This is a genomic window from Robinsoniella peoriensis (assembly GCF_000797495.1).
In the GTDB taxonomy this organism is placed as follows: Bacteria; Bacillota; Clostridia; order Lachnospirales; family Lachnospiraceae; genus Robinsoniella; species Robinsoniella peoriensis.
In genome coordinates this window covers 57,672-115,342 of record NZ_JTGN01000014.1, presented here as the reverse complement: position 1 = coordinate 115,342, position 57,671 = coordinate 57,672, and the positions used below count along the sequence as shown (strand labels likewise).

Genomic DNA, 57,671 nt, shown 5'->3' with positions numbered 1-57,671 from the left:
AGAAACCTTTATTTTATGAAATACTTCCACTGTCGCTTGAGGAAATATTTATTAGTGAAACGGAGGTGGCAGGATATGACATCAAAAATCTCATTCTCTAAGTTATTGAAGCAGGATTTGAAACGAAGCGGCGGCATTATAGCGATTATCTCTCTGGTATTTTTCCTGCTATTTACGGTACGGGGGATATTTACCTTAGACCAGATGCTGGCAAGCCTTAAAAATGGAGGCTGCACCATGAAAGAAGTAACGGCACAGTTTGCCGATCTTCTGAGTTATAACGGTGTCATTATTTTTCTCACAGTATCCAGTGCAGTTTTATGCGGTGTATCCAGATTTTGCTATCTGCATTCTTCTACAAAACTGGATTTTTACCACAGTCTTCCCATTAAGAGAGACCACTTCTTCTGGGTGCAGTTTTTAAGTGGAATTTTGCAGTTTGTGGTACCTTTTCTTGTAAATATGCTGATTGTTCTGTTCATCGGGGCACTTAGAGGAGTAACTACCGGCGGAGTAGTGGGTCAGGTGCTGCTGGGAGGATTTATTCATATTTTATTCTACCTGCTGCTTTATATAACGGTAATTCTTGCCATGATGCTCACAGGTAAAATTGTGGTGGGTATACTTGCTGTAACCGTATTTTTGTTGTATCTGCCCGGAGTTATTTTCCTGGCGACAGGACTATTTAGTATCTTCTTTAAAACATTTTATCAGAATGAAAGTTTCTGGATGCAGCTGGCGGAATATTTTTCACCTCTTTTCCTTTATGGACTAACGGTTGGAGCTGCCAGTGAGGGATCAATGTTCCTGAAAGAACTGCTGATTGCAATAGCGGCATTCGCAGCAATGCTTGTAATCGTGCTTTATCTGTACCGTATACGCTCTTCTGAAGCATCTGAGCGTGCAATAGCATTTCCAAAATCAGAATCGGTTATTAAATTCCTGTTGGTAGTTCCCATATCAATCGGGTGCGGATTTATAGCCCATATGATGGCAATTGAAGGTAAGGACCTTTGGCTGGCATTTGGTGTGATTTTTGGCGGAGTAATAAGCAGTGCGATTATTGAGTTTATTTATCATATTGATTTTACAAAAGTATTGGCTAGAAAGAAACTGATGCTGGCATCGCTGATCGTATCATTTGCGATTATTGGAATATTCCGGTTCGATGTATTTGGTTATGACCGCAATATACCTAAAGAAGAAAATGTGGAAAGTGCAGCTATCTGGATTGACGGCCTGGCAACCAATGTATACGAGAAGTGGAGTGACAATGGAATTTACATTTCCGGTACCGATACGAAATCATATGTACTGGATCATATGCAGGTGACAAAGATGGACAGCATTTATGAAATCGTAGAGTCTGCTATAAATAAACCGGAAGATGTATCAACGAATTATGTGATTGTGAAATACCGTCTGAAAAACGGAAAAGAAAAGATTCGTTCCTATCAGGCAGAGCATAGTGTACTTGAAAAAGCATTAGCAGATCTTTATCAGACACAGGAGTTTAAAGAAGGATTATATCCGGCAATTAATCTGACTGGAGATGAGGTCGGCAAGATAGAGCTGGTGAAAACGGATGAATCCATTCAGCTGAATCTGAACAGCAAGCAGCTTATTTCTCTGGTTGATACCTTCCGGGAAGAACTTGCAAATATGAAATACGAAGACATGAAAGCATCCAGTCTGGTCAGCATCCGGTTAGAGGGAATCAATAAAAAGGTTCCAAGTGGAACGTATACCTTATATCCCTGCTTTGAAAAAACTCTGGCACTGTTGAAGGAATATGGTCACAGTGTAGACGCAAAACTTGACCCGGATAAGGTGATTTCAATGAGAGTTTTGAAGTATGAAGAAAAGGGCAGCCGGGAAGAAGTCTTTAGCTCGAAGGAAGATTTCAAGGAAATTGCGGAAAATCTGGTAAATTCAGGTGGAAATGACTACTTCCTGTTTCCCCAGTCTTCCGCTTACGATGTGAACGTAACTTATAAAAATGAAAAGGGTGATACCATAACAAGCTATATGTACTTGTATAATGATAACATCCCCCAGTGTATCAAGGACAGATTTGATGATTGATGAAAAATCGGAGCCTATCATCCAATTAAAAAGCGTGTTATAATAATAGAGCATCCTGTGACTTTAGCTGCAGGATGCTCTATTACCTTTTAAATAAGAAGAGGAGGTATCACATGAAGATTTTATTTTTTGGAACAAAGAATTACGATGAAGAATTTTTTTCGAAAATACTGCAGGATAAAACATATGAAGATCTTGACATCACATATATAGAGCCAAATCTGACACCGGAAACGGCCAGTCTGGCATGGGGATATGATGCAGTCTGCGCATTTGTAAATATGGATTTGAGCGCACCCGCTATAGATATGCTGAATAAATGCGGTGTGAAATTAATTCTGATGCGCTCGGCAGGATATAATAATGTAGATCTGGACCAGGCAAAAAAATATGGTATTACGGTTATGCATGTACCCGGGTATTCACCGGAAGCGGTGGCAGAACATGCAATGGCGCTGGTTCTGACCGCAAACCGTCATACTCATAAGGCTTATATTAAAGGCCGTGAAAATGATTTCAGCTTAAGCGGTCTAATGGGAGTTAATCTCTATGGTAAAACTGCCGGTATCATAGGCACCGGTAAAATCGGAATAGCAATGGCACGAATCTGCAGAGGATTTGGCATGCGGGTGATCGGATATGACCTTTATCCTAACAATACGCTGGACTTTTTGGAATATGTGGATCTGGATATACTGTTAAAGGAATCGGATTTGATTTCCCTTCATTGTCCTATGTTTGAAAATACCTATCATTTAATTAATACGGAAACGATTAATAAAATGAAAGATGGTGTTATACTGGTCAATACATCCAGAGGCGGACTTATCAAAACAGAAGATCTCATAAAGGGAATCAGAGAAGGAAAGTTCTTTGCCGTGGGTCTGGATGTGTATGAAGAAGAAAATGGCAGTGTGTATGAAGATCTCTCTGAGAGAATACTGGGTCATTCTACAATGGCAAGGCTATTATCTTTTCCGAATGTAATGGTTACATCCCACCAGGGTTTTTTTACAAAAGAGGCATTAAATGCAATCAGTCAGACAACGGTTGATAATGCTATGGCATTCATAAACGGGGTTAAAAACGGAAATGAATTATAATAAATTTTAGCGGGTGTAAAGGAAAGATCTATGTATAACCTGCGGGGATTTGCAGACACTATTTCTGACAGGAGGTGTCATACAATGGAAGATAATAATACATTGGGTATTGCCCTGGCACGTAATGCCTTAGATCAAATTCCCAATCCTCAAAGTGATGCACAAACAATTATAGGCCTTGTTAAGAATGGGGGACGTGTTACCGGTTATCAATTATCGGACGGTTCAACCGTTTCTAAAGAAGAAGGAGTATTCCTTGCAAAAGAAGGGGGTATCCGGGGTGTGGGTATTGCACACCGCAATGGTTCGGAATACCTGAAGTCACTACCTGACGATACAGAAAATAATAACCTGAGTAATCTGCCATCTGTATCAGGCTGAGCGAAGTAAATCTGCCGGTCAGAAGTTTCAGACAATTTAAAAGGATGGTATGCCATAATGAAATTTTGTTATGGCATGTCATCCTTTTTATATAATCCTTTTTAATAGGAAATGATAGAGAATAATTAACCGCGGAATGTTAATCCGTCATCAGTCATAGATTCTACAATGGCAAGAGATTCCAGATGAACGCCCTGTTCCCGTATCATGGAGCCGCCTTCCTGAAATCCTTTTTCAATGACGATTCCGGCGCCTTCAATAGTTGCACCGGCCTGTTTCACAATTTCAATCAGTCCTCTGAGCGCGCATCCGTTTGCCAGGAAGTCATCGATAATTAATACATGGTCATCTGCGTTTAAGAAACGTTTTGACAAAATGACATCGTATGTACGTTTGTGGGTAAAAGATTCTACCTTTGACTGGTATACATCGCCATCAATATTAATACTCTGTGCTTTTTTTGCAAAAATTACCGGAACGTTAAAATATTGAGCTGCAATACAGGCAATGCCGATGCCGGATGCTTCTATGGTTAAGATCTTAGTAATCTTATCGCTGGGAAAGCGTCTTCGGAACTCTTTTCCGATTTCATTAATTAACTGGATGTCCATCTGATGATTCAAAAAGCTGTCCACTTTTAATACATGACCGGGCTTTACTACGCCATCTTTTAAAATACGATCTTTTAATAACTGCATTTCTTTAATTCCTCCACTGGGTTGATGTTATTTTATCATACAATATTCTAAACGGTATTACAATCATTTCTTGTAGAAAAATCTGTTTTTATGTGGAAAAATCTTTTTTTTATGAAAGTGTCGGTTGTCAGAAAAGTAACAATATGTTAGAATGCTACAGTACAGTTTTGTAAGGAGTACAAAACTGAGAAAAATGAAGTTACAGGAGAGAAAAGATGAAGGAAAACAAAAACGGCAGTATCTATGAACTGAACGGAGTAGTTCCCCTGCGAAAGGCAATTCCTCTGGGGATTCAGCATGTCCTGGCAATGTTCCTGGGAAATATTTCCCCTCTGATCATTGTATGCGGTATGCTGGATATGGCTCTGGATTTAAAGACCAGTCTCATTCAGAATGCAATGTTTATTGCAGGTGTGGCAACGTTAATTCAGCTGTATCCGATTTGGAAAGTCGGAAGTAAGCTTCCCATTGTAATGGGAACCAGTTCCGGTTTTATCGGAACGGCGAAGGCAGTAGGAGCAAGCTTTGGATACGGAGCACTTATGGGAGCATCCCTTGTGGGTGGTATTTTTGAGATTATACTTGGTTTTTTTATCAAACCATTGCGGAAATTATTCCCACCGGTTGTTACAAGCCTGGTAATTATATCGATCGGATTATCCTTACTTCCGGTTGGAATTAAATATTTTGGCGGTGGTGCCGGGAGCGAGGATTTTGGAAGCTGGCAGCATTTACTGGTAGGAACGGTGGTTATTCTTGTAATCATAGTTCTGAAACAGTTTAAGAAAAGCTTTTTAAGTACAGCATCTATTTTAATTGGAATCATTATGGGTTACATATTGGCAATCTGTTTGGGAATGGTTAATTTTACTCAGGTACAGGATGCAGCCTGGTTCAGCCTTCCAACTTTTATGCCGGTGAAAATGGAATTTAACCTTCAGGCAATTATTGCAATGGGAATTATGTTTATTGCAACAACTGTGGAGACTGTAGGTGATATTTCCGGTATTACAAACGGAGGTCTGGACAGAGAACCTACTCATGAAGAACTTCAGGGCGGTGTCATTGCAGATGGTTTTGGAAGTTTTCTAGGAGCATTGTTTGGTGTCCTTCCAAATACTTCCTTTAGCCAGAATGTCGGTCTTGTTGCAGTTACTAAGGTGGTAAACCGTTTTGTTATTATGACCGGTGCGGTATTTTTAATCCTTTGCGGTTTCTGCCCGAAACTCAGCGCATTGTTTTCCGTAATGCCTCAGTCTGTACTGGGAGGAGCGGCTGTAATTATGTTCGCAATGATTCTGGTAAGCGGACTGCAGTCACTGCTTCGTGAAAAAATTGATGACAGAAATGGTCTGATCATTGCGATGGCAATCGGTCTTGGCGTAGGAATCGGAAATGTTCCGGAAGTACTGGCGCAGATGCCGGCATGGGTTGGTAACATTTTTGCACAAAACGGTATCATTATGACATTTGTAATTGCTACTGTTTTGAATCTGGTACTTCCAAAATCAAAGACAGAAGCAGCAGAACAGTAAGAAAAGGGTCTGTTACAGGGATATTATAATGTCCGGTTTCAGGCTGTGTTACTGAAAATTGGATGGAGAGAAGCATATGAAAAACAAATTTGTAAATAAAATTACCGGTATGATGCTGGCGGCAACACTGGTAATCGGTTCGTTAGCCGGCTGCGGTGCAGCAGCGGATCAAAAAACGGAAACACAGGCGGCAACATCAGCCCAGTCAGAAACGGCTGCAGAGACAGCAAATACAGAACAAACAGAAAACGGGAAACAGACAGAAAAGGGGAAACAGACAGAGACAGGTCAGCAGACGGAAACAGCGGAAGATGCGGATACGCAGACAGCTTCTGATTCCGAAGGCACAGCGGCAGCAGAAGGGGAAATCACCGTAACGGATCAAATCGGCAGAGAGGTTACCCTGAAAGCGCCGGCTAAGAAAATTGTTTCTTCTTATTATATATCAACTGCCATTGCCATTGCTCTTGGTCTTCAGGATGATCTGGTTGGAATTGAAATGAAGGCAGATACCCGTGAACTGTATAAGAAAGCGGCTCCTGAATTATTAGAACTTCCGGCTGTTGGTTCCGGTAAAGGAATCAACGTTGAGGAAACGGCAAATTTAGAACCGGATGTAGTAATTCTGCCTAAGAAGTTAAAAGACTCTGTGGAGCAGTTTGAAAAACTGGATATTCCGGTAATGGTAGTGGATCCGGAAACTTTGGATAACTACAGGGATTGTGTGTCACTCATGGGCAAAATTGCCGGTGTATCGGATAAAGCATCCGAATTAAATGATTACTATCAGCTGAAGATGGATGAAGTAGAAGAGATGACCAGAGATCTGACGGATAAACCTACCGTTTATCTTGCTGCAGGAAGCAGTTATTTAAGTACCTGTACCTCAAAAATGTACCAGAACGATCTGATAGCAATGGCTGGCGGTACAAATGTGTCGCAGGGGCTGGAAGATGGATACTGGGCGGAAGTCTCACCAGAACAGCTGTTAGAATGGAATCCCGGGTATATCTTTGCAGTAAGTTATGCAGAATATAATCTTACCGATATTACCTCAGATGCGAAATTATCTGAAGTGCAGGCAGTAAAAGATGAAAATGTAAAAATGTTCCCATCTAACATAGAGCCTTGGGATTATCCGACGCCGTCATCGGTGCTTGGAATTCTCTGGCTGACGCATGTACTTCATCCGGATCTATATTCAGAAGAGGAATATATACAGGAAGCCCAGGATTTCTACCAGAATTTCTTTGGCATTCAGGTAGAGGCATCTGATCTGGGGCTGTGATTGAAAAGTTATTGCCGCAGGATGCTGACTAAGATTTAAAAAGGAGTTATATGAATACGAGAAAAAGGTTTTGGATTTTGACGATCATATTAGTTTGTGTCATATTTTTGTCTTGCTGTGTAGGGCGGTACGAGTTATCCCTGTCGGATATCTTCGCCATTATAACAGGGCAGGGTAAAAGTGTAATGGACAGGAAACTATTTTACCAGATTCGTCTGCCCAGAACCTTTTTCGTCGTCTTATCCGGAGGGGCATTAGCGCTGGCCGGTACGGTATATCAGGCAGTTTTCCAGAATCCTTTAGTATCACCGGATGTTCTGGGTGTGAGCAGCGGATGTTCTGTGGGAGGAATTCTGGGAATTCTGTTTCTGGGACATTCGGCTCTGATTGCACAGGGAGTGACTTTTGCATTTGGAATGGGTACCGTAGCACTGGCTATGCTGCTTGTTTCCTGGATGCGGGGAAACAAACGTTATCTGATGATTATTGCCGGAATTATAGTAGGATCTTTAGCGGATTCAGTTATTATATTTCTAAAGTATACGGCAGATCCCAACAGGGAACTGGCTGCAATCGAATACTGGCTGATGGGGAGTTTTCAAAATGCAGGATGGGATTCCATCATCAGAGTGCTGCCGTTTATGGCCGGGGCAGGACTTTTACTTTTTTTATTCCGCTGGAAAATGAAAGTTTTAATTCTTGGAGATGAAGAAGCGGACGGCCTGGGCATTTCGCCGCATTTTGTAAGGAATATTTCTTTGATATGTGCTACAATACTGGTAGCGGTCGTAGTAAGCGAGGCAGGCGTGGTATCCTGGATTGGTCTGATTGCACCGCACCTGATCCGGATGTTCAACGGAGACGATTATGTTAAGAATTTTTTCCAAAGTATTTTATTGGGCAGTATCCTGCTGCTGTTAGCTGACATCTGTTCCAGGAGCCTGGCACAGTCGGAGATACCAATCAGCATTTTCACCTCTTTCTTTGGAGCAGCAGTATTGGTGATATTCTTATGCAGAGGGAAAAACAGACATGAAAATTAGGGTAGAAAACGCATCGGTTTCATTTGGAAAAAAAGAGATATTACAAGGAATTAGTATATCCCTGCCGGAAAAAGAACTGGTTATGGTCATTGGACCGAATGGCTGCGGGAAAACAACGTTTCTGCGCCTGCTGATGGGATTTCAGAAACCACAGAGCGGCATGGTGTTTTATAATGATATTTCGCTTCAAGACCATACCGTTCTGGAAAAAAGCAGAAAAATGGCTTATATGCCGCAAAATCCCCGCAGACAGGAAGATGATGAAGTATTTGATTATGTACTGTTAGGGGTTACTCCTTATCTGAATTATTTTTCCCTTCCGGGAAAGGAAGAGAAGGAGCAGGCTGAGCAGGTATTGGCAGAACTGGGACTTAGCGAATTTAAAAACCGCAGAATGGGTACCTTAAGCGGCGGTGAGCAGCAGATGGTGAACTTTGCCAGAGCCAGAATGCAGAATACACCCTGGCTGATTTTAGATGAGCCGATGGCTTCTCTGGATTATAGCCGCCAGCATGAATTTATGCACCGTCTGGTAGAGTATGAGAAGCGGTATGGGCAGGGAATTCTCATGAGTGTCCATGATCCGAATTTTGCACTGCGTTATGCAGACAGGGTTATTGTAATGGGATATGGTAAGATAGAGGGCATAGTAAGCCGCAGGGAAAATGAATTTGAAAATAAGCTGACCGGGATATTGAACAAGTCATACGATGGTCATTTACAATTAATAGAAAAAGAAGATTATCATTTTTATTACTGGAAGGAGGAAACACATGTTTCGTGCAAAGGAATTTGTGAAAGCAGAGAGTCTGAAAGAAGCTTATGAATTAAACCAGAAGAGAAGCAGCATTGTTCTGGGAGGATTCGTCTGGCTGAAGATGGGCGACAGGAATAAGCAGACAGCGATTGATCTGTCTGGACTGGGGTTGGATACCATTGAGGAGAATGATTTAGAATTTTCCATTGGAGCGATGTGTTCGCTTCGGATGCTGGAAACCCATGAGGGGCTGAAAAAAGCTTTTGGGGATATTTTTAAAGAATGTACCCGCCATATTGTAGGTGTACAATTTCGTAATTGTGCAACAGTGGGAGGGAGTATTTTCGGGAGATTTGGATTTTCGGATATCCTTACCTGTATGATGGCGCTGGATACTTATGTGGAATTATATAAGGGAGGAATAATTCCTCTGAAGGAATTTGTAAATTTGCCAAAGGATTCAGACATACTGGTACGTGTGATTATCAAAAAGGATGGCCGTAAGGCGGCTTATATGTCAGAGAGACAGACTAAGACAGATTTTCCGGTCATAGCCTGTTGTGTGGCAAAAGATAACGACAGATGGTATGTGGCAGTGGGTGCCAGACCTTACCGTGCTATGCAGGTTACGCTGACTGCAGATGAGACAAAGACTTTGGAGGATCTGGCAAAAGAAGCATCCGTCAGATTTTCTTATGGCAGCAATTTAAGAGGAAGTGCAGAGTACCGGGAACATCTGGCAAAAGTCTGTATCAGGCGCTGTGCCTGTAAAATTACAGGAGGTGAGGCATAAGTATGGAGATTAAATTTCTTTTAAACGGAAAACCGGTAACTGCAAGTATTGAAGCAGATGCTGTTTTGTTAGATGTAGTACGTGAAAAAGGCTGTTACAGCGTCAAGCGGGGATGTGAGACAGCGAACTGCGGACTGTGCACCGTTCTGGTTGATCAAACTCCGGTATTGTCCTGTTCCACACTGGCGGCGCGGGTTAACGGGAAACAGGTCATGACACTGGAGGGAATGCAGGAAGAAGCAAAGGCATTTGGGACATTCCTCGCTAACGAAGGAGCGGAACAGTGCGGGTTTTGCAGTCCCGGTTTTATTATGAATGTGTTGGCCATGGAAAAGGAATTGGTAAAACCTACCGAAGAGGAAATAAAAGAATACCTGGCCGGCAATCTTTGCAGATGCACGGGATATATGGGGCAGCTTCGGGCGATCCATAAATATTTGAACAGGGAGGAGAAATAGTTTGAAGGAACGGAGACAGGAGGAACGTATGGAGATGAAACAACGATTAGTGAATACACCTGTGATGAAAAAAGATGCCATGGCGCTGGTAACAGGACAGCCCGTATATACAGAAGATCTGGCTCCCAAAGACTGCCTGATTGTAAAAGTACTCAGAAGCCCTCATGCCCATGCTCTTATTGAAGAAATAAACACTGCGGCAGCACTTAAAGTTCCGGATATAACCGGTATTTATACCTATGAGGATGTACCGGAGAAAAGATTTACAATGGCGGGGCAGACCTATCCGGAGCCCAGCCCTTATGACCGTCTGATTCTGGATCAGAGAGTACGGTTTGTGGGAGATGCAGTTGCAATTGTTGCAGGAGAAACAGAAAAGGCCGTGGACAGGGCGATGCGCCTGATCAAGGTGAAATACCAGGTCTGCGAACCTGTGCTTGATTTTCACAAAGCAAAAGGAAATGATATTTTAGTTCATCCGGAAGAAAACTGGAAAAGTCTGTGTCCGGTTGGGGCTGATAATAAGCAGAACCTCTGTGCCCGGGCCAGTGATGAACACGGTAATGTGGAAGGCGTTCTTGAAAAATGCAGATACCGTGTGGAACAGACATACCACACCAAGGCGAACCAGCAGGCGATGATGGAAACTTTCCGTACGTTCACTTATATGGACGTCTATGGAAGGCTGAATATTGTATCTTCAACCCAGGTTACGTTCCATGTAAGAAGGATCCTGTCACATGCACTGGATATTCCCAAATCGAAGATTCGTGTCATAAAACCCCGAATCGGCGGTGGCTTTGGCGCTAAGCAGACTGTTGTAGCGGAGGTTTATCCGGCATTTGTCACCATGCAGACAGGAAGAGCGGCGAAGATCATTTATTCCCGCTATGAGTCACAGATTGCCTCTTCTCCACGGCATGAAATGGAGATCAAAGTAAGGCTGGGTGCGGATGAAGAAGGAATCATCAGGGCAATTGATGTCTATACCCTTTCTAATACAGGCGCTTACGGGGAACACGGACCGACTACAGTTGGGCTTTCCGGACATAAATCCATTCCCCTCTATGGAAAGGTGGATGCATTTAAGTTTGCCTATGATGTTGTGTATACCAATGTAATGTCTGCAGGTGCATATCGCGGATATGGGGCAACACAGGGGATATTTGCAGTGGAATCTGCAGTGAACGAACTGGCGGCACAGATGAAAATGGATCCGATCGTATTGAGACAAAAAAATATGGTGCAGGAAGGCCAGGTTATGCCTGCGTACTATGGAGAAACAGCCAACAGCTGTGCCCTGGACCGCTGCATGGCACGGGGCAAAGAGATGATAGGCTGGGATGAGAAGTTTCCCTGCAGGGATATGGGAAATGGAAAAGTCAGGGGTGTAGGGGTAGCAATGGCTATGCAGGGATCCGCTATTTCTAATGTAGATACTGCATCGGTTGCCATCAAAGTCAATGATGACGGATTCTACAGCCTGATGATCGGAGCTTCCGATATGGGAACGGGATGTGACACCATACTGGCACAAATGGCGGCAGACTGTCTGAACTGCCGCATGGAAGACATTGTGGTGCATGGAGTTGATACGGACATCTCGCCTTATGATTCCGGCTCCTATGCATCCAGTACCACTTACCTTACCGGGATGGCAGTAGTGAAAACATGTGAAAGTCTGATCCGCAAGATCTGTGAAAAGGGTGCTTGTTATCTGGGTCTTATGACAGAACAGGTGGATTTTGACGGTGAAAAAGTATATGAGACAGACGGAGATAAATCCATCTCCTTAAAAGATATCGGTAATCATGTAATGTGTAATAATGAAGAGGCGCTTATGGCTTCCGAAGCACATTCTTCTCCTGTATCACCTCCGCCGTTTATGGTTGGATTGGCGGAAGTAGAGATTGATAAAGAAACCGGACATATTGAATTGATTGATTATGTGGCGGTTGTGGACTGTGGAACAGTGGTGAATACTAATCTCGCCAGAATTCAGGTAGAAGGCGGTATTGCCCAGGGAATCGGCATGGCGTTATTCGAAGATATTACTTATTCCGAAAAAGGACAGATGTATCAGAATTCGTTTATGCAGTATAAGCTGCCAGGCAGACAGGATGTAGGAAATGTCAGGGTGGAATTCGAAAGCAGCTACGAGCCCACAGGACCATTTGGAGCAAAATCCATTGGAGAGATCGTAATAAATACACCATCACCGGCAATTGCACATGCAGTATATAATGCAGTCGGGGTGCAGATACGGACACTCCCAATCACTTCTGAAAAAATATATTTTCATATGCAGGAGAAAGATTCATGAACCTGGCATTAATTCTGCTGGCGGCTGGAAACAGCCGCCGTTTTAAAAGCAACAAACTGTTATATGAAATAGATGAAAGTCCTATGTATCTCCATATTGTGAAAGAAATTGAAAAATTACCCGGGGATACATTTGTATCAAAAATCATTGTTACGCAATATCCCCAAATAGAGCAGGAAATGAAAAAGAGAGGATACCGCACGATTCGGAATGCCCACAGTGAATGGGGGATTTCTCATTCCATTAAGTTAGGCATAACAGCGCTTTGCAGCGAAAATAATATTGTGGATGGAATCTGCTTTGCTGTTTGTGATCAGCCCTTTTTAACAGCGCAAACCATAACGGCGCTGATTCAGACCTGGACGACGGGCCAAAAAGGTATTGCCTGCCTGAAATATAAGGAACATACCGGTAATCCGGTTATCTTCCACTGGAAATACAAAGATGAACTGCTGGGTCTGGAAGGTGATACGGGAGGGAAAAAAGTCTTGAACAGGCATAAGCAGGAGGCAGTGTATTGTGAGATTACGGATGGAAGAGAATTAGAAGATATGGATTTTCAATAAAGGACCCTTTTTATAATTTAATGTGCCAAAATCGGGAATATAACTCAGCAGCGCCGAATATATATAATACAGGAGTATTTTTCTTTGCAGGGGCAAAGGTAAAAGGGGGCGATTATATGAAGCGGCTGAATCACGTATTTCCTGTAATAGTACTGATACTGTCATGTGTTTTCAGTGCATTTCTGGTGCTTGATTTTTGCAATCCGGCGATGAATCTGGTGGATACGAAAGTTTCTCATTTGTTGTTATGGGCATTTTGCATTCTATCTATCATATGCACCGTGAACCGGATGTATGAGCAGCGCAGGCAGGAAGTTTTATTTGGGGATGATCCTCAAGAATGGTGCTGAATTAAGGGGCAGACAGGGCAAATAGTAGAAAAATATTTTCAGGATGGTAAATAATGAAAATATATATTATAATAAATCTGAGCATATCTGAAAATTCAATAAATCCGGATAAGAGGTAAAGATGCACATCCGGATTCAGATCATTTTCAGGTTGCGGATGAATACTATATTTGAATTATGAGAGGAGCATTGTATTATGAAAGATGAATACATTGAATTCACCATCGGTAAGCAGAAGAGTATTGCCCTGATTGCCCATGATGGAAAAAAACAGGAATTAATTGATTGGTGTGAAGCGAATAAAGAAATCCTGAAAAATCATTTTCTATGTGGAACAGGAACGACAGCAAGAATGATTACCGATAAGACAGGACTTCCTGTAAAAGGCTACAACAGCGGTCCATTAGGCGGAGATCAGCAGATCGGTGCTAAAATTGTGGAAGGCAATATTAACTTTGTAATTTTCTTTTCTGATCCTCTGGAAGCACAGCCTCATGATCCGGATGTTAAGGCACTTCTTAGAATTGCCCAGGTTTATGACATCCCCATCGCAAATAACAAGGCTACGGCAGACTTTATGATCACTTCCAAATTCATGGACAGTGAGTATAATCATCAGGTCATCAACTTCAAGAGAAATATTCAGGAGAGAGCAAAAACATTGTAAAAGAGATGTTTTGAAAATGAATATGGTGAAGAAATAAAAGTCTTTTTTCCAGAGAGTTGTGGAAAAAAGACTTTTTTGAATTGTGTATCTTTATATCTTCTTAAGTACAAAATGCACATAACAGGAACATCCAATGATCAGTCCACCTGACAGCACGAACAGGAACTGCATTCCGCTGACAGCCATGCCAAGGAGATTCCCTGCAGGCAATATGGTTAAGAGTGCAGCGCCCAGCAGACTGGATGCAAATCCGATCATACCGGCATAGGCACTGTTGGCTCCTACAAAAAGCATTTGCTTGTTATCCGGTGCATACTGGTATTGCACGTTAAATACCGAAATGGCAATTCCACCCCAGGCGATTCCGGACAGTGACTGGAGAATTGGCTGCAGGACCAGGCAGGTTTCTTTTGTCATAAAGAACCAGCTGATATGTACACAACCAAGAAGCAGCATGGAGGTCTTGGTAACCCAGAGCCAGGATTTGCGATCCGCCAGCCTTCCCCAGATGCCGGATGCAAATACTCTTGATAAAGATGCGATCAGCCCCAAAAATGTCATATAGGTGTAATCCAGGTTCAGCCCGGTTACCATATAAACACTGAAAAATGGAGCAGCAATCTGGAGACCCAGATTCCAGAATCCATAAAATCCGATGATTTTACGAAAGCCTTTATTTTTTAATGGTTCCGTAAAAACGTGTTTCAGGCGGGTCCGTTCTTTGTATTCCTCCTGGATCGGCTCTTTGGCGGAGGAAAAACAATAGAAATTAACAAATGTCATGGCAAGGACTGCCAAACCGATTGTTAAAAAGCCTGCCTGTTCGGCATTCTGATAGCGGAACCAATCCAGCAGTTTTCCCATGGAAAGAGAAACGATGGTGGTAAAAGCCAGTGCCTTTGCATCCCGTTTGCCAAGGTAAGAACCAAGTTCTCTTCCGGGTACCAGTTTTCTCAGCCAGTTTCCCGCTCCGGTTCCGATAAATGCTCCGCATCCATGTGCTGCTGCGAAAATGCCTACCACGGCGGCAAGCCGGAAGGCAGGTTCTCTGACAAACAGAGGCACAAAGAAAATCAGGGTCAGCAGCAGGCGGTGCATCAGGGCAAGAAATGCGATGATAAATTTTTTCTCACGGAGGTTTTCCAGAACTACCGTGGAAAAAAGCTGTACCACGCAAAGCAATGTGGGGATTGCGCCGATAATTCCATTCAGGGAGTCATCGGCCCCCATCATACTTGCGTATCCGGAGAGGAAGGCTCCGCTGGTCAGGGCGAGAACCCCGTTTGCCATGCTTCCTTCCAGGACGAACAGGCTTCGGCTTCTCTTAAAATCGGCTTCATTCATTGGCTGACGGCTGTAATAGGTATCAGAAATAAATGTTCTCATGTGAGTTATAGCATACATGATAAAAATACCTTTCTTTTTTTCGCAATATTTGATATTCTGTATGTAATTTGAGGCGCCATCAAATTAACTCTATTTTGTCATTAACAGGCGTTTTCTACAAGAAGAGAAATGGCGATAAAAACATGAAAATTCCGACTTTTCAAATACATGGGAGGAAATGATGGAAAGCTTTTTACACTTGAAAGGAATTCTTCCGGTTACAGCATGGAATGCCGGATATTTTAAAAGCAGGGGACTTGGAACCCATGCAGACCGAACAATTGATTCATTTGAAATTATTTATGTGAATTCAGGAACACTTGGGATTTATGAAGAAGGGAAAAAATTTGAAGTTCCAAAAGGGCATGCTTTGATATTGTTCCCGGGAAGACATCATTGGGGAAGCAGACAGTTTGAAAAAGACCTTACATTTTACTGGATTCATTTTCAGATAGACAAGAAGGCGGAAGCCGGGGATGATATGATGTCACTGCCTCAATTGGTGCGCCTTGCGAAACCCGAACAATTTGTGGAGCTTTTCCGGCGTTTCATAAAACGGCAGGAACGGTATAGTGAAGACAGAACGGTATTAAATTTAATATTACTGGAAATTTTATGTGAATTATCTGACTCTGCATATCCCTTGGAAATCAGCACGACCAAAGTGGTATTGGCAAACCAGGCAGATCAGTATATCCGCCTGCATTTGAACGAGACCCTGTCATCTAATCTGATTGCAGAGGCATTATCCTGTAATCCCGACTATCTGGGGCGCATTTATCATGAGATATATAATAAGACACTGACGGAGGCGATTCATACATATCGGTTGAATAAAGCCAGCCGGCTTCTGATCGAAACGTCTGCCAATGTAAATGAAATTGCAGACCTGTGCGGGTATCCGGATGCCGATTATTTTCGGAAAAACTTCAAAAAGTACCGGGGCATGACACCCAAAGAGTATCGACAGACTTACTGTCTGGTCTCTACGGATATTGAGGAGTAAAAGGATTTGCCAAAATAATTACACTGGCCCTTTAAAACTAATCAGTGAAATTCAGATCCTTAACGGAAGCACGTTCTACCAGTGCTACATCCAGTGTAATTTTCTGTGTGCGGGCATCCTTGTTTTCTAACTGTAAAAAGAGCTGGCTTGTAACAGTTTTTGCTTTTTGTATGATGTCCTGGCGGATGGTGGTAAGTGGAGGTGTGATCTGGCGGCTCAGTGGAAAATCATCAAAACCAATTACCGATACGTCCTGGGGCACATGAATATCATATTTTTTAAAACCTTCAATCAGTGAAAAGGCGATCTGGTCTGCGGTAACGAAAAGCCCGGTAACTTTTGACAAAAGCGGCTTTAATTTCCGGGCAAGGGTAGGATCATTTACCGGATCGTGAAAAGGGAAAATATATTCTTTTCTTAAGGGGCAGCCGTGTTTAGACAATGTATCCTGAAAACCCATTAAACGCTGTTCCACAACCCCATTTTTCTGAGTGATCTCAGGGCTGATAAATGCCAGGTCAGTATGACCGTTTTTGATAAAATATTCTGCCGCAAGTACTCCGCCTTTATAATCGTCAATCCCTACATTTGTGATCTGGGTGATGGGACTGTAGCTGTCTGTGAATACCAGCGGGATTTTATTGGCTGTGAGGATTTCACTCATGACTGAATCAAAAGCGCCTACGAAAATGGCACCTTCCACATTCCAGGAGCGCAGGCTGTATGTAACATCTTTGTAGTCACTGACATAGCGCAGAATCAGAAAATATCCTTTTTCCTGTACATACCGGGTAACTTCTCCCAGAAAAATGGCATGGTAAGAATCTTCCAGGGGGTTACCGTCTCCATGGGTAAGCATGAGAAGGGCAATCAGCCTGGAAGATTTCGCTGCCAGAGCCCGGGCGGACGAATTGGGAACATAACCCCGCTTTGCTGCAATTTCTTTTATTTTAACAGCTGTTTTTTCCGAAACCTTCGTTGTATTTCCATTCATAACGCGGGACACAGTCATGATGCTGACGCCTGCTTCTTCGGCAATATCTTTTAGTGTGATCATATGCTACCTCTTTCCTTAACCCTGAACATGTTTAAAATGCCTGAACCCGGCTGGTTATTCCACTTTGCGTGATGTGGCGGTGGAATTTTAACCTTTATGTGAATAGACATATTATACAAATATTATAGAGGAAAATCAAGATATTGTACAAAGTTTAAAAAGGATATTGACATTGTTAATCGTGAATGGTATATTTATATCATGGTTAGGTTAACGCTAACCTAAGTCCGGATAACAAGTCGGATATCTGTAGGAAACGGGGTATCTGACCCTCCTGGCAGCCGCCATACGGACGTAATCGCATGTCCGCCTGGCGGCTGCCGGGGGGAAATAAAAAATTGACAGTAAAGAAAGGAATTGAAAATGATGGATCCCATTTATAAAATTGATGCCAGTCCTTTATGCAGTGAGGGTGCTGCAGTTCAGGGTGAGCATTACCGTATTACCGTTTTGACAGCCCAGTTAATCCGATTAGAATTCAGCGAAGAAGGAAGGTTTGAAGACCGGCCTACACAGAGTGTCTGGAACCGTAATTTTCCAGTTCCGGAGTTTCAGGTATTTGATAAGGGTGGGAATCTGGAAATTGTAACTGAATTTATACATATGATTTATAATAAGGAGAGATTTTCCTCCAATGGGCTGTCCCTTCAGGTCAGCGGCAAAGGATGTACGACGCATAATATCTGGCACTTTGGGGAAGAATCAACGGATCTTAGAGGTACGGCAAGAACGCTGGATGAAGCAGACGGCGCAATACCCCTGGAACATGGTCTGATTTCAAGAAATGGCTATGCAGTTATGGATGACAGCAGATCACTGTTACTCACGGAGGAAAACTGGGTAGAGCCGCGTAAAGGTGAAGTCATGGATTTCTATTTCTTTGGATACGGACATGAATATGAGAAATGCCTGAAGGATTTTTACCATCTCTGCGGCAAGACGCCCTTGCTCCCCAGATTTGTGTTTGGCAACTGGTGGAGCCGATACCATAAATACACGGAAGAAGAGTATAAAGAATTGATCCTGCGTTTTGAAAGAGAGAAAATTCCTTTTTCGGTCGCAGTAGTTGACATGGATTGGCATTTGGTTGATGTGGACCCTAAATATGGAAGCGGCTGGACGGGATATACCTGGAATAAGGATTTCTTCCCGGATCCCAAAGCATTTATGGCATGGCTTCATGACCATCATTTGAAGATAACATTGAATGTACATCCTGCAGATGGAGTCAGGGCATTTGAAGAACCTTATCTTGCTATGGCGAAAGAACTTGGGGCTGACTGGGAGAAAGAAGAGACGATCAACTTCGACGTAACCAGTCAGGAATTTTTAAATGCGTATTTTAAATACCTGCATCATCCAAACGAAGAGGATGGTGTGGATTTCTGGTGGCTGGACTGGCAGCAAGGGAAGAATACGGCGATAGAGGGACTGGATCCGCTTTGGATGCTGAACCACTATCACTATCTGGACAGCAGGCGTAACGGGAAAAGGGCTCTGACTTTCTCCAGATATGCAGGGCTTGGAAGTCACAGGTATCCGGTTGGCTTTTCCGGGGATACGGTTATATCCTGGGAATCCCTGGATTTTCAGCCTTATTTCACCGCAAATGCAAGTAATGCAGGATACGGATGGTGGAGCCATGATATTGGCGGTCACATGTTTGGTTACCGGGATGATGAATTGTCAGCCAGGTGGGTACAATATGGTGTATTCTCTCCCCTTTTAAGACTGCATAGTACGGCAAATCTCTTTTCCGGAAAGGAGCCCTGGAAGTACAATAAAATTGCAGAAAGCATTATGAAAAAATACCTGAAGCTGCGGCATGAACTGATTCCTTATCTCTATACCATGAATCGCTATGCCAGCCGTGACGGGCAGCCGCTGGTACGCCCAATGTATTACCTGGAGCCGGAGCAGAAGGAAGCTTATGAGGTACCAAATGAATATTATTTTGGAACAGAGCTGATTGCCTGCCCGATTACAAAACCGGTTGACAAAAAAGCAGCGGCAGCTTCATTTACAGCCTGGCTGCCAAAGGGAATCTGGTATGATATTTTTAATGGACGGGTTTATGAGGGCGGCAGGAGATTATCTTTGTACAGAGGAATCGAGGATATTCCGGTATTTGCCCGGGCTGGTGCAATTGTACCAATGGCGGATCTGGATGAGTATACAAATTCAACCACGAATCCTGAAAAATTGAAGATTGCCATTTATGCAGGGGCGGACGGAGAGTTCCACCTTTATGAGGATGATGGAAATTGTCCGGAGGATTTAGATGAAAATTGGGCTGATACAGAGATGACATTCAGATGGGATGAAAAAGCAGTATTTACTATTGGCGCAGCAAAAGGGAATACTTTGGTTATCCCTCAGGAGAGATCCTATACCCTGGAAATCACAGGAGTTACAGAAAGCCCGGTAACTGTTCTTGCAAATGGCAGGCAGGCCGGGGCAGATGTAAGCTATGATGAAAGAAAGCATACATTAACGGTCAGAATCCCGAAAAGGGCTGTTACAGAGGAAGTCATCGTTTCCTTTGAAGATGGAGTGGAGCTGGCAGAAAATGAAGTGGTGTCCGAGACATTTGCTTACCTGGAAAAGACACAGTTAGAATATAATCTGAAGGAAGAGATTTATTTCATTGTAAGAGATGCAAAGAATGCGCTCCATGCTGTGTCAGCTTTGCAGGCGCTGGGGCTGGATGAGATGGTGTTTGGGGCTTTATGTGAGATTTTAACTGCAAAATAAGGAAAATATAAAACAATTGAAATCAAATCAAGTGAAATACAAAACAAGCGCTCCGGGAACAAATATTTGTTCTCCCGGAAGCGCTTGTTTTGTTTCAATGCGATGTTCTATTTTCTACGGCTTCTGATTGCCTTTAATACCTGAATAACCGGAAGATTGACAAGAGCCAGACCATAAACGGTAAACAGCTGCTGCATACTCAGGTCAGCAACCTTAAATACGCTGTGTAAGCCTGGTGTCAGGAGTACTGCGTTGATTAAGACAAAACCAATTAAGAAAGCGCCGATCAAAAACTTGTTATTAAAGAACTTTCTCGTAAAGATTACAGGATGGTCGGATTTACTGTTGAATCCATGAACCAGTCTTGCCATACAAAGTGTTCCGAATGCCATTGTGCTTCCAACGGCTGCACCGCCTGCACTGTTGCCAAGTAAAAAGGCAATCATTGTAGTAGCGCCGATAGAGAGCCCTTCCACGCCAATTCCAACCAGAAAATCTTTCGTAAGGATAGATTCATTTTTTGGGCGGGGCTTTTCTTTCATTACATCGCCGGTATGAGGCTCAAGACCCAGGGCGATTGCCGGGAGACTGTCTGTCAGCAGGTTGATGAACAGCAGGTGTACCGGGGCAAAAGGTACCGGCAGTGCCATGATAGAAGCGTAAAGTACAGCTAAAATCGCACCAAAGTTTCCGGATAAGAGGAATTTGATGGAATTTTTAATGTTAGCATAGACATTACGTCCATTTTCTACTGCTTTTACGATAGTAGCGAAGTTATCATCGGTTAATACCATAGAGGCAGCATCTTTTGCAACTTCACTTCCGGTAATTCCCATAGCAACACCAATATCCGCTTGTTTCAGTGCAGGTGCGTCATTAACACCATCGCCGGTCATGGATACAATGTTGCCTTTGTTCTGCCATGCCCGGACTATACGGATCTTATGTTCCGGTGAAACTCTGGCATATACACTGATGTGCTCTACGAAATTTTCAAGCTCTGCATCGGAGAGATTTTCAATATCTGCACCTTCACAGGCTTCCGAGATATCTTTTAAAATACCGATTCTTTTTGCGATCGCGGCAGCAGTTATTTTGTGGTCACCGGTAATCATAATCGGTTTAATACCGGCTTGAATACATTTTGAAACCGCTTCAGCGGATTCTTCACGCGGCGGATCCATCATGGCAATCAATCCCAGGAAAGTAAGGTCGTCTTCAAAATCCACGGAAAGTGATGCAGGTGCAGGCAGGACTTTGTATGCAAATGCCAGGACTCGAAGTCCATTCATGGAGTAGTGTTCATTCATTACGGCAAGATCTTCAGCATCCTCCGGAGTAAACGGACAGGCTTCCCCTTTTTTCTGAATGGAGGTGAGACGGTTGCTTAATACATCTACGGCACCTTTTGTAATCATGATGATTCGTCCGTCAATGTTGTGTAAGGTGGACATAAGCTTACGGTCACTGTCAAAAGGTATTTCACTGATACGCGGGAATTTTGCACGTGTAGGAAGTGCTGCCACGCCTACCTTGTCACCAAGGTTAATCAGTGCAGTTTCCGTAGGATCACCGATTTCTTTTCCGTCCAGATTCGTAGAATCATTGCAGAGAATACTGGAATATAATAGTTGTTTTTGGTAAGAGTCTCCAGAATCAATGTCTTTGGCTGCAATGTTTTTTCCGTCAATATAGTAATGTTCTACTGTCATCTTATTCTGGGTCAGTGTACCTGTTTTATCCGAACAGATAATAGAAACGCTTCCCAGTCCTTCCACTGCCTGCAGCTTTCTGACAATCGCATGTTCCGCTGCCATTTTCTGTGTTCCGAAAGAAAGCACAATGGTTACAATCGAGCTTAAGGCTTCCGGTATGGCGGCTACAGCTAATGCAATAGCAAATAAGAAGGAGTCTCCGATTGGATTTCCACGGAAAATGTTAATTCCAAATACCAGAGCACAGACTACTAAAATAAGTATGGACAGTTTTTGCCCAAAGTTATCCAGATTAACCTGCAGTGGGGTTTTTTTCTCAGAAGTGGATTTTAAAAGACTGGCAATTTTGCCCACTTCCGTTTCCATACCGATTGCGGTAACCAGGAAAGATCCTCTTCCGTAGGTTACAAAACTGCCGGAAAACAGCATGTTAGTCTGGTCACCCAGAGGCTTTTCTCCTGAAAGTACCTGATCCGTCTTCTCTACGCTGACACTTTCACCGGTAAGAGCGCTTTCGTTTATTTTAAGGCTTGCATTTTCAATAATACGTCCATCTGCTGGAATATAATTCCCGGCTTCCAGAACAACCAGGTCACCAATGGTTACCTCGGCGGATGGAATTTCATGTACAATACCGTCTCTCATAACCTTGGCGGATGGAGCAGACAGTGTCTTTAAACTATCCAGTGACTGTTCTGCTTTCAGCGTCTGGACAGTACCCAATATTGCGTTTATGGTGATAACAACAAGAATTACAATTGTGCTCTCAATATCTCCTAAAAATCCGGATACGACAGCGGCAACGATTAAGATAATAACTAAGAAATCTTTGAATTGTTCCAGAAAAATCTGTAAAGTGCTTTTCTTTTTTCCCTCAACCAGTACATTTTTACCGTATTTGTTCTGATTTGCAATGGCTGCATCAGTGGTCAGATATTCACTGCTGCCATTTACCTGTTCCATAACTTCTTCTTTGGAAAGGGTGTAATAATTCTTCATATGAATGCCTCCTTTATATGGTTCCTTGTATGCATAAAAAAAACGATCCTCCTATTGCATACAATTCACGCTGCAATAAAAGTCTCGCTACTTAGTTACGATACGGATGGAAACCATCGTACTGACGACATCGTAAACACTTGCGTGTTAGCTACTCCCTTTTACTTCTTTAATAAAGATAAGACAAAATTGAGAAAATGTCAAGGGAAAAATATTTTTTAAACCTGGCAGAATTGTATTTGCAGCATTATATCTGTAGTATTTGACAAAAAAGTGGAAATTACTCAAAAGTTTTTGATGAATATGGGAATCAGTGAAGCTAACAGGCTAAACATGATGACAAATGAAATTCCTATTTTTCATTTTTTATATCCTCTTTTATGTTTAATTAGATATTCTGTAAATTTGATGACATGTAAGGTTTGTTTAAACGCAGATATATAATACTATCTTTGTGTTTATTTAAGATCATAAATGTATTGAAGTGTAAATTTAATGTCATGAATTATGATTTCATTCAGGAATCAGGATTTGTTCGTTAATGCACAGGTTTTCTAAATTAAAGTGTGAATACGGGGGGATATGGTTCTGGAAATCCCTTGAGGTACTGCAAGATAGGAGTAAATGGTTGCGTATTCTGAATTTATCGACTATATTATAAATAGTTATAAATTTTAATATGTATAAAGGAAAACAATAGTGACAGAGAAAAATAGCAATATTTTAGAAATGACAGATCCGGTATCCGGATTTCGGGTAAAAGAGAAAAGCGTGATCGGACAATTAGGAGCTGATATTACATTATTTGAACATGAAAGGAGTGGTGCCCAGGCAGCATGTATAAAAAACGATGATCCGGAATTGGGATTTAGTATTATCTATAGGACTCCATATGTGGATGAAACAGATACCAATCACGTATTTGAACATGCAATTCTGGCATCTTCCGAAAAATATCCCAGCAAGGATATCTTCTTTGATATGGGTAATAAGAGTTATAATACTTTTTTTAATGCCTTTACCTATCCAACGTTCACGATTTATCCGGTGTGCAGTAAGAGTGAAGACCAGTTGATAAAAATGATGGATGTTTACTTAAGCTGTATGGTCAGTCCCGATATATTAAAGAATGATAATTTCTTTAAAAGAGAAGCATTGCGGTATGAACTGGAAGATGTGGATAGTCCTATTCTCATGAAGGGAACGGTTCTGAGTGAAGACTTTGGTTATTTGACAGATGTTGAGAGTAATGCAGATGATAATCTGATTCATGCATTGTATCCCGGCTTATATGCCTCAAACTGTATTGGGAAAGCCCACCTGAATTATAAGGGACTTACTTATGAGCATACTTTGCAGACTTATGAACGTTTTTACTCTTTCAGCAATAGTCTGATCATTCTTTATGGAGATATGGACTTTAAAAAAGTAATGGACTTCATAGAAAAAGAATATCTTTCCAAATCGGAAAGGAAACAGATCGATTTAAGCCAATATACCAACGAGCAGGTCCGGCCCGGCTATGTGGAACAGATAGTGGATAGCCCGGCATATGAAGAAGATAACGCAGACCATGCTTCTATTGTGGATTATGCCGTGGATTTGTCCGGGTGTTCCTGGGATGATTTAATATATTGGGGCTTTATTACCGATATGATGAATAATGAAAGTTTTGTATGGCATGATTATGCAAAAAAGGCAGGTCTTCATAATTCTATGACCGCTTTTATTAATGTAGATACTTCTTTTCCCTATCTGGTATTCCGCCTGTTGGATGCGGATGTAATGCAGAAGGAGTCGTTTAAAGATTCGCTAAACAGGGCGTTAAAAGATTTGTCCGAAAATGGATTCAGTCCGGAAATATACCGGGCATGTATGAAGAGCAGAGAACTTGCAGAATCACTGATGCGGGAGGCAACTGCTGTGGCAGTTGACGTTTCGGAGGAAATTGCCACCTATTGGACCAGTACAGGCAGAATCGATTATCATAGCAGATATCAGGACTGCTTTTGCAGAATTTCCCGGGATAAGGAGCAGTTGATTTTAAAACGGCTGGTAAAAGAAGCTTTAGTGCCCAAACGGAGTGCTTTTGTTGTGACGATACCCAAGCCGGGGCTGGCGGAACAGATGGAGCAGGAACGGGATGATTATCTGAAGAAGATGAAAGAGTCTATGTCAGTGGGGCAGCGACAGCAACTGGTAGAAGATACCAGGAAGTTTCGGGAATGGAATGAAACGGAACAAAGTAACAGCAGTTTTATGATTCAACCAAAGGAACTGCCGGATCTGGAAAAGGCAACTTCTTATAGAAAGAAAAAATTTGGGGATATGGTAAGCTATACTTGTGCGGCACCGATTGAACATGCGGGCAGTTTTCGGATTTATTTTGATATCAGTTCCGTGCCGGAAGAGGATTTCTTCTACTTGGCACTTTATGAATTGCTGCTTACAGAACTGGATACTGAAAAGTACACGGCAGACAAGCAGAAAAATATTGCAGAAGAATACTTATATGATTTATCGGTTCATGAACTGTATCCCGGAGCAGAAGCTGGGGAAAACAGCAGGCCCATGTTAGTGGTGAGCTGGGAGGGGCTGACAGAGGATTATGGAACCGCACTGGATTTTCTCCTGGAAGTGATGGGTAATATTAAGTTTCATCAAAGAGAAGAAATGATCCGGGTATTAAATAAATCCCTTCCGGATTATGATTTGTCCAGAACCGATGACCCCATGACATTGGCGGAAGATCTGGCACTGGGGTATATCAGGAACAGTGCCCGGTTTTATAATGCGGTAAACGGACAGGATTTATATCGTTTCCTGAAAAAGATTCTTCAAAAACTGGAGCAGGATGCAGACTATCTTAGCAGTGTAGTAGTTAAATTAGAAGAAATAAAGAAGAGTGTGATGCATAGAGAGAAGCTTATCATAGCATCTGCAGCAGCTTCCAAAGCACTGTCAAAGATAGAGAAAACGGCGGTCGATAAACTCAGCCAGCTGCCGGTACTGAAAAAGAAGATGCTGAACTACGGTGATTTTATGGATGCTAAGAGAAAGAAGGGAATCTGCGTGGAGTCTTCAAATCAATACAGTGCTGCAGTGGGAGACTTCAGGGGCGATAAAAATTTTAAAGGGAGATATCTGCCATATTTAATGGCGGCTAAAGACAAGTATATCATACCTCAGATCCGTTTCCGTTCAGATGCCTATAGTGCAGGGGTCACGGTAGGAGATCCTACAGACGGAACATTCTGTCTTTACAGTTATGGGGATCCCAATGTAAAATCTACTCTGGATATTTTTGCGGGTACGGCAGATTTTCTAAAGAGGATGGAGATTACGAAAGAAGAACTGGATGGTTATATTTTAAATGCATATGGTCTTGTGACAAAGCCTTTGGGTATTCTTGACAGAAGAATGTGGGATATGCGTCTGTCCATAAGCGGCGCAGATCCGGCTGTGGTGAATCATATGATAGAAGATATTAAAAACGCATCGCTGCAGGATCGGGAAGCTGCTGCAAACACCATAGGGGATGCTTTGAAAAGAGGAGCTGTGGTGACGGTGGGAAATGAGTCGAATATCAGGGCAGCCGGAAATGTTTTTGATGAAATAATAAATTATAAAGAATAAGCAGTGAATAATTTTATCTTAAATTTGGGTTTCGCTGAGTAATGACGCTTTGTAGATGTAGGTAGTGTACGGAAAGATGGGTGTGGGAAACTGGCATGGGCTCCGTCAGCTGGCCGCAGAACTGGTATTTTCTAACCTTATAAAACATATCGAATAAACAAATAAGAGGAGGAAGAAACAAATGATAAATTTCGCAGTTATTGGAACAAATTTTATAACAGACCGGTTATTAAAAGCCGCAGAACATTGTGCCGGTTTTCAGCTGTATGGGGTATATTCGAGAACAGCCCAGAGGGCAAAAGAATATGCAGCCCGGTATGGAGCTCCCAAAACGTATACTACGTTGGAAGAACTGGCGGCAGATGAAAATGTAGATGCAGTTTATATCGCAAGTCCTACTTTTTTACATGCTTCCCAGTCTCTTCAGATGTTAAATGCAGGAAAACATGTCCTATGTGAAAAACCGATTGCTTCTAATACATCTGAATTAAAGAAAATGCTGGAAGCGGCACAAAAAAATAATAAAGTGTTATTGGAAGCTATGCGTCCTGTTTTTACTCCCGGTATGAAGGCGGTGGAAGAGGGAATGAAGAAAATTGGAACAGTGCGCAGGGTTCATTTTACCTATTGCCAGTATTCTTCCAGATATGACAAATTCAAAGAGGGGGTTGTTGAAAATGCATTTAAGCCGGAGTTGTCAAATGGGGCGATTATGGATATAGGAACCTATTGTATTTATGCTGCGTCTTATTTGTTTGGGAAACCAAAAGAAATGAAAGCTGTTGGTGTGCAGCTGGAGGGCAGCATTGATGGTACGGGTTCTGTGCTCGCAGATTATGGCGACTTTCTGGCGGAACTCGTTTATTCTAAGATAACTAACAGTTATCAGGTCAGTGAAATTCAAGGGGAAAAGGGATGTATGATCATTCCGCATATTAACATTCCGGAAGAAGTAAAAATCCGTTATTATACAGGGGAAGAAGAGTGCTTATTTGCAGAAGGACTGCAGGATGATATGCAGTATGAATTAAATAGGTTTATGGGTTTTATGAATGATAAAGAAGAAAAAGAAATTAAGATTTACCATGAGGCCAGTCTTAATACTATGTGGATGATTGATGAAGCGCGCAGGCAGCTTGGAATAAAATTTCCTGCAGATTTGAATTAATCAGAATGGAAGATGGCTGTAACACGAGCCGCTGGGGTCAGACTGGATACAAATGGTTTCAGGAGGTTTTCCTGAAACCATTCTTTTGTAAACATCCATTTTCTTTACATTTATGTGTCTATAGCCTGAGGTATCCGTGGAAATATTAGATAACTTATAAATGGAAAGACCGGTAACGGTTAAAGCAGGCAAAAATCTCCTGATCCCTTGGCATAGCCAGATTCACGGGGAGGTAACTGCCGGATACAATGCCTGACAGCCCTTTGCTTTCAACCATACGGCGTATGGTTGAGACAATACTGCGCAGGTCATTTCTGCCATCCAGCAGGTGGTTCTCGGCATATGCCAAAATGTAGCCAAGTGCGGCTGTCTGTTCGGAATCTACAAGCTGCTCTACGAAGCGTAAGTCTATTGCTTCGTGATTAATCAGTAAAGAATCTTTACCCATAGTCTTCATTTTCAGTCGGTTGTTGTTTTTGACATCGGGGTTGGGACTGGCGGCACGTTTGTAGGAAGGCATAGGTGGTACTGATTCCGGCTGTGTTACTGCGGGAAATGCCTGAGCTTCCTCTTTGGCAAATGCTGTAATCTCTTTAGGTTCGTATCGGTCCATCTGCAAAATACAGTCTGCGATATGAAAATAGGATCCGGAACTGCCGGCAACTATAATGGAGGAGATTCCTTTTTCTTCAAACAGATAACGAGCTCTTTCAATAAAAGGAGTAATCGGTTCCTGATTCCGGTTTACAACACGCTGCATCAGTTCATCCCGAATCATAAAATTGGTAGCACAGGTATCTTCATCAATCAGAAAGAGCGAAGTGCCGCTTTCCATTCCCTCTATGACATTTGCCGCCTGGGAAGTACTGCCGCTGGCATCTTCCGTACAAAATGAGGTGGTATCTTTTTTGTTTGGCAGATTGTTGACAAACATTGAAATGTCTGTGCTTTTAATGCTTCTGCCGTCTTCGGCGCGTATCTTTAATGCCGAATTCTCCGTTATGACATATTCTCGTCCGTCACCGGAAATGTGGTTGTAAACGCCCAGTTCCAGGGCCTTTAAAAGAGTGGATTTACCATGGTAGCCACCGCCGACGATTAAGGTGATTCCTTTTTTTATACCCATTCCGCTGATACTTCCGCGGTGGGGGAGCGTAAGCGTAACTTTTAAGGATTCCGGAGAAACAAAAGCAATTCCATCCTTCATGGGTCTGGCTGAAACACCGGATTCTCTTGGCAGAATAGACCCATCTGCAACAAAAGCAGTAAGTCCCAGCAGGGGAAGCTGTTCCCGGATATACTTCTGGTCTTCTGCCAGTGAGATCACTGCTTGTACTTTCCCGGGATTTAATTTGCCATAGAACAGCGTACTGTTTACGCAATCCGGTAGGAAATCAAAGAGAATACGAATCAGTTGGGAGGCGTTGATGGTTCTTCCGTTTGCCGGAAAACCGGCTTCAAATCTGACGAGTACCTTACCCGTGGATGGATCTATTTCACAGGCAGTCCGTTCCAATATTTCCTGTCCGCAATGGCTGACGGTAATCAATCCGCTTTTGCCGGAACCTTTTGCCTTGAAATTATACTGGCTGATTTTCTGACTAAATAAACGAAGCAGATAATCCTGTAAAGCAATGCGTTTATGCGGGCAGTCAAATAAGACGGAAGGAAATCCCGCTTTTTTGCCGTCTACAGTCACGCTGAGTTTGGAGGGTGATGCAAAAGGATCGCCCTGAACATGGTCGATATTTAAGGTGTAAGTGCTAAAATCATAGCTGCCCCGGGTATCTTTGTATGCGGGATAGCTTTTGTGATCAATTGTTTGAAGCAGACGCTGCAGATCATTTGAATTTTTCATCTATGTCAGATCCTTTCTTTAGAGCAAATTATAGGTGTTCTTTTCTAAAAAACATATTACAGTAAAAGATTGAAAGATACAAGTATTTCGTTACGGATCTATTTGGGTTTTGCTGAATAAGACGCTTTGCGGGGATGGAAGTTATCGTCACAAAGCGTCTTAATCAGTAAAACTATATTGTTTTTTAAAGTTTTTTAAGGTATAATAGCGAATACAAAGCTTTAATTCGGAAGCAAATATTTAGAAAGATTGAGCTTGTCTGAAGAATCTATGCACAGATTGGTATGTTCAAACAAGCGGCAGGTAATTGAAATGAATTTAAGAAAATTAACACTGGAACAAGTCAGGGAAATTTATGCAGAACACCTGGTTTTTGATTTTCCTGAAGCAGAGGTAAAACCATTTTCACGTATCGAGGGTATGTGGAATGAAGGAGTTTATTCAGCCTATGGTTTATTTAAGGAAGAAGAGCTGACAGGCTATGCACTTTTTGTAACACCAGGAGAAGAACATTATGTTCTGTTGGATTATTTTGCAATATGCAGAGATAAAAGGTGTGGTGGATACGGCAGCCTGTTCTTAGAACTGCTTGCAAACAATATGACTTATGTGAAAGGAATTATCCTGGAGGTAGAAAATCCTGATTTTGCAGAAAAAGAAGTAGATCTGGGGATCATGCTGCGCAGAATTGCGTTCTATGAGAAAAACGGACTGCATCAGACGGAGATCACAAGTAAGCTGTTCGGTGTAGAATACCGAACCATGATACTGCCATTTAACGGGGAAGACAAAGTAAATGTCTATGAGGAATTAAGCAGAATTTACCACTGCATGTTTGAGGATGCTGTTTTTGAGAGATGGGTGGAAATAAGAGATAAGAAATAAACAGAACTTGAAATGCTACAGGGTACCATCAGAATCCGTCTTGTTTTATCACAAGCGGTGCTGATGGTATCTTTTTTAGGCTTTGCCGACATATTCTTTCAATGTATGTTGCATTTCATCCATGATTTTGCAGGTGTCAGGATTTTCATAGGGAATGCGTTTTATGATACGGCTGATAAATTGATGTTCCTCTATAATCTGCAGGCTTTCCCGGAAATTAATGTCAAAGAAATAAGCCAGATAGGATATCCAGTAATCGATCAGTGTTTTTCGGTCAGAGGAAAGGACAGATTCGTTTCGAAAGAAACTGTCGGCAACAGCCGGGCTGACAGAAGATAGTCCTACTTCAGCCGGGGATGCGCCCAGAAGAACTTCAATTGATTCTTCCAGTTTCACCCGGCAGTTATCTAACTTATCGGCATCCCGAATCAGTCGGGAATGAAGTAAAGTGCGGGAATCGTCTATAACCGGCAGGGTAAAATCACTGTGATGTGCAATTGCAGTTTTAATGATTCCATCCCACTGACTGTCTTCTACGAAACGGCGGATCATTCCATCTTCAAACAGAATCTGCACTCCATAGGAGGCATGGTCCATGGTATCCGGTTGAAAGCTGTCATAGCGTTTTAATTGTTCAAATCTTCCGATATCATGCAGCAGAGCGATAATTTTTGCCAGGCCGACATCTTCCGGTGAAAGCTTCATTCGGTCTGCCACCTCCTGACTATAGTCCATGACGCCATAGGTATGTATGATTTTCAGATTGATCTTATCGTTATTGCGGTCATAGCCATCTAAGTATTTCTCAAATTCTTCTTTTGCCTTTTTAAAGTCGATCATAATAATTCCTTTCTGGGTTTGCCATAATTAATGAAATACTACTGATAAAGATAACACAGATGGGGGAATGCTTCAAGAGAACATTACATCCTTCCTTGAACTGCAGAACAATTTATGCTTATTAATTTTTGTCAAACTGTGACGATCATCACCGACTGATGAATCCTCCTGGGATATAATAATTAAGAAAAGCAATAAAAATGATACACAAGAGGAAAAGGAAGGAGATTTATATGTTTCAAGAGGAAGTAGGACTTGTAGGAAATGCATCAAAAGCGAAGGTAAGTCTGCTAAAAAATAATCCGTTGGGCTATTTTCTGGCGTCTATATTTGGAGGGATGTACATAGGATTTGGTATATTGCTGATATTTACTGCAGGAGGGCTTTTAAATGCTGCAGGCTCACCGGCGACTAAGATTGTTATGGGAGCATGTTTTGGCGTTGCTCTGAGCCTTGTTGTGATTGCAGGAGCAGAGTTGTTTACCGGCAATAATTTCGTTATGACCGTTGGGCTATTCAGAAAAGAAGTGACATTGAAAGATACCCTGGCTTTATGGGTAGTCTGCTGGGTCGGGAATCTGCTGGGTTCTGTTATAATAGGTGCGTTATATCATGTTACGGGACTTGCAAATGGTCCGGTTGGAGAGTTCATAGCAAAGACAGCAGAAGCCAAGATGGCAGTTTCTTTCTTGCCATTGCTGACAAGAGGGATATTATGTAATATACTGGTATGTATAGCAGTATGGTGCGGATTTAAATGTAAATCCGAAGCAGGTAAGTTAATCATGATCTTCTGGTGTCTGTTTGTGTTTATTACGGTTGGATTTGAGCACAGCATCGCAAATATGACTCTTTTAACCGTGGGACTTTTTGATCCATATACTTTTGCAGTCAGCCTGGGAGGATTTGTGTACAACCTCTTAGTGGTTACACTGGGCAATATGATTGGAGGAATCTTTTTCGTAGCTGTTCCTTACTGCGTGATAGCAAAGCAGAGAAAAAAATAATCAGAGATAAGGAGCACCTGTATGAAAGAGATATCCATAAATGAAATGAAAAAATTAGATTTTTTCCAGGAAATCCCCTGCAGCATGATTCAGACGATCTTAAACCAGTCCATGGTGGTATCTTATGAAAAGCCAGAGGTCATTTTTCATGCTAAGGATAATGTGAACTTTGTGTATATTATTATCAGTGGAAAAGCATCTATTTACAATATAACGAAACATGGAAATCGCAAGATTATTTTCATACTGGGAAAAGGGAATCTGATCAATCATAATATTTTAAGTGAAAAGCCGGTATCAGTATTTTGTGAAGCGGTCTGTCCGTTAAAGCTGCTTCAGATCAGAAAAAAGGACTTTTTAAAATGGATGGACCAGGAGCCGGCTTTGATGCATGCGGTAATGAGATCCTACGAGCGCTATCTGTGGAGAATGAGCCATCAATTGAAAAATACCACAGGCAATATGTACCTGGAACGCAAGATAGCTGCAAAGCTCTGGAAGCTGGGTCGTGACTTCGGCGTGGAAACAGAGGATGGAATTAAAATTGATGTGGAGCTGACCATGAACCTGCTGGCTGATCTGTTGGGAGCTCCCCGGGAAAATGTATCCCGGGCATGTAAGAATCTGAGCAGCAGAGAGCTGCTGATCTATAAGAACCGGCATTTTATTCTACCTATGCCGGATGAACTGGCGGCATTTTATAAGGCATAGAGCGACTGGAAAATAACCCAAACTTTTAAATTGCGCTCAGGCACACTTTAAAATAAAAAAGGGTAATAAATATATAAGAAAGGAAAAAGACTATGGGAAATCTTTTAAAAAGAGAAGAAGCAGATCAGTTTTTGATCAGATTGTCAGAATCGTACGATGTTTATGCACCCATGGTATTCGAAGGAGAAGGCTGCTTTTCAGATACGGATGTAATCCGCTATGGTAAGATCAAATCCTTTAGCGATATCGTATGGGATAAGAAATCGGAGTACAGCTTTAAGGAGGTATTGCTGCCTGTTTCAGATACCATTCTTTATTTTACGGAGAAAGAAATGAAGGTCCCGGATCAGGATGAGAAGAAAAAAATCATTCTGTTACGTAGCTGTGATCTGCATGCATTAAAACGTCTGGATGAAATTTATCTGAAAAACGGAGTTGAGGATTATTATTATAAACGGATTCGGGAAAATACCCGGTTTGTTTTGATGGGATGTACCACTTCTTTTGACTCCTGTTTTTGCGTAAGTATGGGAACGAATCAGGCGGAAGGATATGATGCATATCTGAAAATGGATGAAGGACACGTATATCTGGATTGCAGGAATGAGGAACTGCAGTCTCAGCTAGAGGGTTTTGAAAGTAAACAAGAAGAGCGTACAATTGATTTCGTAACAGAAAATGAAGAAAAAATAGAAATCCCGGAAACTTTGCCAGCCGGAATCCAGGATGCAGAGTTTTGGAAAGAGTATGCGGGAAGATGTATCGGCTGCGGGCGCTGTAATTTCGTCTGTCCGACCTGTACCTGTTTTACCATGCAGGATGTGTTCTATAAGGACAATCCGAAAGCAGGCGAGAGGCGAAGAGTCTGGGGTTCCTGTCAGGTGGATGGATTTACGGACATGGCTGGAAACATCAGCTTCCGCAAAGACCAGGGCCAAAGGATGCGTTTCAAGGTGTTACATAAGGTATACGATTATAAAAAACGTTTTGGCTATCATATGTGCGTAGGCTGTGGACGCTGTGAGGATGTGTGTCCGGAATACATTTCTTATATTGCATGTATCCGCAAATTAGCAAAGGAAAAGGAAGGGGGAAATGAAAATGTGTAATGAATATATCCCTTTTTTATCAGAAATTAAAGAGGTAAAGAAGCATACAGAAATAGAATATACCTTTCGGATGGCTTATGTGGGAGATGTAAAACCGGGTCAGTTTTTTGAAGTGTCCATCCCTAAATTCGGAGAAGCGCCGATTTCCGTCAGCGGCATTGGAGAGGACTATGTAGATCTGACAATTCGTAAAGTAGGGAAAGTGACCAATGAGATTTTTGAAAATCAGGTTGGGCAGAGTCTGTTTATGCGCGGTCCCTATGGAAACGGTTTTGAACTGGAAGATTACAAGGGGAAAGATTTGATTATTGTTGCCGGAGGAACCGGAGTATCCCCGGTAAAAGGTGTCATTGATTACTTTGGAGATCATATTGGTGAAACGAAAGGTATGAGCGTGATTGCCGGTTTTAAGGGACCAAAGGATATTCTGTTTAAGGACAGTATCAAACGCTGGGAAAATCAGATGAATCTTACGATCACGGTAGATAAAGCAGATGAGCCCGGTTATAAAGAGGGGATGGTTACCGCCTATATTCCGGATCTTGAAATCCGTGATTTGGATCAGGCTGCTGCAATCGTAGTAGGTCCTCCTATTATGATGAAATTTACCGTAATGGAATTGCAGAAGCGCGGTATAAAAGAAGAACAGATCTGGATTTCCCAGGAACGTAAAATGTGCTGCGGAATTGGCAAATGCGGTCATTGCAAAATGGACGATACCTATATCTGTCTGGATGGTCCGGTATTTAACTATACCAAAGGCAAAAATTTATTTGACTAAGGAGGTGTCAGAATGGATATTAATACAAAAAAGATAAAGAAAAATGCTTACCGTATCTCTAAGGAACGGGGTATCACCGCATCCAGAGTGCGAGTTCCGGGCGGAAAATGCAATGCAGAAGTCTTAGGCATGGTAAAGGAGATCGCTGATAAATACGGCAATGGAAATGTGCATTTGACAACCAGACAGGGCTTTGAAATAGAAGGAATTTCATTAGATGATATTGATAAAGTAAATGAAATGCTCCAACCGATTATCGAAAACCTTGGAACCAACCAGATCAATCCCAATACCGGATACCCATCTTCCGGAACGAGAAATGTATCTGCATGTATCGGAAACCGTGTCTGTCCTTTCGGTAATTATAATACAGCTGAATTTGCCAGAAGAATAGAGGATGCAATTTTTCCGAATGACCTGCACTTTAAAATTGCCCTCACCGGATGTGCCAACGACTGCATCAAAGCAAGAATGCATGATTTCGGAATTATCGGGATGACACTTCCGCAGTATGATCCAACCAGATGTGTTACCTGCGGAGCATGTGTCAAAGGATGTGATAAGCTTTCGGTAAAGGCACTTTCAAAAGAAAATGAAAAGGTCGTAAGAAATGAAGAAAAATGCGTAGGATGCGGCGTCTGTGTTACAAAATGTCCAACCCGTGCATTTACCAGGAGTAAACAAAAGTATTACCGTCTGACAATCATGGGCCGTACCGGAAAGAGAAATCCCAGACTGGGAGAAGACTTTATGGTCTGGGTGGATGAAGATACAATTATCAAGGTTATTTTAAACACCTATAAATTTGTGGAAAAATACATTGACCGCAATGCACCGGGCGGTAAAGAACATGTGGGATATATCATTGACCGCGTGGGATTTACGGAGTTTAAAAAGTGGGCATTAGAAGGCGTAGAGCTGCTGCCGGAAACGATTGTAAAAGAGCATGTTTACTGGAGCGGGATTCATTATTGCTAGAGCGAATGAATTCAGCTTAAATATGGGTTTAGCTGATTAAGGGACGCTTTGTAGATGGAGATGGTGCAACAGAAAGATGGGTGTGGGAAACTGGCATGGGCTCCGTCAGCTGGCCGCAGAACTGGTATTTTCTAACCTTTCCGAAGCGCTTTTTGACGGCACGCGGGCATTCACCGAGAAATCCTGATGTATTTCTCGGTTCAGTGCCCGCTTAGTATCCGATGGGAGCCAGTCGAATACTATCCGCCAAAAAACACTTCGGAAAGGTAAGTAAATACTCAGCTCTGCTCTACGCTTCCTCCGCCCATACCAGTTTCCCACACCCATCTTTCCGAGATAGCATTCGTTGATACAAAGCTGGTTTTCTCAGCCTGGTGGAGCCCCTAGGGCTGTGACGGGCTGTTTGTTTTAGGATGCAGCAGAGTGTGTTTCTGCAGTGCAGTGTGAAATGTGTGAAATAAGATTAAAGTATACTTGTGTTCCTGTTCATAGACCTAACTGGCTTTAGTGCTGTAACCAAAAATATATGTAGTAGAATGAAGAAACAAGCTGTAGTGAGAAGATCAGCTGCTTTATGTATTTTATATGTTCTATGCCAATAGCGTTCAGCATGCCACAACCCCGGGGTCCCGCCGTGCTGAGAAAACCAGCTTTGTGGCGACAAACTGGATCTCGGAAAGAGAAGGGGGCGGATCATGGCAGGTGTTTGGAAGGCGTATAGCAGATCTGAGCATTTACTTACCTTGCCGGAGTGTTTTTTGGCGGATAGTATTCGACTGGCTCCCATCGGATACTAAGCGGGCACTGAGCTGCGAAATGCATCAGGATTTCGGAGCGAATGCCCGCGTGCCGCCAAAAAACGCTCCGGGAAGGTTAGAAAATGCCAGTTCTGCGGTAAGCCTTCCAAACGCCTGCCATGGTCCGCCCCCTTCTCTTTCCGCGCACTACATCTATCTACAAAGCGTCTTACTCAGCAAAACCCCAATTTATCCCCATATCCAGAAAGGAGAGTAACAATTGAACAGTCTAAAGAAGATAAAATATAATTCGCCTGTTATTTTAACATTCACGATTATTTCATTTGCCGCGTTATTACTCAATTATATTACCGGAGGCTGGACGAACCGCATGTTCTTTTCGGTATATCGGTCTTCCATGGCAAGTCCTATGTACTATATCAGGCTGATTGGGCATGTATTTGGCCATAGCGGATGGGAACATTTTAGTGGAAATATAATTACCCTGTTGTTAATCGGTCCTTTGCTGGAAGAAAAATATGGCAGTATGAATATCGGTATTCTTCTGATCGTTACGGCTGTTCTGACGGGGATTGTTAATATTCTGTTTTTCCCAGGTACGGCATTACTGGGAGCCAGCGGGATTGTATTTGCGCTGATTATGCTTACCTCTTTGAGCAGCATGAGGGGTGAGGGTATTCCATTAACTTTTTTAATTGTAGCAATTTTTTACTTCGGAGGTCAGTTGTATGAAGGACTGTTTATTAAAAATAATATTGCCAATTTAACGCATATTTTAGGAGGCATATTGGGTTGCGTATTTGGGTTTGTGTTCAAACCGCAGATTAGTTATCGAAAATAAAGTTTAGCGATAAAATTTTGTAATAGTATATGTAGTATTCCCTGGTGCGCGGAAAGAAAATATAAGACTGGAACCTCAGATAACAATTGTTTATCAAAGGGACAGTCTTTTTTTGCGGAATTTCATCCGATGCTAAAAAATTATACATTCACCTCCCTTTTTTATAAAGACATAAATAAAGACATATAGTAAAGTCTATTTATAAGTAAACCCGCGTAAATGAAGGAAGGAGTACAGGAATGAAGAGTCGAATGAGAAAGATGAATCAAGTGATTGCAGCGGTAATGGTGTCCGCGTTAGTGATGTCCAATATGGGCAGCTATACGGTACTGGCAGCGCCGGACATGCAGGGGGTAGAAGCAGAGCGTCCGGTTTTAGAAGGCACCGGAGAGGTAATCTTCGAAGAGGATTTTACCAATGCAGATAACTGGAGTACTTACAGTGGATGGGATTCTGGCACATGGTCAGTAAATGACCATACCTACACCGTTACAGAAGGCAGGGGAGACAAGGCGCTGGTGAAGGATCAGAACTTCAGCGATTTTGTTTACGATGCCGATGTAACCGTGAATAACCAGCAGACAAATCTGGATGACAAGAGCAGTGCCCAGGCAGGTGTGCTGTTTCGCGTAACAAACCCAATCGATAATCATGGGGACGGATACAATGGCTATTATTTTTGCATCGATGCCCATAACGGAAGAGTAATGCTTGGTAAAGTATCCGGGACGAAATGGACGGAAATAGCAGCGAAAGAGACCACCATTGAATATGGAAAAACCTATCATGTAACGGTTGCCGTTTCCGGAAACCATATTGTATGTTATATCGATTATGACGGAGAACACTATGCAAAACTGGATGTTACGGACAGCGACCATGGGGAAGGTACCATAGGATTTCGTAACTGGCTTTCCAGTGCATCTTTTGAGAATGTAAAGATTTCTGAATATACGGAACCGGAATTAGCAGGAGAGACTTACCAGAATCCACTGCTGGATAATTGTGCGGATCCGGATGTGTTATATTATAATGGAACCTATTATCTCTATCCAACAAACGCAGGGGCGGATGAAAACGGGATTAAAGTTTATACTTCTACGGATTTAGTGAACTGGACCGATAAGGGCTGGGCGCTGGAGAAGGATAATGTCTGGGGAAATACGCATTTCTGGGCACCGGATGTCATTGAGCGGGACGGCACTTTCTATATGTACTATACCGCAGAGGAACACCTTGGTGTAGCAACCAGCAAGTCTCCCCTGGGACCATTTACCCAGGAGAACCAGGTACCGATGCATACCGATATTAAGGAAATTGACGCCCATGCTTATATGGACGATGACGGACAGTATTACTTGTATTTTGTACGTTTTGACAATGGGAACCTCATATATGGTGCAAAATTAAATGATGATATGAAGACCATTGATGAATCCACATTAAAATGTATCCTGGTTCCCGAAGACGGCTGGGAAACATCCATGGGAAGAATAAACGAAGGTCCGTTTATGCTGAAAAAGGATGGCATTTACTATCTTACCTACTCCGGTGCCCATTTCCAAAGCCCGGGCTATGGATCCGGATATGCTGTCAGCAGTAATCCGCTGGGAGATTATACAAAGTACGAAAATAATCCAATTATGCAGTCAAACAGTCTTGCACATGGTACGGGACATCATGGGATAGTAGAGTCACCGGATGGCAAAGAGTTATTTATGGTGTACCATTGCCATAACAGCCTGGAAGCGGCAGATCCGAGAAAATTCTGTATCGACAGAATACAATTTACCCGGGATCAGGCAGGTGAAACAATCTTAGAAGTGAAAGGCCCTACCGTAACCAAACAACACGTTCCTTCCGGTGCGGTAAACGTGAATAACCTCATTTCCTTTACAAAACCGGATAACCTGAATATTACTGTTGAAGAGGGCAGTGCCCCGGATACATGGCAGCTGCCGGACAGCGTGAAAGGCTTAGTGACATCAAAAAGTGAGCCGGGCGTAACCTATACAGCTGAGATCCAGTGGGAGGAACCTTCCTATGAATCAGAAAACAATGGCAGCCAGGCAGTTATACAAGGGCATATCCTGCTGCCCGAAGGAATTGAAAACCTGGGAAATCTGAATCTGGATCTGGAAGCTGTGGTGAAGTTCACTTCCCAGCCGGTGGCAGAAAAAGAAGTCGTAAAAATGGAAGCTGAAAATGCGGTCATTACAGCACCTGCAAAAATAACGGAAAGAGGAGATGCTTCCGGCAAGAAGAAAGTAGGTATGATCGATAATGGCAATGCAACAGTAACCTTTGAGGTAAATGCAAAGACAGCCGGAACCTACCGGATTGATGTAGCTGCGGGCAGCGGTACGGATCAGCTAAACGCGTCCCATAAGTATTACATTAACGGGGATCAGGAAAATGCAGGAATTGTTAAATATCAGCCGTACGGATGGGATAACTGGAGACTCTATGCAATCGAAGCAGAACTGAATGCAGGAAAAAATACCATAACGTTCACGCATTCCGGGGAAACAAACAGTTTTAGCGAATTGGATTATATCCTTTTCTATACAAGCAATCCTTCCATTGAGCAGATCAAACTAGATGGTAAAGATTTAGAGAATTACCAAAAAGATACACTGGAGTATGATGTGGATGTGGAAAGCCTGGACAATCTTCCGGAAGTAACAGCCGTATTAGGTGAGAAAGTGAGTGAAACATTTGATCTGACGATTACTCAGCCTACCAGAAAAAACCCGGTAAGTGAGATTACCCTTACGGGAAAGACAGATAAAACTTATCCTTTGACCTATACTCTGCATTTTTATGATCAGGATGCATTTACAAATCCAATCGTAAACTATGGGGCAGATCCATATGTTACCTATCAGGACGGTTATTATTACTACGTTAGGGTAAGTCAGGACAAAGCAATCTATGTTTCCAGAGCACCGGAATTAAACCGCATTGCAGCCACACAGCCGGTGGAAGTTTATCATCCCACAGGAACAGAACCATCGAGTGATTTATGGGCTCCGGAAATTCATTTTATCAATGGAAAATGGTACATCTATTATACTGCCGGAAAAGATGCTGACCACAGAATGTATGTGCTGGAAAGCAAAACAGATAATGCAATGGGCGCATATGAATTTAAAGGAAAGCTATCCCCGGATACAGACAGATGGGCTATTGACCAGACTGTTTTAGAGTACAATGGCAAACTATACGCAGTATGGTCCGGCTGGGAAGGAATGGTAAATGAAGAACAGCGGATTTATATTGCCGAAATGACAGATCCCTGCACCATTTCCGGGGAAAGGGTAATGCTTTCCAAGCCGGAATACAATTGGGAGCTGGATGGATTCCCAAGGATTAATGAAGGACCGCAGGTACTCGTTTCACCGGATGGTATTACCAGTATTATTTTCTCGGCAAGCGGTAGCTGGACGGATAATTACTGCCTGGGAAGACTGACCCTGAAAAAAGGCGGCGACCCGATGAATGCAAAAGACTGGGAAAAAGGAACAGAAGCAGTCTTTCAAAAAAATGCACCAAGTACTTATTCTACCGGACATGCCTGCTTTACCGTATCACCGGACGGAACAGAAAATTATATGGTATATCATGCGACAAAAGGTTCCGGACAGAACTGGAACGGACGCGGTGTCCGCACACAAAAATTCACCTGGAATGAAGATGGAACACCTGATTTTGGAAAAGCAATCGCCTACGATGGAAAAGTAAACCGTCCTTCCGGAACACCGGTTATCCGGCGTGACCGTTATGAAGCAGAAGAGGGCGCATTAAGCGGCGGAGCAGTGATCTGTGATACCTATAATTCTTCAGGCGGACAGAAGATCGCCAATTTAACAAAAGAAAACAGCGGTACCACAATTCAGGTTCAGGCAGAAAAAGCCGGCGATTACAGACTTTATGTTGGCGCTGCTACCAAAAGTGATAAGGCTGGAATGGAAGTAAAAGTAAATAATGGAGAGGCGTCTACTTGTAAAGCAATTCCATTTAATGCGGCAGACGCAGAAGGAATATGTCCGGATAACTGGACCGGTTATGAATTCAATGCAGAATTACATGCAGGTACCAATACCGTTTATATCGGCAAAACCAAAAGTCTGGAAGGGGTAGAGCTTGATTATCTGGATGTTGAATTGATCAGTGAGAAGATCCCGCCAGTAATTGTTGATAAATCAAAACTGCAAGGTATATATGATGTAAATAAAGATAAGAAGCAGTCAGATTATCAGGAAACCGGATGGGTAGCATTTGTACAGGAATTAAATAAAGCCAAAGAAATATTAGGCAATAAAGAAGCAACCCAGGAACAGGTGGATGCAGCAAAAACAGCATTAGAAACAGCGGCATCAAAACTGATTAAAAAAGTCCCTGTACCGGAAAAAGTAATGGTCAGCCAGCTGCGGTTTAATCATACAAAGCTTGGCATGAAAAAGGGAAGTACGGCTGCTTTGACAGTCAGTGTGCTGCCTGTGAATGCTTCCAATAAAAATGTGGTCTGGAGCTCCAGCAATCCAAAAGCGGCTGTAGTTAACAGCAATGGGCAGGTAACCGCAGTAAGCGGCGGAACGGCTGTAATCAAAGCTATTGCGGCAGACGGATCAAAATGCGAGGCAAGCTGTACGGTAACGGTAAATTACGAAGTGAAGTATTACTTAAATGGCGGAAAAAATGCAAAACAAAACCTGGCGAGTTATGATGGATCAAAAATAACTTTAAAGGCACCGCAAAAAGCCAGATATGCATTTAAGGGATGGTATAAAGACCGCAGGTTCAAGACAAAAGTGAAATACATCAGCAGCGGTGACTATACCCTGTATGCAAAATGGGAAAAAGTGAAAGTAAGCAAGCCGGCTGTCAAGACCTTGTCAGCGAAGAAAAAAGCATTTACCGTGAAGCTGAAGAAGAAAATCAGCGGAGCAAAAGGATACCAGATTGCCTATAGCACGGACAAGATGTTTAAAAAAGGTGTCAAGTATATAACTACTGGAAAAACGACAAAGTCTGTTACAAAATTGAAATCTAAAAAGACTTATTACGTTAAGGTAAGAGCTTATAAATTGGATTCCAGGGGTAAGAAGGTATATGGAAATTATAGTGCGTCAAAAGTAATTAAAGTGAGATAATAAGGACGAAACTGACAGGCAACATGTTTAAAAGACGGGGTATGTGAAAACATATCCCGTCTTTGGTGGTTTGTGGCTCTATTTATGTTTCGGATTCCATTCCCCGATCACTTCGTTAATGGTTCCCACAGTAACAAATGCTTTTACATCAATTTCACTGAGATATTCTAATAACTTAGCATATTCATTTCTGGAAAGTATGGTCTGCAGTTCCATTTTTTCTTCTTTGTTAAACCCACCGTAAGCAGGATAAAGAGTAACGCCCCGTTTGATCTCTTTTACGATGAACTCCTGGATTTCCAGGTATTTATCAGAAAGGATACAGACTCTCTTTTTCCGGTTAAAGCCGTCTATAAAGTAGTCAATTACAATGCCATTGGCATAGGTAGCTAAAATACTCATAACAACGGATTTGGTGTCGTAGACAAAGATGGAACTCACAGCTACACACATGCCGGTAAGAGTCATTGCCTTACCCATCTCAATATGTGTAATTTTATTCAGCAGTTTGGCAGCAATATCCAGTCCTCCGGAGGAGGCGTTTACATGAAACAACATGGCAAGTCCTACACTGACAAGCAAAATGTAACAGAGCGTATCGATGAGGATATCTCCGGTTAAGGATTTTACATTGGGGAAGAACAATTCAAATAAGAATAAAAATACCGGCAGCAGTGCGGAAGTATAGACCGTCTTTGCACCGAATTCTTTTCCGATAAATATAAATCCAATGACCAGGAGTACCGCATTTAAACAAAACGTCATAACTGATATGGAAAACGGCAGGAAATTAGAAAGTACAATGACAAGTCCGGACAGGCTTCCTACGATTACCTTGCTTGGAATCATAAAGAAGTATACAGAAATGGCAATCAGCAGGGTGCCAAATGTGATTGCCGAATATTCTTTTAGTATTTTATTTGTTTTCATCTCAAAATCCCTCTTATCCTTTATTTGTTTGCTATATATCATCATAAAAGATATCAGGAGAAAAAGCAATCTACTTTTTTATGAAAATAGAAGATCATATTTTTATACTAATTATATTTATAAAAGTTCTTTCTAAAACCTGGGATTCCACACCGAGAACCGTGCAGACAGACCGGTTTGACAGTATCGGCTATCCATATTATCCGGTGTATATGGATAATACCCCTATGGAATTTGAAAAAGCGCTGTATGATGCGAAAGAATTCCTGGATAAATCAGAAATAAGCTTCAATATTTGTACGATAAATGCATGGAATGAGTGGACGGAAGGAAGCTACCTGGAACCGGATACGGTAAATGGAATGGCTTATCTGGATGCCATTAAGAAGGTTTTTGGTGATAAATAAATGTATGTATATATCCCTCCTCGATTACGAGGGGGGGATTTTTTCTATAAGTTTTATTTTTGAGGATTAAGTCATTCATCTGTCCGTCATTTACAATGAATTATATTGAGTAAACTTTTGCTGATTGGTCAAAAAATATTAAGCATTTATATTGACATTAGTCGTTAATTTTAATATAATTATATTATTATTAGACATGAGTTCTCGCTATATCAATGCCTGGGCTACTAATTTAGACGGTTCTAAGATTAGCAATTATCTGACTTTAAAAACGAAAGGTGCAACTACAAGCGCATCATATACATCTCCTCTTTATAAGGGTGGTGTTTACTTAAAGGGCACACCTAGCCAAGTAGGCGCGGCTGCAAGTGGGACATGGTATTCCTGAAATTAGTGGTTGGAAGATATTATGCAGCAACTGATAGATTTGATAGAAAGCTGCATAATATCTTTCATTGTAAAAAATAAGAGGGTTTAATGTGAAAATTATAAATAAAAGTATGATACTGAGTATCATGACGATTGGTCTTATTTTATGTGGCTGTAACAGTCAATCCGAAAACATAGATAAAACCAGTTTGATGAAGCTGGACATAGAAGAAAGTCCGGAAGAAAATCTGGAAATCAATCTGCATGTGGATTATTCTGAGTGGGAAAAAGGTGAAATTCATACCTTAAAGATAAAACCATACAAAGGTGACGACAAACAATGGGTTACAGATTTTGCTAATGCATATTTCTCTTCAAATAGCATGGACAAACCGGTTGTAGATCAGGAAAATGAAAAGTCAATGTATATTTCTGGAGATGATCATTTTTTTATGGTATCTCCGGAAATAGTCTGGTTTTATAAACACAAAGTTCTTGCAGATAGTGCTTCTTTTTTTTATCGTGAGCCAGGAATTGAAGAGTTTTTTATAAAGGATATAGACCAATATTATCAAAAACAGGATCTGGATTTTATGACTTATGATTCAGCAAGATCGTTGAGTGATAAATTTATGTTTGATGTTGGATATGAGTATAAGAAGGAAGGGGTCCGGGGTTATGCATTAAAAGCAGATCAATTAAATAAATATCGAAAAGATCATCAAGAAGAATTTGACGGCCTTACTTCTCTGATGGAAGATAAGAAAGGAGTTATAGAGGAGTGGTCATCGGAGAACGAGTTCTATCTGTTTTATTATCCTTGCTCAATTAATGGCTTAACGATTATGCCCAGTCAGACATTTGCATTTACATGGGCGTATACTGTGATCAATAGAGACGGGATTGAGTCAGGACACGCAGGACCGGTATTTCAGATAACAGATTCAGAAGAAAGAACGATGATCACAGCACAGGAAGCCTTAGATAAGATCCAGGCAATGTATCAATCTACCATTATTACACAGAAGATACAAATATATGATCTGCAACTACAGTATTCAATCACGAAATACGATAAAGAATCCGGCAGTTATCAATGTTCTCCGGTATGGAAGTTTTTTGTCAGGATGGAGAGTGGAGAAGGGGAAATGGTCCATTCAACCGTAACTTATAATGCAGAAACTGGTGAGCGGATGGGCTGATTCAGGAAAGTGGTGTGCATAATATGTTAAAAAATATGATTCACTATGATTTATACAGATGTATCGGTAATTGGAAGTTTTGGCTGATGATCCCTTTGATTTCTGTCATCTGTTTTTTTAGCAATGGGATTGTTCTGGAAGAACTCTTTACGAATAATCTGTCCGGAGTGGATGATATCATAGGTATTTATAATTTCGTCATTCATTTCGACCGTTTTCGTATCCTCTTACTAATTGTATTGGCGGCTTTGTATACGAACAGTACTTGCGTCGATATGAATCAAAATTATCTAAATGTGTTATTGACCAGAGTTCGACTTAAAACATATGTGATATCGCGGATCGTGGTAAATGCATCAGCGATATTGTTTATGTATTCATTAGGAGTCGTATTATACATGCTGATTCTGCATATATGGTATCCGTTAGTAAATGTAGAAAACACGATAATATCAAGAGAAATGTATATGGCATTTGAAACATTGCCTCCTGAAGAGCATCCTATTTTGCTAATTGCATTACTATCATTTTTGCTTGTTCTTTCAATTATACTTCTATGTAATATAAGCTTTGCCGTTTCTGTGTTTTTATCAGATACTTATGTAGCAGTCGCTGCACCAGCTATTATTTATTTTCTGTTAGGCTGTCTGACTTATTTTTTGCCAGAGGTTCTGTACTTTCCCGCATACAGTAACAGTGCGGCAATATTTCCGCTGGGGGCATGGGGAAATTATCTGGTCAAAGTTTTGATTAATATAATCGCTATCCTGATCACAGGATTTATTTTTTACAGATGTTTGAGAAAGAAGTGGTATCAAAATGAAAGATTTTAAAAAATCCTGGCAGTATTGCAAATATCGGTGTTTAAAGTGGAAAGAAGACCGGAAGCTGCAAGTGATGTTAGTACTGTTGTGTATTTTGATATTTGAATACACGGGAGGAATCCGGGAAATGACCAGAATGACGGGTGTACCAACAACTCCTTTTTTTCTGCCGTTCTTCCTAAGTGATTATGTCATAGCTATGGGACTGATAAAAATCTATATTCTTTTGACACTAATCATAATTATCTGCGATGTACACAATATGAACCAGGAAAAATATTATTATATTATCCGGACTGGTAGGAAGAACTGGCTCAGGGGAGATATATATTATATCGGACTTACATCTATTCTATATACGTTTATAATCTTATTGTGCAGTATCTTATTTTTCATCCCCAGAATAGAATTTAAAAACAGTTGGGGGAAGATCATAGGAACGCTGGCTTACACAGATGCCGGACAGAAATTCGCCGAGTTGTTTATCATCCCCAGCAAGATATTGGAATCGTATGAGCCTGTACCTGCAATGCTGGTCACATTATTACTGATGCTATTGGGCTTCTTTTTTTTAAGCATGCTCATATATACGTTAAATACAATAACGAAGACTAAGATAGCAGGTATATGCTGTGCAGGGGCACTTGTTTTATTGTGTCCCTTGATAAGTAATATTGGACACCCAATGCTGTTTTGGTTTTCACCAATGTCATGGATGAGCATTGGCAGCCTGGCATCGGTACGAGGTGAAGGATTTCCGACCTTTTTATATGGTACTTTTATGTACCTGATATTGACAGGAATATTACTTTTCATTTTACGCAGTGCGAATAAAAAAGTACAGATAGGAGAATGAGATGGCAGAAGCAATTGTTACGATCGAGAATGTAAGCAAAAGTTTTGGAAATCAGAAAGTACTTACAGATATTTCATTTTCCATGGAAAAAGGAAAAATATATGGTCTGATTGGAAGAAATGGATCTGGCAAGACTGTATTAATGAAATGCATTTGTGGTTTTTTAACACCTTCTGTTGGAGAAATTCGCATTTATGGACAGAAGACAACAGAAAAAGAAGCATATATGGAAAAAATGGGGATAATAATCGAAACACCTGGATTTCTTCCTGGATACTCAGCCTGCAAAAACCTTAAAATGCTTGCCATGATCAGGAATAACATATCAAATAGTCAGATAAGGGATGCCCTTATATCTGTTGGTCTGGATCCTGATTCTCCAAAAAAAGTAGGAAAATTTTCAATGGGGATGAGACAGCGGCTGGGGATTGCTCAGGCAATTATGGAGAATCCTGAGATCCTGCTTTTGGATGAACCGATGAATGGATTAGATAACCATGGTGTAGCTGATATGAGAAAACTGTTCCTTGAAATGAGAAACCAGGGGAAGGTTATTTTATTAGCCAGTCATAATAAAGAAGATATAGAGTATCTCTGTGATGATGTTTATACAATGGATGGAGGAATCATATCAAAAATATCTTCAACTGCTGGTATATATTCTATATAAACAAGAAGAAAACACTTTCTTTGTATTAATGTATATTACAATTCTACAATAACCTATGCGAACTTCCGCTTCAAAAATATTGACAAGAATTGTACACAATATTATAATTCATTTATATTGATATGAATGAATTATATAAGTTAAACAAAATAAAAATATGAATTGATGTTTGAAAGAGGTATATGATGGAACTTACTAAAAATGAAGTGGAAATTATGGAAGTTCTTTGGGAGGCAGGAAGACCTTTGACGGGTGTGGAAATTGTAAATAAATCGGTTAACAAATCGTGGAAAAGTAAATCTATTCATATTCTCATTAATAGCCTTCTCAAAAAAGAAGCTATACGAGAGGCTGGATTTATAAGGGCCGGTAAAGCATTTGCCCGTACCTTTGAGCCCACGGAAACTGGTGAAGCATATTATGCAGGTGTGTTAGCAGAAATTGCAAGTAAGACAAGTGTGGAGAGTTTATTTTCAGCACTTTTTAAAAGCAAAGACATCACGGTAGATACAATAAGGGAACTGGAGGATATGATAAACAAGAAAAAACAGGAGTTATGAAATGTGGATTAGTAAGATAAGTACTTACTCTTTAGTTAGCGCAATAATTTTTTTGTGATATTGTAATATGTATCCCTCCTCATATCCGAGGGGGGTTATATATTTTCTATAAGTTTTTCAAATAAGACTTCTCTACAAAGTTAATAATCTTATAAAGTCCCATGGCGATAATGCAAAGTATAACAATGCTCATAATAACCCAATCCAACTTAAAAACCTGACTGCCATATATAATCAGGTAGCCAAGTCCCTGCTTGGAACCTATAAATTCGCCGATTACCACACCAACCAGGGCAAGACCGATATTTACCTTCATGACACTGATAATGGTAGGAATGGTGCTTGGAAGAACGACACGCAGCAGGACGTCTTTTTTCGTGCCCTGCAGAGTGTAAATCAATTTTATTTTATCCGGAGATACTTCTTTAAATCCGGTATATAGATTTAATATTGTACCGAAGATCGCTACCGAAATTCCGGCTACAATAATTGTTTTCATATTTGCACCCAGCCATACGATTAAAAGTGGAGCCAGCGCTGATTTTGGAAGGCTGTTTAAAACGACCAGGTAGGGTTCTAATATTTCAGAAAGTTTTTTGCTGAGCCATAACAGTACGGCAGTTGCGATTCCCAGCAGAACTACTAAAGCGAAGCTGATCAGTGTTTCTGCTAGCGTAACGCCAACATGGAGGAAGATGGATTTATCCTGAACCATGGAAATAAAGGTATTTAATACCCGTGAGGGGCTGCTGAAAATAAAGCTGTCGATGATGCCAAGTCTTGCAGTGATTTCCCAAAGCGCAATAAACAGTACTAAAATAAGAATCCGCATGATTGTTACCATGCGTTTATGGTGAAGCCGCTGTTTTAAATATTCTTTTTGATTGACAGAAGCGTTATTCATTTACATTCAGCTCCTTCCAGATTTGATTGAAATAATCTTTGAATTCAGGAGCGTTTCGGGATTTCATTGGAGTACGGTCTTCGATACTCATATGAACCGGTATAATGCTTTTGATTTTTGCCGGCCGTTTGGTAAGAACGATAATGCGGTCTGCAACGCTGATTGCTTCCGACAGGTCGTGGGTAACCAGAATAGCGGTTTTGTGGGCTTTCTTTAGAATAGAAGAAATATCATCACATACGGATAGGCGTGTCTGATAATCAAGAGCAGAAAAAGGTTCATCTAAAAGCAGAAGTTCCGGCTGCAGTGCCAGTGTACGAATCAGTGCTGCACGCTGACGCATTCCGCCGGATAGTTCGGAAGGCTTTTTATCCTTAAATTTGTATAATCCATAATCTTTCAGCATCTGGTCAACCATTGCTTTACTTTCATCTGTAATTTTTTTCTGAATCTCCAGACCCAGGAGAACATTGCGGTAAATTGTACGCCATTCAAACAAATGGTCTTTTTGGAGCATATAGCCTATATTCGTATGAGCTTCTTTTACATCTTTCCCATTTAGGAGAATGGAACCGGATTCAGGCTTTAAGAGTCCGCTGATTAAGGAAAGCAGAGTAGATTTGCCGCAACCGCTGGGACCGACAATAGCGATGAATTCGCCGTCATTCACCTGAAAGGAGATATCAGATAAAGCATAAGTTTCTCCGCTTACACTATGATAGGAAAAGTTCACGTCTTTTAGTTCTAATAAGGTCTGCATTTCGTACCTCCTATATTGTTATATCATAGTGTATGAAAATGACGCCGAAATGTTCAAGAATTCAGAGTAAGAGAAGCTTCAATCAATTGTTTTGCACCATAAGAACCCAGGACAGGAACATCTTCTGGATGGGTACAGTCTGTAATGCCTTTATCAAAAAGCACATTGATATTCATGGGGAACTCATCATCACCCTCCCAGAGAATATAGGTAATGGCAATCAGGGGAAACAGCTGCAGGCGTACCGACGCATCCCCATAAGTGCAGATAGTACCGTGAAGTGCTTTCCCGGCCTGTATAAACCGGTCTGTATGCCCTTCAAATGCTTTCTTCAGGGGCGGAATTGTCTCGCGAATAAAAGCAGCCTCAAAGTGGCTGACACCGCGGATGGAATGAAAGGGAATTTCCTCTCCGGTAACTGCAGCAGTATCTTTGGCATAAATCAGATAGTGGATCAGCAGCAAACGGGTATGCACCGGAATTTCCAGATCCGGACAAGCCTGGTCAAAGATGCTTCCGTCCGAGATACTGACCATATAGCATTTATCCAGAACCGGCAGCAGCAGGTATTGTCCATCCCCGGAAAATGCAAGCCCGGTTCTAAGTGCAAGTTTCTTAAAATCCATGTGCAGGAAAATCTGACGGTCATGTTCAAAGACCAGTTCATAGTTGTCAGTATTTTTTTGTTTTATTTCCATAAATAGTTCTCCTTAATTAAATATTTAATGTAGGTAAAAAGGTAGTATTCTTGTATTTTAGTTTAGCATAAGAAGAGATACGTGTATAGACTTTTACATCCAAATCAGGATAAAGTTACGATAAGTTCTCCCCAAAACCTCCCCACATTTCTTGCCCTTTATCCCATTTAATGATATAATTGCCAAATCAATAAACCAGAAAATGATAATTGGTGTTCCTCATACTACCAAAACCATATTAGAGCCTGTTTAAAATATCACTAAACCAGAACGGGTATTTTGGAACAAGTAATATTCAGGATTTTAAACAGACTCTGGAAAGCAGAGTTGATTTATGAAATATAAAAAACAAATCTTTATTACACTATTCCTGGTAATCCTATGCTCCTTTTCCATAACCGGAGCAGCAGCCGGCAGGGGAGGGCGCAGAGCGGACAGAAGAGCCGCCAGTAAAAATGCGTGGACTGTTCAGCAGTACGGCAGTGACAGTGATGGAAGTCAGTCTATGTTCTATACCATAAGCAATCGTAAAGGAAAATTAATCGTCATAGACGGTGGATGGAAACAAAACGAATCCCGGGTACGCAGTGCCATTCAAAGGCTTGGTAACAATGTGGATCTTTGGATTATCACCCATCCCCATCCGGATCATGTGGGAGCTTTTAATGCAATCGTATCCAATCCTCAGGGGATTCGTATCCGGAAGGTTTTAGCCCCTAAGATTAATCCGGCAGTTTATCAGAAATATGCCCAGGAGTGGGATGAATACAGCATATTTGAAGAGTTTAACGGCATCATGTCCGGTGCCGGAAATCTTCAGTACATAAAAGGAGGGGATACGATAGATATTTCCGGACTCAGCCTTCAGTTCTTCAGTTCCTATGATGGCAGATTAGAGAAAACCAGCAAGGATATCTGCAATGATTCTTCCCTTGTATTTAAAGCTGCCTACAATGGAAAAAGTATGATTTTTACCGGGGATATTAATTCCAGACGCGCAAATATGCTGGTGAAAAAGTACGGGAAGAAACTTAGGTCTAACTATTTACAGGCTCCCCATCATGGAAATAATAATAAGAGAGAACGGTTCTTCAAGGCAGTGAGGCCCCGGGTAACATTTATAGATGCGCCCTCCTGGCTCCGTAAATTCCCGGCTGTGAAACATAATATATCCGTTTTGAAAAAGCAGGGAAGCAGGATTATAACCTATGGTTCTTCAAGGAGAACGGTAAAGTTAAAATAGTTACCTGCGTCTTTATTGGGAATAGAAACATTATGGACTACCAACATCAGAAAGTGATTAAGAGAAGCCGGAGATTATCAGAAATAGTCCGGAGATAAGGAGAGTTTATGAAAAATCTGCAGGAAATGTCAAATGAAGAGTTATGGGAAATATTCCCCATTGTACTGGAGGATTATAATCCCCAATGGAAGGACTGGTACCAGAAAGAACAGGAAATCATCATTAATGCTGCAGGGAAAAATAACGCAGCCAGAATTCATCATATAGGAAGTACTTCGGTCTACGGTTTGCGTGCCAAACCAACCGTTGATATCTTGTTGGAAATAAAAAAAGAATGCGATTTGAATTTACTCATTTCGAATCTGGAAGAGGCCGGATATATGTATTCACCCCAGCCCCATAAACCTGCACCCCATATGATGTTCCAAAAAGGCTATACGCCCTTGGGATTTGAAAAGGAAGTGTATCATTTACATATACGCTACCAGGGAGATTGGGATGAAATCTATTTTCGGGATTATCTTCGGATTCATTCAGACGCTGCGGCAAAGTATGCAGATCTCAAGGATAGACTGAAAAAAGAATATGAACATGACAGGGATGGATATACCTTTGCGAAGTCAGAATTTGTAAAAAATATCACAGCATTTGCAAGAGAAGAGAAGAAACGAAATTACCAGAAAGAACTGGATCAGGAAATAGAGAAGATCAAGAGAGACGATAAAGTTCCAACTTTGCTGCTTCACAGCTGTTGTGCCCCTTGCAGCAGCTATGTTCTGGAATATCTTTCAAATTATTTTAAAATTACCGTATTCTACTATAATCCTAACATTTATCCACAGCAGGAGTATGAGAAAAGAGTGCTGGAACAACAGCATTTTATTCAGAGCCTTCCGGCGAAGTATCCGGTAGAATTCTGCGGGGGACGCTATGAGCAGGAGGAATTTTACAGCGGTATTCGCGGGCTTGAAAAAATCAGAGAGGGCGGGGAGCGCTGTTATGCCTGTTATGAGATGCGGCTTCGTGAAACAGCACGGATTGCAAAACAACAGGGATATGATTATTTCACCACTACATTGTCCATCAGTCCTTTAAAAAATGCAGTGAAGCTAAACGAAATCGGAGAACGCCTGGCGGCTGAAATACAGGTTCCGTATCTGGTATCTGATTTTAAGAAGAAAAACGGATATAAAAGATCCATCACACTTTCCGGCCAGTACGGACTTTACCGGCAGGATTATTGCGGCTGTATTTTTTCCAGAAAAGAAAGAGATAATCAGTGAATATACAATCAAAAATATTGTATAAATATAGAATTTATGGTAGACTTATAGGCAAATCCGGCAGATTTATGCGGACATACAGATAAAAGAAAAAGAAATGAGGAAAATATTATGGCACAGTTATGGGGCGGACGCTTCACCAAAGAAACAGATCAGTTAGTGTATAACTTTAATGCATCAATTTCCTTTGACCGGAAATTTTACAAACAGGATATCGAAGGAAGCAAAGCACATGTGACAATGCTGGCAAAACAGGGAATTCTTACACCGGAAGAAAAGGAAGAAATCATCGGGGGCTTAAATGGTATCCTGGCAGATGTGGAAAACGGAACCCTGGAAATTACGGATCAGTATGAAGATATTCACAGTTTTGTTGAAGCAAACCTGATTGACCGTATTGGAGATGCAGGTAAGAAACTTCATACGGGGCGAAGCCGTAATGACCAGGTTGCCCTGGATATGAAACTCTATACCAGAGACGAGATTTTAGAGATGGATGCATTACTGAAGAACCTCTTAAATACGCTGCTTAAAATCATGGAAGAGAATACCAGGACTTATATGCCGGGATTTACTCATTTACAAAAAGCACAGCCCATTACCCTGGCTCATCATGTAGGTGCTTATTTTGAAATGTTCAAAAGAGACCGGTTAAGGTTATTTGATATATATAAGAGAATGAATTATTGCCCACTGGGTTCCGGTGCACTGGCTGGTACTACTTATCCGCTGGATCGTGATTACACGGCTGAACTGCTGGAATTTGACGGACCTACTTTAAATAGTATGGATTCAGTGGCTGACAGAGATTATGTAATTGAATTATTGTCTGCCATGTCTACAATCATGATGCATCTGAGCCGTTTTTCAGAGGAAATTATCATCTGGAATTCTAATGAATATCAGTTTGTGGAGCTGGATGACGCTTACAGTACCGGAAGCAGTATTATGCCCCAGAAGAAAAATCCGGATATTGCAGAACTTGTACGGGGAAAGACTGGCCGTGTTTACGGTGCGCTAATGTCGATTCTGACCACAATGAAAGGAATACCCCTTGCATATAATAAAGATATGCAGGAGGATAAAGAGCTTACCTTTGATGCAATCGATACCGTCAAGGGCTGTATTGCATTATTTACCGGTATGGCAGCTACCATGCGGTTCAATAAAGCAGTTATGGAAAATAGTGCGAAAAATGGGTTTACCAATGCTACGGATGCAGCAGACTATCTGGTAAATCATGGCGTACCTTTCCGTGATGCTCATGGGATCGTGGGACGTCTGGTACTCTACTGTATTGAAAAAAATATAGCGCTGGATGATATGAGCCTTTCGGAATACAAAGAGATCAGCCCTGTTTTTGAAGAGGATATCTATGAAGCAATCAGCATGAAGACCTGCGTGGAAAAGAGAATAACGATCGGTGCTCCTTCTGAAGAAGCAATGAAGAAAGTCATCGCCCTGGAAAAAGAATATTTGCTGAAAAATTAAAAAAGTACTTGCATTTTCGGGAAAAATGGTATACTATTGTTCAAAGGAAAGACAAATGTACGTGGTAGAAAAACACAACCTGCTGTAATGTCCATTTGGCCCTTGAATTTATGAAAAACTTTCTGCCGGAAAAATGCCGGAAGCACGTTTTTTGTAAGAATAATTTGTGTGAGGAGAATGTTAAAATGAGTCAGAAATTAAAAGTAGGCGTATTAGGCGCTACCGGTATGGTAGGACAGAGATTTATTTCATTATTGGAAAATCACCCATGGTTTGAAGTAGTAACCCTTGCGGCAAGCCCGAGAAGTGCTGGGAAAACATATGAAGAAGCAGTAGGCGGAAGATGGAAAATGACCACACCGATGCCGGAAGCAGTTAAGAATATCGTTGTAATGAACGTAAATGAAGTTGAAAAAGTGGCATCCGGCGTAGACTTTGTATTTTCGGCTGTAGATATGAGCAAAGATGAGATCAAAGCCATCGAAGAAGCTTATGCAAAGACAGAAACTCCGGTTGTATCCAACAACAGTGCACACAGATGGACACCGGATGTACCGATGGTAGTACCGGAAATTAATCCGGAGCATTTTGAAGTAATTAAATTCCAGAAAGAACGTCTTGGTACAACCAGAGGATTTGTAGCAGTTAAACCAAACTGTTCTATCCAGAGTTATGCACCGGTACTTACCGCATGGAAAGAGTTTGAGCCATATGAAGTGGTAGCTACTACTTATCAGGCTATTTCAGGTGCCGGAAAGACTTTCAAAGACTGGCCGGAGATGGTAGAAAATATTATTCCGTATATTGGCGGAGAAGAAGAAAAAAGTGAGCAGGAACCATTAAGACTCTGGGGAAATATTGAAGACGGTGTAATCAAAAAAGCAGCTTCACCAGTGATTACCTGCCAGTGTATCCGTGTTCCGGTATTAAACGGACATACAGCAGCTGTATTTGTAAAATTCAAAAAACAGCCGACAAAAGAACTGTTAATTGAAAAATTAGTGAATTTCAAGGGCTTGCCTCAGGAACTGGAACTTCCGAGTGCACCAAAGCAGTTCATCCAGTATCTGGAAGAGGATAACCGCCCACAGGTAACAGCAGATGTAGATTTTGAGAACGGAATGGGTGTCTCAGTTGGAAGACTGAGGGAAGACACCGTATATGATTATAAATTCGTAGGATTGTCCCACAACACAGTGCGTGGAGCAGCAGGCGGTGCAGTACTTTGCGCTGAACTATTAAAAGCTCAGGGATATATACAGGCAAAATAAGTAGTATGAAACAGTAGAAAACAGCATTTAAAAGAGTATACTTCTAAATGCTGTTTTTTTGTGTCCTGATGGTTTTGGCAATAAGTAATCCTCCTGTTTCGAGAAAATTAACTTGTTTTTTGCCGCATTATATCTTACAATTAATAACAGAGTTTTGTCTGCGGACAAAGCGAAAGGGTTAAAGAGTGGGATATAAATGATTAGGATAAAGAATGTAACAAAAGAATTCGGGAAAACAAAAGGAGTATTTGATTTATCACTGGAAGTAGAAGATGAAGAAGTTTTTGCCCTGATGGGGCCGGCAGGTGCCGGCAAAACTACAGCTATCCGTCTTTTGATGGGATTTATGGCTCCTATGAAAGGGAAATGTGTGATAAATGGGAAAGATACCTGTAAATGGTCCGACAATATTCAGGGATTTATCGGCTATCTGCCGGGAAATGCGGGGCTTCCTAAGGAAATGACAGGCAACAAATTTATACGGCTGATGGGTGCCATGCGGGGAATGAAGAACCTGGAGCGGGCATTTGAACTTGTAGACCGGTTTGAACTGGACATGGAGGAGAAGATACGATTCATGTCAAAGGAAGACCGGAAAAAGGTTCAGATTATCAGTGCGTTTATGCATGATCCGAAAATGCTGATTCTGGACGAGCCGGCTGTGGGTCTGGAGCCGCTGATGCAGGAACGGTTTATTGAGCTGATGCTGGAGGAAAAGGAAAAAGGAAAGACAATTTTTATGACCTCCCAGGTATTTGACGAAGTAGACAGAGTTTGTGACCGTGTAGGGATGATCAGAGATGGGAACCTGGTAAATATCAGTGATATTGAAAGCCTGAGGGCCGACCAGCGGAAGAATTATATTATTAAATTTGCCGACCAGCAGGAAGTGTTTCGATTTATGAAAGAGCCATTTGAGGTAATTCAGATTAAGGAAAAACAGATCATTGTCAATGTAAAAGGTGAGATGATGTCTCTGATTCATACACTCAATGACTACAAAGTGACGAATCTGGAAATGACAGTCCAAAGCCTGGAAGAGATATTTCCACATTTTTACGGAGGTCAGCTGCATGCTTAGTTTTCCATTATTAAAACAAAATATAAAATCAAATTATGTAATTTTCCTTGCATTCCTTGCAATACTTTTGTCGGGAATGCTGGCAGCCCTAGGGCTTCATACCGAAGGGCATACATCAGCAGGATTTTTAGCATCCTATTTTAGTGAATTTACCTTTTTCATTGTTCCTTCCGTATACAGCATTATTATGGCGGGACGTTTGACAGCTCATTTAGTGGATCGGGGAACAATGGCATATTATCTGGCAACGCCCAACAGCAGATCGAGGCTTTTATGTACCCAGGCAGTCACATTGGTGTCATATCTGGCAGTTATGTTTATTTTTACTTCGGTTCTTGGGGTAGCGGGCGGTTTGTATCAATTCGTGGAAAATTGTGATATTACATCTTTTCTGTTGTTGAATCTGGGGGCATTCTGCCTTCATATCTTT

At 41.5% G+C, this 57,671-nt stretch carries 49 protein-coding genes and 1 pseudogene (2 of these 50 cut by a window edge); 39 read left to right on the top strand and 11 right to left on the bottom strand.

From position 1 onward, the window contains the following. The 4 genes from QR40_RS23915 to QR40_RS23900 all read left to right on the top strand — a co-directional run. Positions 1-101 carry the 3' end of an ABC transporter ATP-binding protein gene (locus tag QR40_RS23915; protein WP_027294755.1) on the top strand. It extends 802 nt beyond the left edge of the window, so only the last 101 of its 903 coding nucleotides appear in the window; the start codon falls outside the window, past its left edge; the stop codon is at positions 99-101. Further along, the gene (locus QR40_RS23910; protein WP_044297080.1) at positions 76-2,085 is read left to right on the top strand and encodes a DUF6449 domain-containing protein; all 2,010 of its coding nucleotides are present in this window, start codon (positions 76-78) and stop codon (positions 2,083-2,085) included. The genes QR40_RS23915 and QR40_RS23910 overlap by 26 nt, the downstream gene beginning before the upstream one ends. A 113-nt stretch (positions 2,086-2,198) precedes the next feature. Beyond that, on the top strand, positions 2,199-3,188 hold the full coding sequence (locus tag QR40_RS23905) for a 2-hydroxyacid dehydrogenase (RefSeq protein WP_044297078.1): 990 nt from the start codon (positions 2,199-2,201) through the stop codon (positions 3,186-3,188). A gap of 84 nt (positions 3,189-3,272) precedes the next feature. Continuing rightward, positions 3,273-3,569, top strand: coding sequence for a DUF3892 domain-containing protein (locus QR40_RS23900; protein WP_027294752.1), 297 nt, complete (start codon positions 3,273-3,275; stop codon positions 3,567-3,569). A 125-nt stretch (positions 3,570-3,694) separates the two neighbouring features. On the opposite strand, the gene QR40_RS23895 is transcribed toward QR40_RS23900, so the two are convergent. After that, positions 3,695-4,267, bottom strand: a complete 573-nt coding sequence (locus QR40_RS23895; protein ID WP_027294751.1) for a xanthine phosphoribosyltransferase — start codon at positions 4,265-4,267, stop codon at positions 3,695-3,697. A 215-nt stretch (positions 4,268-4,482) separates the two neighbouring features. Here QR40_RS23895 and QR40_RS23890 point away from each other — a divergent pair, with 215 nt between their 5' ends. From QR40_RS23890 to QR40_RS23845, 10 genes are all read left to right on the top strand, one after another. Then, complete coding sequence (locus QR40_RS23890) at positions 4,483-5,802, top strand: uracil-xanthine permease family protein (protein ID WP_044297077.1); 1,320 nt, start codon at positions 4,483-4,485, stop codon at positions 5,800-5,802. A 76-nt stretch (positions 5,803-5,878) separates the two neighbouring features. After that, on the top strand, positions 5,879-7,090 hold the full coding sequence (locus QR40_RS23885; RefSeq protein WP_052431033.1) for an ABC transporter substrate-binding protein: 1,212 nt from the start codon (positions 5,879-5,881) through the stop codon (positions 7,088-7,090). Between the two features lie 50 nt (positions 7,091-7,140). Continuing rightward, positions 7,141-8,133, top strand: a complete 993-nt coding sequence (locus QR40_RS23880; protein ID WP_027294749.1) for a FecCD family ABC transporter permease — start codon at positions 7,141-7,143, stop codon at positions 8,131-8,133. After that, entirely contained in the window at positions 8,123-8,959 is an 837-nt protein-coding gene (locus QR40_RS23875; protein ID WP_044289461.1) for an ABC transporter ATP-binding protein, read from the top strand. Before QR40_RS23880 ends, QR40_RS23875 begins: the two co-directional genes overlap by 11 nt. Beyond that, positions 8,907-9,683: an FAD binding domain-containing protein gene (locus tag QR40_RS23870; protein WP_027294748.1), complete on the top strand. Its 777-nt coding sequence runs from the start codon at positions 8,907-8,909 to the stop codon at positions 9,681-9,683. The genes QR40_RS23875 and QR40_RS23870 overlap by 53 nt, the downstream gene beginning before the upstream one ends. A gap of 2 nt (positions 9,684-9,685) precedes the next feature. Next, a complete protein-coding gene (locus tag QR40_RS23865; protein ID WP_027294747.1) occupies positions 9,686-10,141 on the top strand; it encodes a (2Fe-2S)-binding protein in 456 nt (151 codons plus the stop codon). 28 nt (positions 10,142-10,169) lie between these two features. Further along, entirely contained in the window at positions 10,170-12,464 is a 2,295-nt protein-coding gene (locus tag QR40_RS23860; RefSeq protein WP_242858581.1) for a xanthine dehydrogenase family protein molybdopterin-binding subunit, read from the top strand. Further along, positions 12,461-13,030 carry a nucleotidyltransferase family protein gene (locus QR40_RS23855; protein WP_027294745.1) on the top strand — a complete coding sequence of 190 codons (570 nt, stop codon included), beginning with the start codon at positions 12,461-12,463 and terminating at the stop codon, positions 13,028-13,030. The genes QR40_RS23860 and QR40_RS23855 overlap by 4 nt, the downstream gene beginning before the upstream one ends. Before the next feature lie 116 nt (positions 13,031-13,146). Further along, a complete protein-coding gene (locus tag QR40_RS23850) occupies positions 13,147-13,380 on the top strand; it encodes a hypothetical protein (protein WP_027294744.1) in 234 nt (77 codons plus the stop codon). Between the two features lie 196 nt (positions 13,381-13,576). Beyond that, the gene (locus QR40_RS23845; RefSeq protein WP_027294743.1) at positions 13,577-14,047 is read left to right on the top strand and encodes a methylglyoxal synthase; all 471 of its coding nucleotides are present in this window, start codon (positions 13,577-13,579) and stop codon (positions 14,045-14,047) included. 90 nt (positions 14,048-14,137) lie between these two features. Here the strand turns inward: QR40_RS23845 and QR40_RS23840 are convergent, their stop codons facing one another. Then, entirely contained in the window at positions 14,138-15,433 is a 1,296-nt protein-coding gene (locus tag QR40_RS23840) for an MFS transporter (RefSeq protein WP_242849114.1), read from the bottom strand. A gap of 199 nt (positions 15,434-15,632) precedes the next feature. On the opposite strand from QR40_RS23840, the gene QR40_RS23835 reads away from it, so the two are divergent. Then, complete coding sequence (locus QR40_RS23835) at positions 15,633-16,439, top strand: helix-turn-helix transcriptional regulator (RefSeq protein ID WP_242858580.1); 807 nt, start codon at positions 15,633-15,635, stop codon at positions 16,437-16,439. Positions 16,440-16,476: 37 nt separating this feature from the next. On the opposite strand, the gene QR40_RS23830 is transcribed toward QR40_RS23835, so the two are convergent. Then, on the bottom strand, positions 16,477-17,496 hold the full coding sequence (locus tag QR40_RS23830) for a LacI family DNA-binding transcriptional regulator (protein WP_044297075.1): 1,020 nt from the start codon (positions 17,494-17,496) through the stop codon (positions 16,477-16,479). A gap of 366 nt (positions 17,497-17,862) precedes the next feature. On the opposite strand from QR40_RS23830, the gene QR40_RS23825 reads away from it, so the two are divergent. Continuing rightward, positions 17,863-20,250, top strand: coding sequence for a glycoside hydrolase family 31 protein (locus QR40_RS23825; RefSeq protein ID WP_044297073.1), 2,388 nt, complete (start codon positions 17,863-17,865; stop codon positions 20,248-20,250). A gap of 107 nt (positions 20,251-20,357) precedes the next feature. On the opposite strand, the gene QR40_RS23820 is transcribed toward QR40_RS23825, so the two are convergent. Then, positions 20,358-22,964, bottom strand: coding sequence for a cation-translocating P-type ATPase (locus QR40_RS23820; protein ID WP_044297072.1), 2,607 nt, complete (start codon positions 22,962-22,964; stop codon positions 20,358-20,360). A gap of 699 nt (positions 22,965-23,663) precedes the next feature. Here QR40_RS23820 and QR40_RS23815 point away from each other — a divergent pair. Beyond that, positions 23,664-26,600: an insulinase family protein gene (locus tag QR40_RS23815; protein WP_052431032.1), complete on the top strand. Its 2,937-nt coding sequence runs from the start codon at positions 23,664-23,666 to the stop codon at positions 26,598-26,600. Positions 26,601-26,781: 181 nt separating this feature from the next. Beyond that, positions 26,782-27,768: a Gfo/Idh/MocA family protein gene (locus QR40_RS23810; protein ID WP_044297070.1), complete on the top strand. Its 987-nt coding sequence runs from the start codon at positions 26,782-26,784 to the stop codon at positions 27,766-27,768. A gap of 154 nt (positions 27,769-27,922) precedes the next feature. Here the strand turns inward: QR40_RS23810 and QR40_RS23805 are convergent, their stop codons facing one another. After that, entirely contained in the window at positions 27,923-29,626 is a 1,704-nt protein-coding gene (locus QR40_RS23805) for an ABC-ATPase domain-containing protein (protein ID WP_044297069.1), read from the bottom strand. A 312-nt stretch (positions 29,627-29,938) separates the two neighbouring features. Here QR40_RS23805 and QR40_RS23800 point away from each other — a divergent pair, with 312 nt between their 5' ends. After that, positions 29,939-30,511 (top strand): N-acetyltransferase, encoded by a 573-nt coding sequence (locus tag QR40_RS23800; RefSeq protein WP_044297068.1) that lies wholly within the window; start codon positions 29,939-29,941, stop codon positions 30,509-30,511. A 75-nt stretch (positions 30,512-30,586) separates the two neighbouring features. Here the strand turns inward: QR40_RS23800 and QR40_RS23795 are convergent, their stop codons facing one another. After that, a complete protein-coding gene (locus tag QR40_RS23795; protein ID WP_027294732.1) occupies positions 30,587-31,348 on the bottom strand; it encodes an HD domain-containing protein in 762 nt (253 codons plus the stop codon). Between the two features lie 236 nt (positions 31,349-31,584). On the opposite strand from QR40_RS23795, the gene QR40_RS23790 reads away from it, so the two are divergent. The 7 genes from QR40_RS23790 to QR40_RS30275 all read left to right on the top strand — a co-directional run bounded on the left by QR40_RS23790 (position 31,585) and on the right by QR40_RS30275 (position 42,692). Next, on the top strand, positions 31,585-32,358 hold the full coding sequence (locus QR40_RS23790; protein ID WP_044297067.1) for a formate/nitrite transporter family protein: 774 nt from the start codon (positions 31,585-31,587) through the stop codon (positions 32,356-32,358). A 21-nt stretch (positions 32,359-32,379) separates the two neighbouring features. Beyond that, positions 32,380-33,069 (top strand): Crp/Fnr family transcriptional regulator, encoded by a 690-nt coding sequence (locus QR40_RS23785; protein WP_027294730.1) that lies wholly within the window; start codon positions 32,380-32,382, stop codon positions 33,067-33,069. A gap of 92 nt (positions 33,070-33,161) precedes the next feature. Next, positions 33,162-34,178, top strand: coding sequence for an anaerobic sulfite reductase subunit AsrA (gene asrA, locus QR40_RS23780; RefSeq protein WP_044297066.1), 1,017 nt, complete (start codon positions 33,162-33,164; stop codon positions 34,176-34,178). Further along, positions 34,171-34,959, top strand: coding sequence for an anaerobic sulfite reductase subunit AsrB (gene asrB, locus QR40_RS23775; RefSeq protein ID WP_044297109.1), 789 nt, complete (start codon positions 34,171-34,173; stop codon positions 34,957-34,959). Before asrA ends, asrB begins: the two co-directional genes overlap by 8 nt. Positions 34,960-34,971: 12 nt before the next feature. After that, complete coding sequence (asrC, locus tag QR40_RS23770) at positions 34,972-35,937, top strand: sulfite reductase subunit C (protein WP_044297065.1); 966 nt, start codon at positions 34,972-34,974, stop codon at positions 35,935-35,937. A gap of 1,017 nt (positions 35,938-36,954) precedes the next feature. Then, positions 36,955-37,536: a rhomboid family intramembrane serine protease gene (locus QR40_RS23760; RefSeq protein ID WP_044297063.1), complete on the top strand. Its 582-nt coding sequence runs from the start codon at positions 36,955-36,957 to the stop codon at positions 37,534-37,536. Positions 37,537-37,775: 239 nt separating this feature from the next. Beyond that, positions 37,776-42,692 carry a family 43 glycosylhydrolase gene (locus QR40_RS30275; RefSeq protein WP_052431031.1) on the top strand — a complete coding sequence of 1,639 codons (4,917 nt, stop codon included), beginning with the start codon at positions 37,776-37,778 and terminating at the stop codon, positions 42,690-42,692. A gap of 78 nt (positions 42,693-42,770) precedes the next feature. Here QR40_RS30275 and QR40_RS23750 read toward each other — a convergent pair whose 3' ends face one another. Continuing rightward, positions 42,771-43,622, bottom strand: a complete 852-nt coding sequence (locus QR40_RS23750) for a YitT family protein (RefSeq protein ID WP_027294724.1) — start codon at positions 43,620-43,622, stop codon at positions 42,771-42,773. Positions 43,623-43,702: 80 nt separating this feature from the next. Between QR40_RS23750 and QR40_RS23745 the strand changes: the two genes are divergently transcribed. Together QR40_RS23745 and QR40_RS23740 are read left to right on the top strand one after the other, a co-directional pair. Beyond that, the gene (locus QR40_RS23745) at positions 43,703-44,029 is read left to right on the top strand and encodes a glycoside hydrolase family 99-like domain-containing protein (RefSeq protein WP_044297061.1); all 327 of its coding nucleotides are present in this window, start codon (positions 43,703-43,705) and stop codon (positions 44,027-44,029) included. Between the two features lie 479 nt (positions 44,030-44,508). Continuing rightward, complete coding sequence (locus QR40_RS23740) at positions 44,509-45,600, top strand: hypothetical protein (protein ID WP_044297060.1); 1,092 nt, start codon at positions 44,509-44,511, stop codon at positions 45,598-45,600. A gap of 50 nt (positions 45,601-45,650) precedes the next feature. Here the strand turns inward: QR40_RS23740 and QR40_RS31935 are convergent, their stop codons facing one another. Then, positions 45,651-45,806 carry a hypothetical protein gene (locus tag QR40_RS31935; protein WP_160295866.1) on the bottom strand — a complete coding sequence of 52 codons (156 nt, stop codon included), beginning with the start codon at positions 45,804-45,806 and terminating at the stop codon, positions 45,651-45,653. 261 nt (positions 45,807-46,067) lie between these two features. Here QR40_RS31935 and QR40_RS23735 point away from each other — a divergent pair, with 261 nt between their 5' ends. From QR40_RS23735 to QR40_RS23720, 4 genes are all read left to right on the top strand, one after another. Then, the gene (locus tag QR40_RS23735; protein ID WP_152614270.1) at positions 46,068-46,433 is read left to right on the top strand and encodes a hypothetical protein; all 366 of its coding nucleotides are present in this window, start codon (positions 46,068-46,070) and stop codon (positions 46,431-46,433) included. Continuing rightward, complete coding sequence (locus tag QR40_RS23730; protein WP_044297058.1) at positions 46,420-47,280, top strand: hypothetical protein; 861 nt, start codon at positions 46,420-46,422, stop codon at positions 47,278-47,280. Before QR40_RS23735 ends, QR40_RS23730 begins: the two co-directional genes overlap by 14 nt. 1 nt (position 47,281) lies before the next feature. After that, a complete protein-coding gene (locus tag QR40_RS23725; protein ID WP_044297057.1) occupies positions 47,282-47,950 on the top strand; it encodes an ABC transporter ATP-binding protein in 669 nt (222 codons plus the stop codon). A 182-nt stretch (positions 47,951-48,132) separates the two neighbouring features. After that, entirely contained in the window at positions 48,133-48,510 is a 378-nt protein-coding gene (locus QR40_RS23720; RefSeq protein ID WP_081999032.1) for a BlaI/MecI/CopY family transcriptional regulator, read from the top strand. A 106-nt stretch (positions 48,511-48,616) separates the two neighbouring features. Here the strand turns inward: QR40_RS23720 and QR40_RS23715 are convergent, their stop codons facing one another. The 3 genes from QR40_RS23715 to QR40_RS23705 are packed head-to-tail and all read right to left on the bottom strand — an operon-like array spanning position 48,617 to position 50,872. After that, on the bottom strand, positions 48,617-49,414 hold the full coding sequence (locus QR40_RS23715; RefSeq protein ID WP_027294718.1) for an ABC transporter permease: 798 nt from the start codon (positions 49,412-49,414) through the stop codon (positions 48,617-48,619). Continuing rightward, on the bottom strand, positions 49,407-50,174 hold the full coding sequence (locus QR40_RS23710; protein ID WP_027294717.1) for an ABC transporter ATP-binding protein: 768 nt from the start codon (positions 50,172-50,174) through the stop codon (positions 49,407-49,409). The genes QR40_RS23715 and QR40_RS23710 overlap by 8 nt, the downstream gene beginning before the upstream one ends. Positions 50,175-50,227: 53 nt before the next feature. Then, on the bottom strand, positions 50,228-50,872 hold the full coding sequence (locus tag QR40_RS23705) for a DUF3786 domain-containing protein (RefSeq protein WP_027294716.1): 645 nt from the start codon (positions 50,870-50,872) through the stop codon (positions 50,228-50,230). A 334-nt stretch (positions 50,873-51,206) separates the two neighbouring features. Between QR40_RS23705 and QR40_RS23700 the strand changes: the two genes are divergently transcribed. The 7 genes and pseudogenes from QR40_RS23700 to QR40_RS23675 all read left to right on the top strand — a co-directional run. Next, a complete protein-coding gene (locus QR40_RS23700; RefSeq protein WP_044297054.1) occupies positions 51,207-52,115 on the top strand; it encodes a ComEC/Rec2 family competence protein in 909 nt (302 codons plus the stop codon). Between the two features lie 107 nt (positions 52,116-52,222). Further along, positions 52,223-52,747, top strand: a pseudogene (locus tag QR40_RS33340) (GrpB family protein); the annotation flags it as partial. Between the two features lie 6 nt (positions 52,748-52,753). Further along, positions 52,754-53,398, top strand: coding sequence for an epoxyqueuosine reductase QueH (locus tag QR40_RS33335; protein WP_044297108.1), 645 nt, complete (start codon positions 52,754-52,756; stop codon positions 53,396-53,398). A 111-nt stretch (positions 53,399-53,509) separates the two neighbouring features. Continuing rightward, positions 53,510-54,889 (top strand): argininosuccinate lyase, encoded by a 1,380-nt coding sequence (gene argH, locus QR40_RS23690; protein WP_027294713.1) that lies wholly within the window; start codon positions 53,510-53,512, stop codon positions 54,887-54,889. Positions 54,890-55,074: 185 nt separating this feature from the next. Next, positions 55,075-56,160 (top strand): aspartate-semialdehyde dehydrogenase, encoded by a 1,086-nt coding sequence (gene asd / locus QR40_RS23685; RefSeq protein WP_044297053.1) that lies wholly within the window; start codon positions 55,075-55,077, stop codon positions 56,158-56,160. Between the two features lie 196 nt (positions 56,161-56,356). After that, a complete protein-coding gene (locus QR40_RS23680; RefSeq protein ID WP_027294711.1) occupies positions 56,357-57,241 on the top strand; it encodes an ABC transporter ATP-binding protein in 885 nt (294 codons plus the stop codon). Then, positions 57,234-57,671, top strand: partial view of an ABC transporter permease gene (locus tag QR40_RS23675; protein ID WP_044297051.1) — the 5' portion only. The gene runs 288 nt beyond the window's last position; only the first 438 of its 726 coding nucleotides appear in the window; its start codon is at positions 57,234-57,236; its stop codon lies off the right edge, out of view. Before QR40_RS23680 ends, QR40_RS23675 begins: the two co-directional genes overlap by 8 nt.

Excerpts from the sequence above, each read along its gene's own strand:
- QR40_RS23790 (WP_044297067.1), top strand. The coding sequence starts at position 31,585 with ATGTTTCAAGAGGAAGTAGGACTTGTAGGAAATGCATCAAAAGCGAAG.
- QR40_RS23725 (WP_044297057.1), top strand. The coding sequence starts at position 47,282 with ATGGCAGAAGCAATTGTTACGATCGAGAATGTAAGCAAAAGTTTTGGA.
- QR40_RS23735 (WP_152614270.1), top strand. The coding sequence starts at position 46,068 with ATGGCATTTGAAACATTGCCTCCTGAAGAGCATCCTATTTTGCTAATT.
- QR40_RS23715 (WP_027294718.1), bottom strand. The coding sequence starts at position 49,414 with ATGAATAACGCTTCTGTCAATCAAAAAGAATATTTAAAACAGCGGCTT.
- QR40_RS23705 (WP_027294716.1), bottom strand. The coding sequence starts at position 50,872 with ATGGAAATAAAACAAAAAAATACTGACAACTATGAACTGGTCTTTGAA.
- asrC (WP_044297065.1), top strand. The coding sequence starts at position 34,972 with ATGGATATTAATACAAAAAAGATAAAGAAAAATGCTTACCGTATCTCT.
- QR40_RS23730 (WP_044297058.1), top strand. The coding sequence starts at position 46,420 with ATGAAAGATTTTAAAAAATCCTGGCAGTATTGCAAATATCGGTGTTTA.
- QR40_RS23785 (WP_027294730.1), top strand. The coding sequence starts at position 32,380 with ATGAAAGAGATATCCATAAATGAAATGAAAAAATTAGATTTTTTCCAG.
- asrA (WP_044297066.1), top strand. The coding sequence starts at position 33,162 with ATGGGAAATCTTTTAAAAAGAGAAGAAGCAGATCAGTTTTTGATCAGA.
- QR40_RS23860 (WP_242858581.1), top strand. The coding sequence starts at position 10,170 with ATGGAGATGAAACAACGATTAGTGAATACACCTGTGATGAAAAAAGAT.
- QR40_RS23710 (WP_027294717.1), bottom strand. The coding sequence starts at position 50,174 with ATGCAGACCTTATTAGAACTAAAAGACGTGAACTTTTCCTATCATAGT.
- QR40_RS23820 (WP_044297072.1), bottom strand. The coding sequence starts at position 22,964 with ATGAAGAATTATTACACCCTTTCCAAAGAAGAAGTTATGGAACAGGTA.
- QR40_RS23900 (WP_027294752.1), top strand. The coding sequence starts at position 3,273 with ATGGAAGATAATAATACATTGGGTATTGCCCTGGCACGTAATGCCTTA.
- QR40_RS23745 (WP_044297061.1), top strand. The coding sequence starts at position 43,703 with ATGAAAATAGAAGATCATATTTTTATACTAATTATATTTATAAAAGTT.
- QR40_RS23890 (WP_044297077.1), top strand. The coding sequence starts at position 4,483 with ATGAAGGAAAACAAAAACGGCAGTATCTATGAACTGAACGGAGTAGTT.
- QR40_RS23870 (WP_027294748.1), top strand. The coding sequence starts at position 8,907 with ATGTTTCGTGCAAAGGAATTTGTGAAAGCAGAGAGTCTGAAAGAAGCT.
- QR40_RS23875 (WP_044289461.1), top strand. The coding sequence starts at position 8,123 with ATGAAAATTAGGGTAGAAAACGCATCGGTTTCATTTGGAAAAAAAGAG.
- QR40_RS23855 (WP_027294745.1), top strand. The coding sequence starts at position 12,461 with ATGAACCTGGCATTAATTCTGCTGGCGGCTGGAAACAGCCGCCGTTTT.
- QR40_RS23700 (WP_044297054.1), top strand. The coding sequence starts at position 51,207 with ATGAAATATAAAAAACAAATCTTTATTACACTATTCCTGGTAATCCTA.
- QR40_RS23840 (WP_242849114.1), bottom strand. The coding sequence starts at position 15,433 with ATGAGAACATTTATTTCTGATACCTATTACAGCCGTCAGCCAATGAAT.
- QR40_RS23910 (WP_044297080.1), top strand. The coding sequence starts at position 76 with ATGACATCAAAAATCTCATTCTCTAAGTTATTGAAGCAGGATTTGAAA.
- QR40_RS23750 (WP_027294724.1), bottom strand. The coding sequence starts at position 43,622 with ATGAAAACAAATAAAATACTAAAAGAATATTCGGCAATCACATTTGGC.
- QR40_RS23865 (WP_027294747.1), top strand. The coding sequence starts at position 9,686 with ATGGAGATTAAATTTCTTTTAAACGGAAAACCGGTAACTGCAAGTATT.
- QR40_RS23845 (WP_027294743.1), top strand. The coding sequence starts at position 13,577 with ATGAAAGATGAATACATTGAATTCACCATCGGTAAGCAGAAGAGTATT.
- QR40_RS23880 (WP_027294749.1), top strand. The coding sequence starts at position 7,141 with ATGAATACGAGAAAAAGGTTTTGGATTTTGACGATCATATTAGTTTGT.
- QR40_RS23850 (WP_027294744.1), top strand. The coding sequence starts at position 13,147 with ATGAAGCGGCTGAATCACGTATTTCCTGTAATAGTACTGATACTGTCA.
- asrB (WP_044297109.1), top strand. The coding sequence starts at position 34,171 with ATGTGTAATGAATATATCCCTTTTTTATCAGAAATTAAAGAGGTAAAG.
- QR40_RS30275 (WP_052431031.1), top strand. The coding sequence starts at position 37,776 with ATGAAGAGTCGAATGAGAAAGATGAATCAAGTGATTGCAGCGGTAATG.
- QR40_RS31935 (WP_160295866.1), bottom strand. The coding sequence starts at position 45,806 with ATGAATGACGAAATTATAAATACCTATGATATCATCCACTCCGGACAG.
- QR40_RS23885 (WP_052431033.1), top strand. The coding sequence starts at position 5,879 with ATGAAAAACAAATTTGTAAATAAAATTACCGGTATGATGCTGGCGGCA.
- QR40_RS23825 (WP_044297073.1), top strand. The coding sequence starts at position 17,863 with ATGGATCCCATTTATAAAATTGATGCCAGTCCTTTATGCAGTGAGGGT.
- QR40_RS23830 (WP_044297075.1), bottom strand. The coding sequence starts at position 17,496 with ATGATCACACTAAAAGATATTGCCGAAGAAGCAGGCGTCAGCATCATG.
- QR40_RS23905 (WP_044297078.1), top strand. The coding sequence starts at position 2,199 with ATGAAGATTTTATTTTTTGGAACAAAGAATTACGATGAAGAATTTTTT.
- QR40_RS23680 (WP_027294711.1), top strand. The coding sequence starts at position 56,357 with ATGATTAGGATAAAGAATGTAACAAAAGAATTCGGGAAAACAAAAGGA.
- argH (WP_027294713.1), top strand. The coding sequence starts at position 53,510 with ATGGCACAGTTATGGGGCGGACGCTTCACCAAAGAAACAGATCAGTTA.
- QR40_RS23800 (WP_044297068.1), top strand. The coding sequence starts at position 29,939 with ATGAATTTAAGAAAATTAACACTGGAACAAGTCAGGGAAATTTATGCA.
- QR40_RS23805 (WP_044297069.1), bottom strand. The coding sequence starts at position 29,626 with ATGAAAAATTCAAATGATCTGCAGCGTCTGCTTCAAACAATTGATCAC.
- asd (WP_044297053.1), top strand. The coding sequence starts at position 55,075 with ATGAGTCAGAAATTAAAAGTAGGCGTATTAGGCGCTACCGGTATGGTA.
- QR40_RS23720 (WP_081999032.1), top strand. The coding sequence starts at position 48,133 with ATGATGGAACTTACTAAAAATGAAGTGGAAATTATGGAAGTTCTTTGG.
- QR40_RS23810 (WP_044297070.1), top strand. The coding sequence starts at position 26,782 with ATGATAAATTTCGCAGTTATTGGAACAAATTTTATAACAGACCGGTTA.
- QR40_RS23895 (WP_027294751.1), bottom strand. The coding sequence starts at position 4,267 with ATGCAGTTATTAAAAGATCGTATTTTAAAAGATGGCGTAGTAAAGCCC.